This is a genomic window from Acinetobacter calcoaceticus ANC 3811 (assembly GCF_000399665.1).
Taxonomy (GTDB): Bacteria; Pseudomonadota; Gammaproteobacteria; order Pseudomonadales; family Moraxellaceae; genus Acinetobacter; species Acinetobacter calcoaceticus_B.
Genome location: NZ_KB976986.1, coordinates 2,718,958 through 2,776,628 on the forward strand (window position 1 = coordinate 2,718,958; position 57,671 = coordinate 2,776,628).

The following is a 57,671-nucleotide window of genomic DNA, read 5'->3' on the forward strand; positions in this document are numbered from 1 at the left end:
AATTTTTGCTAAAGGCGTATCTAAGATTTTATCGCCCTGCGTGACAAATTTAACCAACTCCACCGTTAAATCTGGGTGAAGCTCCTGTAATCGGGCACGAATATATTCTGCCTGCCAGAGAGCAAGTGGGCTTTGTCGTGTAGCAATTTTCAAGGTTTTCATAAATTCAAGCATGGGCTGGTCAAACAATACACCCTAAACTTAACTTGATCCCTTAAAATTGCAAGTAAAATCTCGCACGTCCAAGATAACTCTTTTTAAGTTTAGAGCTGGTGAATCCGCTCTCTAAGCATAGATAAATGTCGACGGCTCACTGAAAGTCGTTCATCTAGTCCACGTAAACGAACCTGATATTGCCCAGAGCTAACGAGCTCCAGTCCATCTAAATATGCAACTGCAACCAATGCATTTCGATGAATACGAATGAATTGATCTGCAAATTCGGTTTCAAGCTCTTTTAAAGTTTCATCAATTAATACACTGCCATTTTGATGACGCACCGTGACATATTTTTGATCGGCTAAAAAATAATAAATATTTTCAACAGGAATCAGCTCAACCCCACGATAGGTTTTTGCAGCAATTTGATGTCGCTGTGTTTTTAGATCATGCAAAAAATCATGTTGTGGTAAGGCATTAAGCTGTGCTTGAGTAAGCTGAGTCAATTGACTAAAAACTTGTTCAAGTTCTTGAGGATCAATTGGTTTAAGAAGATAAGCTTGAGCCTGAGATTTAAATGCTTCCAATGCATGTTGGTCATAGGCCGTACAAAATACAATCGCAGGTCGTGGATTTAGCTGACTTAACTGTTCTGCACAGACAAGACCATTCATACCTGGCATTTGAATATCAAGTAAAATTACATCGGGTTGATGAAGCCGCGCCTGTTCCAAGGCTTCTTGTCCATGCTGAGCCGTTGATACAACTTCATGTCCCATCTTTGAAACTAAACGTGATAATCGCTCCACTGCAAGTGGTTCGTCATCACAAATCAGCACCTTCATTCATCCTCCTTGTCACCGTTAACTTGATCCATGTTTTTATGGTTAACTCTGACTAACTTATTATTTTGTTTGATATTGATAGCTCATAATGGTGGTATATAAGGTTTCACCTTTATAAACCTGAAATCTTACGGAATTCCCATAATATGCTTTCAGGCGCTGTTTTACATTTTCAAGCGCGATTCCATGCCCTTTCCTTGATTTTATTGTATCGTCTGTATATGGGTTGGTAATGACTATACTGACCTGATTTTGCAATATTTCAACCAATACCCCTATGGTTGCCTTACCCATCATTGGCTCTACCCCATGAAAAATACTATTCTCTAACAAAGGTTGTAATGTCAATAAAGGAATGGTGACCTGTTTCAGTTGCACAGGTGAAAGCTCGATTTTCCAATCTACTTTTAAACGCTCCCCCAAACGCACCTGCTCAATCATTAAATATTGTTTACTCAACTCGATTTCTTCATGCAAACTCACCAATTTCAATTCTTGGAAGCTGGCGCGAAATAAACGTGACAGACTAATGAGCATGCTTTCTGCTTTATCTGGATCTATCGCAATTAAACTCACCACGTTATTTAAACTATTAAATAAAAAATGAGGATGAATTCGCGCTTGCATGGCCTGAATACGGGCATTTAACTCCGCAGACTGTTGATGCAGCCACTGTTCTCTGACATATAGATAACGTAAGCAGAAAGCCCCTAGCAATATTCCATAGCTGAGATATAAAAGTACATTGGTAAAATAAATGCTCCAGCCCTGCGTTAAAGAAACATGTTTATTTAAAAGACCAAACTGAAAAAAATTACTCATGAATGTGGTTAAAACAACAATACCTTGCAGCATGACAAAGCCAATAGCCAAGGCAAATTCTTGACGTAAACTGCTAAAGAAACCTTGAAAGCGTTCAACCAAGGCAAAAAATGACAAGATGACCCAGTTAATAAAAACGATATATTGTAAAAGGCGTCCACCGCTTAACGCTTGCCAAGACTGTGCTTCAGCCAACGCCAAGACCAGTGCCAAAACATTACTTGCGATAATTAATTCGAATAAGTGTTGCCAACGCCCGTTTTTCGTAAAAAAATAGGAAGAATTTTGATTTCGGTATGCTGTAGGAAACAACTTTGTTTGTTGAGCTTCGGCAAGTGATATACTCTTTTTTATTTTACTGAGCCACCATGACCACATCTTCAAATCCCCCTAATTCAGTAACCCCAGACCAAACCTCAGGTATGTGGGGTGGTCGTTTTTCTGAAGCGACGGATGCTTTTGTAGCCGAATTTACCGCCTCTGTTCAGTTTGACCAGCGTTTTTATAAACAAGACATCGCTGGTTCGATTGCGCATGCTACCATGCTTGCGAAAGTTGGCGTACTCACAGAAGCAGAACGCGATGACATTATTGAAGGTTTAAACACCATTCGCTCAGAAATTGAGGCTGGTACCTTTGAGTGGCGCATCGATCTTGAAGATGTTCACATGAACATTGAATCACGTTTGACTCAACGTATTGGCATTACAGGTAAAAAACTACATACAGGTCGTAGCCGTAACGATCAGGTTGCAACCGATATTCGTCTTTACCTACGCGACGAAATTGATGACATTTTAAAATTATTAGAACGCTTACAAAAAGGCTTGTTAGGCTTGGCTGCCAAAAATACAAATACAATTATGCCGGGCTTCACACACTTACAAACTGCTCAGCCTGTGACTTTCGGTCACCACTTACTGGCTTGGTTTGAAATGTTAATTCGTGACACTGAACGTCTTCAAGATTGTCGTAAGCGCGTTAACCGTATGCCGCTTGGTTCAGCTGCTCTTGCTGGTACAACCTACCCAATTGACCGCCCTTACACAGCGGAACTGTTAGGTTTTGAAGCTGTATCTGAAAACTCACTTGATGCGGTATCTGACCGTGACTTCGCCATTGAGTTTAATGCAGCTGCTGCACTGATCATGATGCATTTATCACGTATGTCTGAAGAGCTAATCCTTTGGACTTCTGCACAGTTCAAATTTGTGAATATTCCTGACCGCTTCTGTACTGGTTCTTCAATCATGCCGCAGAAGAAAAATCCGGATGTTCCTGAACTTATTCGTGGTAAATCAGGCCGTGTATTTGGTGACTTAATTAGCTTACTTACGCTCATGAAAGGTCAACCATTGGCGTACAACAAAGATAACCAAGAAGACAAAGAACCTTTATTTGATGCGATCGATACGGTTCGTGGTTCACTCATGGCTTTCGCAGATATGATTCCTGCATTGGTTCCAAATATTGAAATTATGCGTGAAGCTGCACTTCGTGGATTCTCGACTGCAACCGATCTTGCTGACTATTTAGTGAAAAAAGGCGTTGCTTTCCGTGATGCTCATGAAATTGTAGGTAAAGCTGTTGCGTTAGGTGTTGCTGAAGAAAAAGATTTATCTGAGTTAACACTTGAGCAGTTACAACAATTCTCTGACCTAATTACAGCAGATGTGTTTGATAAAGCCTTAACACTAGAAGCTTCTGTAAATGCACGTGATCATATTGGCGGAACTTCACCAAAACAGGTTGAAGCTGCGATTGCTCGTGCCCATACACGTTTAGAACAGTTATACGCTTAAGGATAAACCATGAGTCGACAAGTATTTTGCCGCAAATATCAAAAGGAAATGGAAGGTCTAGACTTCGCTCCTTTTCCAGGTGCTAAAGGCCAAGACTTTTTTGAAAATGTTTCTAAGCAAGCATGGCAAGAATGGTTACAGCATCAAACTACGCTGATTAATGAAAAGCGTTTAAATGTGTTTGAACCAGATTCAAAAAAGTTTCTTGAAGAACAACGTGAGAAGTTCTTTAACAATGATGAAAGCGTAGAAAAAGCTGAAGGCTGGAAACCAGAATAATCGGTTTGTTTTAGCTTCTTCATCATTAAAAAGGCAGGTCTATATACATAGACCTGCCTTTTTTTACGTGAAACTTACACAAGCATAAAAAGCCTTACATAGAGCGAACAGGACTCTACATGACATAGAAAAGCTCAGAACTTAATATCAATTCATAGCAAGAAGAACACGATCCCTGTCGTGTTTATGTATTTGATTTTCTGTCCTGAACTTCCCCCCAAAGTTCGGGACATTTTTTTATCTATTATTTTTAAAAATAAAAAAGCCTTGTTTGAAACAAGGCTTTTAAATATTTCAGCTCAAGATTACTTTTCGTGGACTTTGGCTTCAATTTCTTCAATTTTGGTATGACGAGCATCAAAGCCTTTTGCCATATAAATGACTTGCTCAGCAATATTACGTGCATGATCACCAATACGCTCTAAAGAACGTAGAACCCACATGACATTAATAACACGAGCAATATGACGTGGATCTTCAATCATATATGTCATTAATGTACGCGTTGCTGACTGATATTCACGGTCAATGTCAGCATCGGCTAAAAGTACACGTAAAGCCTGATCTGCATCTAAACGCGCAAAAGCATCAAGAGCATCATGAATCATGACACGAACTTGGTTACCAATATGACGTGTTTCCATGTAGCCACGAGGCGAACCACCCTCTTCACAAAGGTTTTGTGCAATACGGGCAATTTTTGCTGCTTCATCACCAATACGCTCAAGGTCAGTATTGGCTTTGCTCATAGCAATAACCATACGCAAATCGATCGCTGCTGGATGACGACGCGCCAAAATTAGCGTCAAGCCTTCATCAATATCACGTTCATATTGATTGACTGCATTATCTTTAAATTGAACATCAATCGCTAAATTTGCATCTGTATCAAGCAAAGCATGAATTGCATTTGCGACCTGTTGTTCGACCAAGCCACCCATGGTCATAAACTTTGTGTTTACATCTTGCAATTCTTCATTAAATTGAGAAGAAATATGATGGGTTAACACCGGATTACTTGGACTCAAGGGAAGCCTCCAACATGATGGCGCAGGAATAAAATGATTGAGCATTAGAACACAGCAATCATTAAGTTTTTATGACAAAATTAAATTTCAGATAAAAGCATTTTATTACTGATAGGTTAACCAGTTATTTAGCTCGACCAGATCTTTTTCACCCAACTGACCTACCGCAGCTTTTAAACGAAGTACATTCAATAAATAGTCATATTGAGCATTAAGATAATCCTGTTTTGCAGAAAAAGCATTACGCTGGGCCAATAAAACATCAACCATACTTTTTAAGCCTTCGTTATAGCTCGCTTTTGAGGCTTGAGAAACTAAAGAAGACGAATCCATTGCAGCTTTTCTTGCTTCGAGTTTTGCTTGGTCTGTATCGACCTGCATAAATGCACTTTTTACGTCGACATTGGCACGGCGGATGGCCGCATCAAGTTGAGCCTGAGCTTTACTGGCTTCTACAGTCGCTTTTTTAATTGATGTTCGAGTGCGGCCGCCATTAAATAAATTCCAGTTCATTTCCACCCCAACCTGATCAAATTTTCCGTCAGTCGAAATAAGAGTCTCTGGGGTCTGTTTGGTATAACCATAGCTTGCAACGGCATCAACTTGAGGATAAAGCGCGGCCTTTTCCACACGGCGCTGATCTTCACTATATTGTTGCTGTAAACGGGCTTGCTGGATCTTTAGATTTTTTTGCTGGGCCAAAGAAATCCAGTCATTAAGCTCTGCTGGATAAGGCTTTTGAAAACTAAAATCACTGCGTAATACAGCAAGCTTATCTTGATAGGAACCAATATATTCAGAAAGCTGTTCTTGGGCTAAAAGTAATTGAACATTGGTTGAAATACGATTGGCTCTAGCATTTTGATATTGAGCATTTGCTTCACTCACATCACTACGGGCCACCAAACCCTCTTTGAGTTTGGCATTCATCATATTAAGCTGTTCAAGCAAAGCTTTTTCTTCTTGTAGGTATGCAACACTCAATGCCTGCTGACGTAGTACATTAAAATAGGCTTCTGCTACATTTAAAACATGATCTTGTTTTTGCAGTCTTAAGGTAATTTCACTTAAGGCAACCGAAGTTTTAACTTGCTTATAACCTTCCCAAGCATCCATTCGAAACAATGGCTGACGTGCTGTTAAGGTCGCTTGGCGAGTCGTTGAGGTATTACTTACCAAAGCATCAGAAAGCCCTTCTTGGTCAACACCTGGAAAGTTTGAACGCTTTACAGTTTGTCGATTACGAGTAATGTTTCCAGACAGTGTAACGGTGGGTAATAACGCTCCCGTTGCCAAGCCTAAATTAAGTTGATCTGCTTCAAATTGTTGTTGATTGGCTTGCCATGTCGGATCATTTTGTTTTGCGCGCTCATAAGTCTCAACCAAATCTAGAGCAAAACTCGAAGATGCAAAACTCCAAAGGCCAACAGCGACCATTAATTTTATTTTCATTGTTCAAATCAACGATAAAACTTGCCTTTAAGACTAAGAAAAATTCGAATCAAACTCAAGCCATTAAAAGTTTTAGTTTTTTTAAGCGTTCTCAGTTTTTGACAAAATTAAAATACAAATAAAAATCAAAAGCATGCCTATCCAACCCAACCATGAAACATGCTCTCCCACCAACACAATGGCAAAAATCGCAGCAACTAAAGGTTCAAATAAAGTTAAGGTCGTCGCTTTGCTGGCATTTACTGTTTTTAGTCCAAAACCGAAAAGCAAATAACCCAAAAACATAGGAATCAGCATCATATAACCAGCCACAAGTAAATTGGTTGAGCTTTGTAATAACCCACCACCTGTAACCAACAAAGTAGGAAGCAAAATAACTGCCCCACCACCCATAATCATGCCCATTGCAGCTTTAGCATCAACACCCCGATCTATTAATCTTTTTGCAGCCCATGAATAAAGTGAATAAGTTGTAGCTGCAACAAGTCCAAGCAAAATACCGAAGTATTTATTCCATTGATTTGTACTGTCTAGAACCGCATGACTTTCACCCATCGACAGCATCGTTACACCAAGCACACCGCAAATAAAACTTAGAAACCAGATAGCTGACAAAGCTTTGCGATCAAAGAATCGCTCTAAAATGGCTGCGATCAGTGGAGCAGAACCAATTGAAACCACGGTACCAATCGTAATGCCTGCATAATGCATTGAAGAATAAAAAGCCAAAGGATAAATACCAACAGCCGCCACACCCAACAGCAATATGGAAAGATTTTCCCTTATAAATTGTCGGTTTTCCCTTATCGCTCTTGATGCAACCAACGCTTGTAAAAGACCGCCGCCACCCATCGCTACGGCGCCAATAGCGAGTGGGCCAAGTGTCGGAGCAAATGCTGCGGCAGTACCAGTTGTTCCCCACAAAACAGAAGCAACTAAAATCGCAATTGTGCCCCCATAACTACTATTTTTAATGAGGCTAATCATGTGGGCATTCTCTATTTAAAATATCTTCTGCCATTTGTTTTGCTAATAGAAGTTGACGACTATTTCCTTCTAAGCCTGCTCGTGCCATAGAACCTTCTAAAAGAAAAGAAAGCTGCGTGGCCACATAGCTAATCCGCTGTGAGTCTGGTATCAATTTTTTTAAATGCTCAGCAACAATAGCTTCGACTTCTTCCTTATGTTGTCTTACCGAACTTCGCCCTGCACTATTCGCAGGAAACTCAGCCGCAGCATTCAATAACCCGCAACCTCGAAAGCCTTTTTCATAGGCAAATTCCGCATGGTCTTGATAGGCATCAAATACAGCCAAAATGGCTTCTTTAGCTGTTTTTATTTTTTCTAAACGCTTTTGGTAGAGATCAAGCCACTCTTGATGGCGCGCAGCAATATAGGCATCGACAAGCTCACCTTTTGAAGAAAAATTATTATAAAGCGACATTTTAGCAACATCTGCTTTAGCGGTAACCGAGTTAATTCCAGTTGCAGTAATGCCATCGTTATAAAACAAAGTTGAAGCGGCATCGAGAATTTTCTGTCTTGCTGTTTTATCATTCATAGCTTTAATTTAAGTAGACCGACCTACCTAATAATAAAGATTTCTAACAATGATGCAATCTTTTTCCGAGTTATAATTTGAGCAATATTCACTTTGATAAAAATACAATGATGAAAAAAGTTCTAATGATAAGTATGTGCAGCGCACTACTTTTAGCTGGATGTAATAAAACATCAGAGCAAGATCAGGCTGTATCTAAAGAGCAAAAATCAACTGAGCAAAAGGCCATTCAAAAACAAGACAGTGGCTGCTTACAAATTATGGTAGCTATGCACACGATTAATCAAAACAGCAAAATAGAAGACTTAAATCAAATTAATGAAAAGCTTAAAACGTGTGTTCCGTCTTTAAAAAATGATGAACAGCTTAAGTTGATTGATGCATCAACAGCCATGTATCAACGTTTTTTAAAGCAAGACTACACTGAAAAAACAGGCAGAGCGTTTGAAGCTTTTGGCTATGCTGTTTTAGAACATAAACAACAAGACCTTAAAAAGGTCATCCAAACTCAGAAAAAGCTCTTCGACCAACTGAGCCCACGTGATCAATACTTACTTCAACATGAAGGCCAAGCCTATATTGAACTTCTCTATCAAGGCGAAGGCATGTTCACCTATCGACGTCAGCCAAACTATTTAGTTGATGTTTTTTCTAAAGCCTTACCCGCAGACCAAAAAGAGTTCTTAACTCGTATGGCAAAAGACAATCAAAATATTTTTTATAACGATGGTGCTTTGGCTATTTCTTGGAAAGAACTCACTGAACGTGCATTATTTTGGGAAAAATTTATTCAAAAGTATCCAAAAAGCTATTTTATTAGTGATGCAAAACTACTCTTTAACGAATATCGCTATTTTATTTTCTTTGGTCTAGATAACACGCCAGTGTCAGATGAATATGCACCAAACACATGGTTTGATAAAGATGCACTTCAACAAATTCGGTTTCTCTCTACACAAAATCAGTCGAGTTTAGCGAAACCAGCCCAACTGTTTCTTAAGTTTATTGCTACGCCTGTAGAGGAGCGTAATAAGCAATTTAAAATAGATTTAACTGATAAGAATGGCGATAAAAAATCAAATTATCAGATTACTCATGAACAACTTGAGCAGCTATTAAAATTAGACTCCCCATGGAACACTGAAGTCTATCGCGACTGCCATATAGATGCGGTTTGTATAGATACAAATTGACAATGCCACCCAACCTAAAACATGTTAGTCTGTAAATCGCTTGACGGAGCGCGAGTAATAACTCGCTGAGATTGTGTAAATTTTGTGTTATAGCAACACAAGTTTGAACATGAGTACCGTTGAACCTGATCAGGTTAAGACCTGCGTAGGAATCAAGCCATCTAAAAACATAAGCCTTAAATTTATCTCGTAAAGATAAATCCGCCATCGTTTTTGGTCGTGCTTGATTCGTTGATGTTATTCATAAGGATCATGTAATGAACCAGTTAACGAATCTCTCTTCTGCTGAAATTTCAGCACAACATGAACAAGATGCAAAAGATTTAACCCGTATCTTACCCGCTTCTAAAAAAGTTTATATTGAAGGCTCTCGCCCTGATATTCAGGTTCCAATGCGAGAAATTTCTTTAACAGATACTCCAACTGGTCTTGGCGGTGAACATAATCCCCCTGTTATGGTCTATGACACTTCAGGTGTTTATACCGACCCAAATGTTCAAATTGATTTAGACAAAGGTTTACCTTCAGTTCGCCAAAACTGGATTGAAGAACGTAACGATACTGACGTACTTTCTGGCTTAACTTCAACTTTTGGTCAGGAACGTTTAAAAGATATCCGCACCGCTGACATTCGTTTTGCTCATATTCAAAACCCGCGCCGTGCCAAAGCTGGCAAAAATGTCTCTCAAATGCATTATGCCAAGCAAGGTATTATTACACCTGAAATGGAATATATTGCAATTCGTGAGAATCAGCGCCAGCGTGAAGGTGTTGATATCCGTCAGCATCCTGGACAAAATTTTGGTGCAAAAAACTTAAAAGAAATTACACCTGAATTTGTTCGCCAAGAAGTTGCTGAAGGTCGTGCGATCATTCCCGCCAACATTAACCATCCAGAACTTGAACCAATGATTATTGGCCGTAACTTCTTGGTTAAAATTAATGCCAACATTGGTAACTCAGCGCTTGGCTCTTCAATTGATGAAGAAGTTGCAAAAATGACGTGGGCAACCCGTTGGGGTGCTGACACCATTATGGATTTGTCGACAGGTAAAAACATTCATGAAACACGTGAATGGATTATTCGTAACTCACCTGTTCCAATCGGCACAGTACCAATTTATCAAGCACTTGAAAAAGTTGATGGTGTTGCAGAAGACCTAACATGGGAAATCTTCAAAGACACACTGATTGAACAAGCTGAACAAGGCGTTGACTACTTCACGATTCACGCAGGTGTATTGCTTCGTTATGTTCCACTTACAGCAAACCGTTTAACAGGTATTGTGTCTCGTGGTGGTTCAATCATGGCGCAGTGGTGTCTAGCACATCATGAAGAAAACTTCTTATACACTCATTTTGATGAAATCTGTGAAATCATGAAAGCTTACGACGTTTCGTTTAGCTTAGGTGATGGCTTACGTCCGGGTTGTATTCAAGATGCAAATGACGAAGCACAGTTCAGCGAACTTAAAACTCTAGGTGAACTTACTCACCGTGCATGGGAACATGATGTTCAAGTCATGATTGAAGGCCCTGGTCACGTACCAATGCACATGATTAAAGAAAACATGGACCTTCAGCTAGAAGTGTGTAAAGAAGCACCATTCTATACGCTTGGGCCTTTAACGACTGATATCGCTCCGGGTTATGACCACATTACTTCTGCAATTGGTGCAGCCATGATTGGTTGGTATGGCACAGCAATGCTTTGTTATGTGACACCGAAAGAGCATTTGGGTTTACCAAACAAAAAAGATGTTAAAGACGGGATTATTACCTACAAGCTTGCGGCACATGCTGCTGACCTTGCGAAAGGCCATCCGGGTGCTCAAGTTCGCGATAATGCCTTGTCAAAAGCTCGTTTTGAATTCCGTTGGGATGATCAGTTCAACTTAAGTCTAGACCCAGATACAGCGCGTAGCATGCATGATGAAACCTTACCAAAAGAGGCTCATAAATCTGCTCACTTCTGTTCAATGTGTGGACCAAAGTTCTGCTCGATGAAAATCACCCAGAATGTTCGTGACTATGCCAACAACCTCACTAATAGTAATTCAGAGGTTGAAGAAGGCCTCAAAGCCATGAAAGAGGTTTATCAAGAACAAGGTCAAAAACTGTATCATAAAGTGTAAATATTCAAAAAAAACACTTGCCTAGCCATGATTCTCGGTTAGGATGAAATAAATAGATTTCGTCCTGATCGAATCATGAGTATTGTTGAACGTCCAAGTTATACATCTAAAGATGTCGAAGTAACATCACGCGAATCTCTATTCCGTGGTTTTATTCAAGTTGAAAAAGTCAGCCTTCGACATCGTCTATTTAATCAAACTGAATATACCCATGTATTGCAGCGTGAACTTGTTCATCGTCCTGAAGCGGCTGGCGTTCTACTCTACAACGATCAAAGACAACAATTTGCACTTATTGAACAATTTCGGGTTGGCGCGATTAATGACCCCGATTCACCATGGCAATTGGAAATAATTGCAGGTGTATTAGATGGAGATGAGACTCCTGAAAGCTGTATTCGTCGTGAAACGCTTGAAGAGTCAGGATGTACTATTAATCATTTACATCATCTATTTAGCTTTTATCCATCTGCTGGGGCGTGTTCAGAACTATTTCACTTATATGCTGCTGAAACAGACTTACCAACAAAAGGCGGAGTTTTTGGCATGCCTGATGAAGGTGAAAATATTCTTTTACACTTGTTTGACTACAGCGAAATATCAACATTATTGAGTCGAGGACGTTTGAGAAATGCTCCTGTCATTATGGCGCTACAATGGCTATCTCAACACATCACAACGATAATAAAATCCGACGAGGTAGGACGGTGACTTTTCAAGTCTCAACACTTTCACAAAAAGACCATGTCATTATACAAATTACAGATACTCACTTATTAGAGTATCCGCACTTAGAATTTGTGGGAATGAATCCTGAAGAAAGTTTTCATGCCATTATTCAACAGATCCTGAAAAGACATCCTGAAACTGATGCCATTATCCATACTGGAGATCTGGCTCAAGCACCAACGCCTATTACCTACAAACGTTATATTCAATATATGCAAACGTTAGGTCTGCCATTTTTTCAGACACTGGGTAATCATGATAACGTTGACCATTTTCCATTACATAAAGAAAACCATCAGGAACCTGTGGTCATTTGTTTAGGAAGCTGGCGCGTTATTTTATTAAATAGTGCGGTAAAAGGTCAGATTGATGGGCACCTGTCGCCAGAACAACTACAAAATTTAGCGACATTACTTGAAGAGTTTTCGGATAACCCTGTTTTGCTGGCTTGTCATCATCATCCTTTCGCAATGAAATCTAAATGGATTGATCATCACAAGTTACAAAATTCTAATGCGTTGCTTACAACATTAGCTCCATTTAAAAATGTAAAAGCTTTAATCTGCGGGCACGTTCACCAAGACTCACTAAACACTTGGCAAGGGATCGAATTTTTCTCGACACCCTCGACAAGCGTTCAGTTCAAACCGTTTAGTAATGAATTTGCCCTAGACCAAAATGCTCCTGGCTACCGTTACATTCGTCTAAAAAACGATGGTAGTTTTGAAACAAAAGTCTTCCGTCTTGAAAATTTTCAGGGCCTTATAAATACTGATATTTCAGGCTATTAGCTCTATTTCTTATATGCTTATATGCAATTATGACTAGGCTAAACACGTTTTGAAAATATTTACGGGGTGGAATGACTATCATCTTGCAGGAAAAATCTATATGATGACGACCCGATGGGGAAATCCATCGATGGTTTTCTATAAAAACACTTGCATATCACCATATTTTTTGCGTATAGATAATACGTGTATGATGAGGAATGCCCTATTATGGCGAATGACAACCACAACCAAGTTTTGGATGAACATACAGAAGTTGTAGTGGAAGGCGAAAAAGCTTCTACAAAACGTGCACGTAAAGTGAAACCTAAAACTTCTGACATAGGCACAACTGCAAGTTTATTTGGTATTGCACCTTATCAACCTAAGAAAAATGAAGAGTACATGTCTGAAGGACAGCTCGAGCATTTCCGACAAATTCTGCAGGCATGGAAAGCTGAATTAATGTCTGAAGTTGATCGTACGTTGAATACGATGCAAGACGAATCAACTGCATTACCCGATGTAAATGACCGTGCGACCCAAGAAGAAGAGTTTGCAATTGAATTGCGTACACGTGACCGTGAACGTAAGTTGATTCGTAAAATCGAACAATCTATGGAAGCAATTAAAAACGAAGACTACGGTTTCTGTGAAACCTGTGGTATCGAAATCGGTGTACGTCGTTTAGAAGCACGCCCAACTGCAACTCTATGTATTGATTGCAAAACTTTGGCAGAAATCAAAGAGAAGCAAAATAACGGTTAATATGACCGAGGTAACTCCTAAAGAGAAACCTAGCTTTGCATATTCAGGCCGGTTTGCGCCATCGCCAACCGGCCCTTTGCATTTTGGATCACTTATCACTGCCGTTGCCAGTTATTGTGATGCAAAAGCCCATCAAGGCAAATGGCTTGTTCGTGTCGAAGACACAGATATCCCTCGTATTTATCCGGGTAGTGAAGATCATATTCTCACATCATTGGACGCCTTCCAGTTCGAACCCGATTCAGAAATCATCTTTCAAAAAAACCGTTTAGACATTTACGAAAGTGTATTAGATCAACTTAAAAAAGAAGGTCTTATCTATGCTTGTCAATGTACACGCAAAATGCTGGGTTCAAACGCAATCTATGCGGGAACTTGCCGCGATCTCAATCTTGATTTTCAAGACCAAGCAATTCGGGTAAAAGTTCAAGATCAACAAATCTGTTTTGATGACCGACTGCAAGGACGTCATTGCTCTAATCTGTACCATGACCTTGGAGACTTTGTTCTTAAACGCCGTGATGGGATTATTAATTATCAACTTGCTGTCGTCGTGGATGATTATCTGCAAGGCATCACCCATGTCGTTCGAGGCTCAGACTTATTAGATAACACCGAACGTCAAATCTGGCTTGGTGAGCTCTTAGGATACCCTAAACTGAGCTACATGCACCTTCCTCTGGCCATGAATGATCAAGGGCAAAAACTCTCTAAACAAAACCTTGCTCAGGCACTTGATTTATCAAAAGCCCCTCAATTGCTGCAACAAGCAATACAAGCATTGGGACAACCGAAGGTTGATTTAGACCAACCTAAAGTTATGCTTAAACAAGCAGTAGAACAATGGAATGTAGATTTAATTCCACATGTAGAGCAGCTGAGCGGAACATACCTATAAATAAAAAAACCCGATATCAAATCGGGTTTTCTCATGTCTAAATATTCAACTAGAAGTTTGATTCTTCCCTTTCTGGGTTTACTTCTTGGGTTGAAGAATCAATCTTTAAGATCAAGCTAATCATCGCAGCACACATCATTAAAGATGTACCACCATAACTAATAAATGGCAGAGTCAAACCTTTAGTCGGCATTAAACCCATATTCATGCCCGCATTTACCAATATCTGGAGCAAGAAAATAATACTAATACCGTAAGCTAAATAGCCTGCGCGAAGATAATGATGTTTCAATGCACGATGACCAATTTTGATACAGCATGCCAACATCAAGAAAGACAAACCAATGACAATAGAAATACCAAAGAAACCAAACTCTTCGCCTAACACTGCCAACATAAAGTCAGTATGTGCTTCTGGCAAATAAGACAACTTTTGGACACTGTGCCCTAAGCCTGTACCAAACCACTCACCACGACCGAAGGCCATTAACGCATTTGATAACTGGTAACCTACCCCTAATGGATCTGCCCATGGGTCAGTAAACGAAATCAAACGCTGGAAACGATACGGCTCAAATAAGATCAAAAACACGATACCGGTTACAATTGCGCCCAACATAATTAAGAACTGTGTTGGTGGTGCACCAGCTAAAAAGAATACCCCGACCATCATCAATACAATTACGATCGTAGCACCCAAGTCAGGCTCAGCAATAATCAAACCAACCGTAATTGCCATGACTCCACTTAAACGTAATAAGCCTTTCCAGTGAGTACGAACCTCTTTGGCACGGCGCACAACGTAGTCTGCGGTAAAGATTGCCATCATGACTTTGGCAACCTCGGTTGGCTGTAAGGTAAAGCCACCGATCTTAATCCAACGTGTAGAACCGTTCACTTCTGAACCCACCACCAGAGCAGCAAGCAACAGAACCATGGTCAATAGCCACAGCGGGAAAGTATTTTTAAACCACGTATTGAGTGATATCCGATAGGTCAAATATGCCACCACAGCCGCAGCGACAATCGAAATACCATGACGAATCACATAGTGAAACGGGTTTTCATGCATATATTCAGCATAGGGCATCGAAGCAGACGCCACCATCACTGAACCGATACACAACAATGCAACGACACAGAAAATCAGGACATTACGTGGCGTCACTTCCGCTGGCCATTTAGGCAATATCCGTTCATACCAATGATTGATTTTCTGGATTGTGGTCTGAGCTAAGCCTGCCATACAACATTCCTAATCATGTTTTCTTTAAACCAACGAATTGACACAGGCAACAAACTGCTGACCACGGTCATTATAACTTTTAAACATATCAAAACTTGCACAGGCTGGTGATAACAACACCACATCTTCAGCTTGTGTTTCACGTTGACACAGCTCTACAGCTTCTTTGAGTGTTGCTGCATGCAAAATTTTGGTTACGCCCTGAATTGCTTGTTCAATAACTGGAGCATCTTCACCAATCAATACCACAACTTTGGCATATTTTTCGATAGAAGAACGTAATGGACCAAAATCTTGACCTTTACCCTGCCCACCTAAAATCAAAGCAACCTTCCCTTTCTTAACCTCAATTGCAGCGCCTAAACCATCAATTGCTGCAAGTGTAGCACCAACGTTGGTTCCTTTAGAGTCATTGTAATAACGCACATCATGTACAGTTCTCACGTACTCACAGCGGTGCTCTAATCCTTTAAATTGTTTTAACGTTTCAAGCATAGATTCCATAGGCAAACCAATTGCTTCACCTAATGCTAAACAAGCCAAAGCGTTGGCTACGTTGTGCATACCTTGAATATATAAATCTGAGCTTTTAATTAAACGCTGCAAACCACGTGCAAGCCAAAGCGTGCCATCACCATCTCTTAAAACACCATATTGATTTAAGTCTGGTGCATTTAGACCAAAGCTTTGCATTGGTGTTGTATCTGGAACAAGAGGGCGACTTAAAGCATCATCACGATTAAATATGACTTTTTTAACGCCTTGGAAAATACGATGTTTTGCTTGGTGATAACCCCACATATCGCCATGACGATCTAGATGATCTTCACTCATGTTAAGAACCACAGCAACCTCAGCATTTAAATGAGATGTGGTTTCTAACTGGAAACTTGAGAGCTCAAGTACAAGCAACTCTGGTTGATCTTTTAGTAAGTCTAGAGCTGGGCGTCCTAGGTTTCCACCCACAGCAACTTTTTTACCTGCATCTTGAGCCATTAGGCCAATTAAGGTCGTTACTGTACTTTTAGCATTAGAGCCCGTAATAGCCACAATAGGCACTTCTGTGGCACGGCGTAATAATTGAATGTCGCCTACCACTGAAATACCTTGAGCAATAGCTGCCTGAATTTCTGGTAATTGCGGTGCAAGGCCTGGGCTTAAAATAATTTCTTCTGCTTGTAATAATAATTCTTGGTCAAGTTGACCGAAACTGGTTTTAACGCCAGCTGGAATCTGGTCATGACCAGGAGGGGTTGGACGAGAGTCCGTTACTGCAACTTGGTAGCCTTGTTCATGCAGGAAATTAACAGCAGAAACGCCTGATATTCCCAAGCCTGCGACAACTTTTAATCCACCGCGTTGTATTAACATTTTTGCCCCACAATTTATCAATCGACAGAATGGCAAAAATGTTAGCACTTTGCTGTTTTGAATGCTTTTTCAGTTTGAACTTTATTCATCTTTTTTTGTGTCAGTGCGTAAAAAAGCCATCAATATGATGGCTTTTTAGACGAAACAAGAAATACTAAATTTATTGCCATTTAATCGGCTTAATTTCTTGAACTGTATTCGTAGGTTTATCTTCGCTTGAACAACCACAACCACCAGCACAACCAAAGGTCATTTTTGGTTTAAGCCATTTTGCCAAGGTTATCCAACCCTGCTTTTCACAAAATGTAGAGAGTGAAGAAAAGACCGAATTTGCTGTTTTTGGAAATACTTTCTTAAAAACAACAACTGCACTCCAAATCACTAGAACCGCAATAATCAGATATTGAATCATATACAACCTCCTTTCTTGCCTTAACCCCAATAGTGGGAAGCAATTTGATAGGTAACAAACGATGCCAAATAAGCTAAACCGAACAGATAGGCAGTCATGACAGCAACATGTTTCCATGAACCTGTTTCACGGCGTACTGTTGCCAATGTAGCTAAACAATGTGGGGCATAAATGAACCACACTAAAAGCGATAATCCTGTGGCCAAAGACCAGCCCGAGCCATCTGCACTAATCAGATGTGACAAACCTTGAGCTACCGCATCGTCACTCGTTGCAGACAAGGCATAAACCGTACCTAATGCTGCAACCACAACTTCACGCGCTGCCATAGCTGGAATCAAAGCAATACAGATTTGCCAGTTAAAACCAATTGGAGCAAATAAAGGTTGAATAAGGTGTCCAAGCATACCGGCAAAACTATAATCAATAGCAGGTAATGTCGCCCCTTCTGGTGGCTGTGGGAACGTACACAAAAACCAGAGCAAAATAGAGAGCGCAAAAATGATTCCGCCGACGCGTTTCAAGAAGATCTTTGCACGGTCCAGCAAACCGATTCCCACACTTTTTAAATCAGGGAAACGATAACTCGGCAGCTCTAGCAATAAGGCATGTTGAGACTTATCTTTTTGGAAGAATTTCATTAAAAATGAAACACAAAGCGCACTCACAATACCAGCCATATATAGGCCAAATAGCACCAGACCTTGTAGGTTGAAAATACCCCAGACCATTTTCTCTGGAATAAATGCAGCAATCAGCAAGGCATATACAGGTAAACGTGCTGAACAGGTCATTAATGGCGCAACCATAATGGTCGTAAAGCGATCACGAGGGTCACTAATACTACGCGTTGCCATGATTCCCGGTACTGCACAGGCAAAGCTTGAAAGTAAAGGAATAAAAGCTCGCCCACTTAAACCAGCTTGGAACATTAACTTATCAAGCAAGAATGCTGCACGCGGTAAATAGCCCGATTCTTCTAATACCAAAATGAAGAAGAACAAGATTAAAATTTGTGGCAAGAACACAACTACGCCACCTGCACCCGCAATAATTCCGTCAACAACCAAACTATGCAGTAGTGGCTGTGTAATCACAGTTCCCACCACTTCGCCCAACCAGCCGAAGAAGCCTTCAATGCCATCCATGAACGGAGCTGCCCAAGCAAAAACGGCCTGAAACACAATAAACATCATGAGGGCAAGGCTAAGCAGACCTAAAACTGGGTGTAGGAAAATTCGATCTAGAAAATCAGTACGCTTATCGCCCTGCTCAACATAATGAACAACATCTTTAAAAACCATATCGATTTTTTGATGATGAGTTCCAGTCAAACCACTCAGTTCAGTCTGTGGCACACTGTATTTTTCTTGATCAAGAGCATGTAATAAATTTTCAATGCCCGCATTACGAACAGCAACTGTTTCAACGACTGGTACACCCAAACGTTGAGACAACTTTTGAGTATTAATTTGAATGCCGCGACGACGCGCTTCATCCATCATATTCAGTACAAGTAAAATCGGACGGCCAAGCTCGATCATTTCGAGCACCAATCCTAAATGCAATTTTAAGTTAGTCGCATCAACCACACACAAAAAGGCATCTTGCTGACCCTCTTCGGCAATCTTACCCAAGCAAACATCACGGGTAATAACTTCATCAGGACTGGTTGCATTTAGACTATATGTACCCGGTAAATCGAGTACACGTACTGCTCGGCCTGAAGGTAACTGAAAATGACCTACTTTACGCTCGACTGTTACGCCCGCATAGTTTGCGACTTTTTGTCGAGTTCCAGTTAGGTGATTAAAAAGAGAGGTTTTACCACAGTTCGGGTTTCCCACAAGGGCAATACGTAACGCATCACTCATGCGGGTACTCCTTCTGCTACTTGAATTTCGATTTTTTCCGCTTCTGCTTTACGTAAAGCGAAACGAGTAAAGCCAATTTGGATCAAGATCGGATCACCACCAAAAATACCCTTGGTAATCACTTCCACTCGTGTGCCCGGCACAAAGCCCAGACTCTCCAAACGAATTGCGACCAAATCTTGCTGCTCGGACTCTACCGATATCCGATTCACTTTGGTGATGGTCGCCGCTTGCTTCACTTTTAAAGCTGATAAACGCACCGCATCCGATCCTAAACCTTTTTTTCTAGTATACATATAAATGAGAATAATTACCAAATAAGGTTAAATTTCACTTCTTATTTAGTTTCATCGACAAACCTTAAAGTTTCTTTTACAGTACAGAGGTTTAGAGGATCTAGTGTATGTTAAATAAGAAACCGCGTATTCCAAGCCCTGTTCAAATTCCTGAACATTTAAGCTTTTTACAAGGTTTCCGCGACTATCTTGTTGCCCAGACGGTAAGTCCACATACACGAAATGCTTATTTATCAGACCTCATTCAATGCAGCGAACTTCATAAAAAAACAGCTCTTCCACAGTGGACAAGTAATGACATCGCAGATGTTCTAATTGAACTGACAAAAGCAGGAAAAAGCCCTCGCTCGATTGCCCGCTGCCTATCTGCCCTACGTCAATTTTACAAATTTTTACGTGAACAGAAGTTACGTAGTGACAATCCTGTAGCAACCCATCATTCTCCAAAAATTGGACGAGCATTACCTAAAGATCTATCTGAAGAAGATGTAAATTCACTGATTCATGCGCCAGATATCAATACAGCACTTGGCTTACGTGACCGAGCAATGTTTGAAGTACTTTATGCATGTGGCTTACGTGTTTCAGAGCTACTTAACTTGCGACTGGAACTCATTAATTTAAAGCAAGGCTATTTACGAGTTACTGGTAAAGGCAATAAAGAGCGATTGGTCCCGTTAGGACAAATTGCCTGTGAATGGGTAGAACGCTATTTAAGTAATGCTCGGCCTCAACTCTACAAAAGCTCGACTGACTATCTTTTTTTGACCCAACATGGTGGGATTATGAGTCGTCAGAACTTTTGGTATGCCATTAAACGCTATGCGCTTCAAGCCAATATTCAAGCTGAACTCTCACCTCACACTTTACGTCACGCCTTTGCAACACATCTGCTCAATCATGGTGCTGACTTACGCGTAGTGCAAATGTTACTGGGTCATAGCGATTTATCTACAACTCAAATCTATACGCATGTTGCACAAGTACGCATGCAACAATTGCATGAAAAACATCACCCTAGAGGATGATAAAACTTTAAAGTTCCAGACAAGCATTCCATATCAATCATTTGATTTCGTTCACAAAGGTTAAGAAAGTTTTAACAATAAACGTTAGATTTTTTGTTATGCTTAGCAACTTCTGACTATAAATACTGATGAAATAAGGGTTATCTATGTCTTTTACCCGCTCTCAAATTTTTCTTGCCTGCACGCTGGCATCTAGCCTTTTATTCAGTGCTTGTTCTAAAGAAAACAAACCACAAAAAGAAGATGCGCTCACAGCGACTGCACCTGCTACTGGGGAAGCTTCAACCATTATCGAACGTAATGATAAGCAGCGTTTGATCGAAACTTTGCAGAAACAATTTAAGAATGCAAATATCAATGCCAAAATTTTAGATATCAAGCCGACTGAAGTTCCTAATTTGTATTGGGTAAATCTCGAAGGGATGACCTCGGTTTATACGACCAGTGATGGAAAATATTTAATTCAGGGTGATGTCATCCGATTAGGAGGCAAAGAGCTTCATAATATTGGAGATAATCTTCAAGCTTCAGAAAATAAAAAGCATCTTGCGGCTTTAAAAAATGAAGATCTGATTGTCTATCCTGCAAAAGGTAAAGCTAAACACGTGATTTATGTGTTTACCGATGCAAGTTGTCCTTATTGCCATAAACTACATGAGCACATACCTGAAATTAATGAAAAGGGTATTGAAGTACGCTATATCGCTTGGCCACGTGGTGAGCAATTTATGCCGACTATGGAAGCTGTATGGTGTAGCGCAGATCGCAAAGCTGCCTTTAGCCAAGCAGTACAAGGTGTCAACATTCCACCTGCTCAATGTAAAAACCCTGTTCGAGAGCAATATCAACTTGGCTTAAACATGGGTGTAAATGGTACACCTGCTATTTATAATGTTGATGGCGAGTACTTGGGTGGATATTTAACACCAGATGAATTAATTAAACGTCTGGATAAATAATCTACTCAAAATTGATGAATGATTAATCATCTATCTCTTATAAAAAGCGCTGCTCTCATTGCAGCGCTTTGTTTTTTCAACAAATAATGCTTTACGTATCAGTGTTTAAAGACTGATCTACTCTTCTTTTCCAAACATCGCACTCTAATTCATTGAACAGGCACTAAAAGCGCTAGAGTCTGGCGTTTTTTTTAGCTATGATCTAGCTTCAACTAAATGATTAAATGATGAATGGAGTGTGACGTGAAACCAGTTCGCCTGGCAATACTCGGTCTAGGAACCGTAGGTGGAGGAGCCCTTAAACTACTACAAGAAAATGCCGCTGAAATTAAACGTCGCACCGGTCGAGAAATTCAAATTACCCACGTTGGAACACGTCGTCCTCGTCCAGATCTCGAACTGGAAGGGATTAAACAAAGCGCAGATTTACTTGATATCGTTCGTCAACCAGACGTTGATATGGTTGTGGAAGTGATGGGTGGTATTCATCCTGCCTATGAAATCATCATGGAAGCGATCAAACACGGCAAACAAGTCGTGACTGCAAATAAAGCTTTACTCGCTGAACATGGCAATGAATTATTTAAAGCAGCTGAAGACAATGCTGTACAAATTGCCTATGAAGCAGCAGTTGCTGGCGGTATTCCAATTATTAAAGTCATCCGCGAAGGCCTTGCTGCAAACCATATTCAATGGTTGGCAGGCATCATTAATGGTACAGGCAACTTTATTCTGACCGAAATGCGTGAGAAAGGCCGTGCATTTGATGATGTATTAAAAGAAGCTCAAGAATTGGGTTATGCAGAAGCAGATCCAACTTTTGACGTTGAAGGTATTGATGCTGCGCACAAACTTACAATTTTAGCGTCTTGTGCTTTTGGTATTCCTCTTCAATTCGATAAGGTCTATACCGAAGGTATTAGCAAAATTACCGCACAAGATGTGAAATATGCCGAAGAGCTCGGTTTCCGCATTAAACACCTCGGAATTGCACGTCGTGCTGAAAAGGGTATTGAATTACGTGTTCACCCAACACTCATTCCAGATGAGCAGCTTATTGCAAATGTAAACGGCGTTAAAAATGCTGTTTTAGTTCAAGCTCATGCTGTAGGCCCTACACTTTATTATGGCGCTGGTGCTGGTGCTGGTCCAACAGCGTCTGCTGTTGTTGCCGATGTAATTGATATTGTCCGCGACATCTCTTATACCGAAGACGGTGCTGGGACAATTCCTCAGTTGGCTTTTGAAGCATTAACAAATGTGCCAATTTTAAGTCGTGAAGAAATGACCACAGGTTATTACATCCGCTTAAATGCAGAAGACCAAACAGGCGTACTTGCAGATGTTACTACCATCTTAAGCCGCGCTGGAATTAGTATTGATGCCATCATGCAACAATCCCGTTTAAAAGACCTTATTCCAATCGTGATTCTGACCGATCCAATCGTTGAATCTAAAATGGATGAGGCTCTTGCACAAATCCAAGCATTACCTGCTATTCGTGGCGAAATCGTAAGAATTCGTTTAGAATCGCTCGATAGTTAATCAGGTTGAGGGAAAGATTCCCTCTCCCGCTTCACCTCTAATTGGAACACCATCATGTCTAATGCCAATCGTTATACTGGTCTTGTAGATCGTTATCGTGACCGTTTGCCAGTTTCGGCAACTACTCGTGCTATCTCTTTGGGTGAAGGCAACACCCCACTCATTAAACTAGAGAATATTCCACGTATTATTGGCAAAGATGTTGAAATTTATGTGAAATATGAGGGTTTAAACCCAACTGGTTCATTTAAAGACCGTGGTATGACCATGGCTGTAACCAAAGCGGTTGAAGACGGCTCTAAAGCGATTATCTGTGCATCTACTGGTAACACTTCTGCTGCTGCTGCTGCCTATGCTGCACGTGCAGGTATCAAAGCATTTGTTTTGATTCCAGAAGGCAAAATTGCGATGGGTAAAATGGCGCAAGCAATGATGTATGGTGCGATCACTATGCAAATCCGTGGTAACTTCGATGATGGTATGCGTCTTGTAAAAGAAGTTGCTGATCAAGCGCCAGTAACGATTGTAAACTCAATCAACCCTTACCGTTTGCAAGGTCAAAAAACCATTGCTTATGAAATCGTTGAGGCTTTAGGCCGTGCACCTGATTATCACTGCTTACCTGTAGGTAACGCAGGTAACATCACAGCTCACTGGATGGGTTATACCGAAGCGGTAGCAAATCAACCTGCTGATCAGTTTGAACAAGTGATTTATGATGCAGCTACTGATCAATTCACTGGTCCAAAACCTGAAGGTTTACCAACAATGGTTGGTTACCAAGCTTCTGGCGCAGCTCCATTCTTACGTGGCGCTCCAGTTGAAAATCCAGAAACAGTTGCAACTGCAATTCGTATTGGTAATCCACAAAGCTGGAACCATGCAAAAGCTGTAGTACGCGACTCTAAAGGCTGGTTCGATGAACTTCAAGACAGCGAAATTTTAGAAGCTCAACGCTTACTTTCTATGTATGAAGGTGTATTTGTTGAGCCTGCATCTGCTGCTTCTATTGGCGGTGCGATTCGTGACATTAAAGCAGGTAAAATTGCTGAAGGTTCTGTAATTGTATGTACAGTAACTGGTAATGGCTTGAAAGATCCTGACACTGCAATCAAACAATGTGCTGATGCAGTTATGTTGTCAATTGATGCAACAATGAGCCAAGTAAAAGATTCGATTTTATCTAATATGTAAAATCTGAGTTTTCATAAAACGGCTGTTCAATACAGCCGTTTTTTTATGTCTTTTTTATAGTCATAAAAAAACGCTTCTTGAGAGAAGCGTTTTTAGAATAATTAAATTAAATACGTTTTGGTAAATTACTTAACCAACCCAATAGATTAGTTGCATCATTATTACGTGCTTGCGAACTTGGTTCACCAAGCAATACAATCACGGCTGGACGCGAGTTTACAGTCGTATGCATCACAACACAGCGACCTGCTTCATTGATATAACCTGTTTTAGACAAGTTAATGTTCCAACCACCATTACGCACTAGAGCATTAGTATTGTTAGATTTCAACACTCGATAACCCAAGTTAAAGTCATAAGTTGGTGTAGTTGAGAATTGACGAATCAAACCATACTGAGAAGCTGTACTCGCCAAGATTCCTAGGTCACGCGCAGAAGATACATTACGCGGATCTAAACCTGTTGACTCATAATAATGGGTTGCGTTCATACCTAAAGAACGTGCTTTAGAATTCATTGCAGCTACGAATGCAGGACGACCACCTGGATAAGTACGCGCTAAAGCCGCCGCTGCAGGGTTTTCAGACTTCATTAAAGCAAACAATAACACTTCTGCACGGTTCATTTTATCGCCAACACGCAGTGTTGAACTTGAATTTTTACCGTTTGCCCCAGCAAAATCAATTTGCTCAAGCATAATTTCTTCTGACATGTTTAAACGAGCATCTGCTGTTACCACTGCTGTCATCAACTTGGTAATAGATGCAATTGGCACTGAAGCGTTCGTATTTTTACTAAATAATACTTCACCAGTTTGCGCGTCCATCACCAATGCGGCACGAGCACTTACACTCGGCTGGGCATTGTAGCCAGAGGTATCACGGATTTGAGCAAATTTTGGTGCAGATGCCACAACCTTGGGTGCATTACCACCACGTAAAGTTGTAGTTACAGATGTTGACCCTTGTATAGTTGGCTCATCATCTTCATCATTCAAAAGTTGACTAGCGTCAGCTGAAGACCAATTTAAACTTGCACTCCCACCACTCCCTGAGGACGGGTTATTGACGAGTTCTGCAAAGCTTGTTGAACTCAAACTAAGCAAAATAGACATGCTTAGCACATGCATTAAAGACTTTTTAGAATTTTTCACGGCACAATACTCGACTCAGGGTGATACACATTTGCGCTTACTATAATTATGCCTTACATTTGAGGTATAAGGTATAACGCTTTTACCGACACAATTGTGCACAACTATTCGCTCACTATATAAGAATAGGATTGCTAATTTTGTCATTCCATTGCAAGCTAATTTTGCTTTATGTAACAAAAAACTTGTTTTTTGAAAGAAAGGAGGTCTTCTTGATTACAGTTTTAGTTGTGGATGACCATGAACTTGTACGTACAGGCATCTGCCGTATGTTAGAAGATCATGCCGATGTAGAGGTCATTGGACAAGCCGAATCGGGTGAAGAAGCAATTGCTATTGTTCGTCAGAAACATCCTCAAGTTGTGCTGCTTGATGTCAACATGCCAGGCATCGGGGGCGTAGAAACGACACGCCGTTTACTACAAACCGCACCAGACACAAAAGTTATTGCTGTAAGTGGTTTATCAGAAGAACCATACCCTTCTCTTCTGCTTAAAGCAGGAGCTAAAGGCTATATCACTAAAGGTGCTCCAATTACAGAAATGGTTCGGGCAATCAACAAAGTCATGCAAGGCGGCAAATACTTCAGTGCCGATATTGCTGAGCAGTTGGCGAGTTCATATCTATCGGACACACAGCAGTCGCCTTTTGACGCTCTATCCGAACGAGAAATGCAAGTTGCAATGATGGTTGTAAATTGTATTAGCGCTCAGGAAATTGCGGACAAACTTTTTGTAAGTGTTAAAACGGTCAATACTTACCGCTACCGTATTTTTGAAAAACTCGCCATCGATAGCGACGTTAAATTAACTCATCTTGCGATCCGTTATGGTCTGATCAAGCCGTAATCAAACTTATATGCCATTTCCCTTAAACTCTTCGTTGTCCAATACGATTTTTCGTTTGGGCACGTGGTATGGTTTATATCGTCTTATTATTGCGGTTAGCCTCAATATTATTTTGGTTTTAACCGATGCTCAAATCGACAATAGTATACAACAACCCGCTTTATATTCTTACACACTGCTAGGCTATTCCATATTAAGCCTTCTTCAGCTTTTGTGTTTTAAGTTTGTTGCAACTCAAGCAACAAAGCAGCTTATTTTATTTTTTGTAGTCGATGTTATCTGCCTGAGTTTACTTACATTTTCTGTAGGTGAACCAAATCTACAACTCAGCTTGCTGTATGTTATTGCTATATTTACTTCGGCAATTTTACTCAGCGCAAGAATGTCTTTACTCATTACATTACTTGCGGTCATTGCGATTATTTACCAACGTTTTGTCGGTAGTTTATTTGACTACAATAATCTAAATACGATTGGTAATAGCGCCTTATTAGCCTTCTTATTTTTTGTGGTGCATGGCATTGGGCAAATTGCAGTACAGCGCTTTAAACTACTTGAAGCGCTGACTTTCCACCAATCCATAGAACTCTATCAACTACAAAATATTAACCGCTATATTTTGGAACAAATTGAAGAAGGCTATTTGGTTCTAGATGAAAACTACGACATTGTTCTAAGTAATCCAGCAGCCTGCTCCCTGTTAGGGATTCCACCACAATTTGCCAGTGAAAAATATCCTTTAGCGAAATGGCATCCCGATTTATTTGAAATTCTTAAGTTTGATAACCTACAAGAAGGCGATCGATTTATTTTTGAGTCTCGACTATCGGCCTATTCTATTAACATTAAAGTGCAACATCTTGTAGTGCCGCAACAAGCATTGACGCTACTCATCTTACAAGATGCACAGCAGATTAATCAGCAAGCTCAACAACTCAAACTTGCTGCCTTAGGGCAACTTTCAGCCAGCATTGCGCATGAAATCCGTAACCCGCTAGCAGCAATTGTTCAGGCAAATGAATTATTTAAAGATAGTGATTTAGAACAGCAAAATATTTTACGTCGTATGATTGGTAAGCAAACAAAACGCATCGATAGTATTGTTCAAGACACCTTAGGACTGGCCAGCAGCGAAAGAACTTACCCAATCCAGATTGAATTAAACAATTTCATAAAGATGTTATTAGACGAAGATTTATTAGATGTTAAACACTCTATACAGCTTAAAATTTCTGATTCATCCTTAAAATTATTATTTGATGAGAAACAACTCAGACAGGTGCTCATTAACCTTGTCAGAAATGCTTTACGCCATAATGCGCCCGATTCACCCCATGTTCTGATCAACATTCATTCACAAACAAATAAAATCTATATTGATGTGATCGATTACGGCGAAGGGGTTTCAAAACGTGATATATCTCAACTATTTAAACCATTTTTTAGTACCGAAATTAATGGAACTGGTTTAGGATTATATTTGTCTCATAGTTTTTGTGAGGCAAACCATGCAAAGCTCACTTATGTAGAGCAAAAACAAGGGGCATGCTTCCGAATGGAATGCCCAATAATATATTGATTTTTTTATTAGGTTTTTGGGGAAATGGCAGAACAGCAACCACTGGTTTTGCTTGTAGACGATGAAGAAGATTTGTGCCTTTTAATGCAAATGACTCTTGCACGAATGGGGATTAAAACACATCTTGCTTATCGGGTTGAACAGGCCAAACAACTCTTTACTCAGTTTCATTATGATGCTTGCTTAACCGATTTAAACCTACCCGATGGTAGCGGTTTAGAATTGGTTAAACACGTATCTCAAACTTACCCACACACACCAATTGCAGTTTTAACTGCATACGGCAATATGGATATTGCAATTGCAGCGTTAAAGGCAGGAGCTTTTGACTTTGTAAGTAAACCTATTAACCAAATTCATTTAGATCAGTTATTAAAAAAAGCGCTTAACCAGCCAAAACCAGAGCATGAGTTTGGTGAAACCACTTTGGAAAATGACCTATTAATTGGTCGTTCTCCTCCAATACAAAACTTACGAACAGCTATTAAAAAAATAGCCCGCTCTCAAGCTCCTGTATTTGTTACAGGTGAGTCTGGTACAGGTAAAGAGGTTGTTGCTAATCTTATTCACCGCTTGAGTAATCGCAGCGAAGGTCCGTTTATTGCGATTAACTGTGGCGCAATTCCAACCGAGCTCATGGAAAGTGAACTTTTTGGACATAAAAAAGGCAGTTTTACTGGAGCGACCCAAGACAAACAAGGCCTTATTTTGTCTGCTCATGGTGGCAGTTTATTTTTAGATGAAATTGCCGAATTACCATTAACTATGCAGGTTAAATTGCTTCGGGCAGTGCAAGAGAAGAAAATTCGTCCAGTAGGTTCAGATCAGGAAATTGATGTTGATTTTCGAGTAATCAGCGCCAGCCACCAAGATTTAGATTTGTTAGTCCGCCAAGGCAAATTCCGTCAGGACTTATTTTTCCGTATTCATGTGATGGATATCATGTTGCCCCCACTACGTGAACGCAGTGGCGATATTTTGTTATTAGCCAATCATTTTATTCAAAAAGTTTGTATGGAATGGGAAATTCCAAGCAAACAATTAACCACGACTGCTGAAACTTATTTATTGCAGCAAGATTTCCCGGGTAATGTTCGTGAATTAAGAAATATGATTGAACGAGCTATTACTTTAAGTGATGATGAATGTATTGATTTAACGCATCTAGCACCCCTTCTCAGAGGCAGTAGTGTTAACTCTCAAATCACCACTAAACCAGAGAATGAGGCATCAACTGCGATTACTCATGCCCGACCAAAATTACCACTGGAAGGCCTAGAACGCTACTTAGAAAATATTGAAAAAGATCTTCTATTGAACGCACTGGACATGACACATTGGAACAGGACTTTAGCAGCTAAAAAGCTAGGAATGACCTTTCGCTCTTTACGCTATCGACTGAAAAAGTTTGGCTTAGATACCGAATTGGGAGAAGAAGTATAAAAACTACTTTTTCTTTAGAAATAAATCTGCAACACGATCTAAATAGACGTCTTCTTTCATTTCTGGGGGCAAAGGATAGCTCTGATTAGGCTGAATACCTTGCCCTTCAATCATATTGCCATTTGGTGTGTAATAGTGTGAGACGGTCATTTGTAGTGCCGCACCACTTGGCAAAGGAAATAGTTTTTGCACGACTCCTTTTCCATAACTTTTCTCGCCCATGACCCACGCACGCTGGTGTTCTTTCATGGCCGCAGTAAAAACTTCGGCTGCCGATGCAGAGCGATGATTAATTAATATACCTAATTTTATATTCTGAAATTCATTGCCGGGCAGAGCCTGAAATTGCTGATTACCTTCCGAACGGCTTTTAGTTGAAACAATAATTCCATTATTTAAAAATAAATCTGCCGACTCGACTGCTGCCGATAACAATCCACCCGGATTGTTTCGCAAATCGATTAAAACAGCTTTTAAACGTGGTGAACTATTTTCTTCAATTAACCGTTTAATTTCATTTGCCGTGTCTTGCTGGAATACTCTAATTTTGAGTACTAAAACCTGATTATGTAGCATTACAGGTTCTATATCGGTTTCTATTTTTTTATTACGAACTAAGTTAATGTTTCCACTTAACTCTTCTGCTTGTACTTGCAGCGTACTTCCGATAGAGCCATAAAGTAGCCCGAGCACCTGATCTTGGTTTAAATTTTTTAAATCTTGGTTATCAATCTTGAGAATTGTCTGCCCATTTCTCAAACCTAACTTGTATGAATCTGAACCCGTTTTAAGATCACGAATCATCCATTTATGGAGATGCAATTCAGGGCTTAAAGCAAAATCAACCGAGGCAAGGTCACCTTCGGTATATTGAATGAGTTGACGATATTCTTCTGCTGACAAATAACGCGAATAACGATCTAGCCCACTCACTAGCCCTTTAATAGCTTGTTGAAATAAGGCATCGTCAGACTTCACGTCGACATAGTTATCTCGAACAATTCCATAGATTTGTACAAACTGTTGAATCGATTCGATCGGCACCTCTGCATAACTATGTTCCGGCTCTTCCGAATCCGAATGCAAAGGTGACAATTTCTCTTTTACAACTGGCGCTGCAAAAGCAAATTGGCTGCAACACAGCAACATACTTACAATAAGTTTTTTATATTTAATGTGTTGCAGCATCCAATCACCTTTGGTTTATGCAGATAATGTAATCAGGTTACGTCCTTGCATTTCAGCAGGAACAGGAATCTGCATTAAATTGAGAATTGTCGGTGCTACATCGGCAAGCACACCACCTTCTGCAATTGTTGCTTGTGTTGGGCCAACATAAATAAACGGTACAAGTTCCGTTGTATGTTGAGTATGAACTTGACCACTCTCGTAGTCTTGCATCTGTTCAACGTTACCATGGTCAGCAGTAATCAACATATGGCCTTTCTTTGCCATAACCGCTTCATAGACACGTCCTAGGCAAAGGTCGACTGCTTCAACGGCTTTAACAGCCGCATCAAAAATACCTGTATGCCCTACCATATCACCATTGGCATAGTTCACAACCAATAAATCGTACTCACCAGAATTAATGGCTTTAACCAATTCATCAGTTACTTCATAAGCACTCATTTCAGGCTTAAGATCATATGTCGCAACGTTTGGAGATGGAATCAAAATACGTTTCTCACCCGGATATTCATCTTCACGTCCACCACTAAAGAAGAACGTTACATGCGCATATTTTTCAGTTTCGGCAATACGTAACTGAGTCTTTCCAAGAGAAGATAGATATTCACCCAATGAATTTTTGAGAGCTTCTGGCATGTATGCAACTGGCGCATCAATGCTAGCCTGATAACGCGTAAGCATCACAAATTTAGAAAGATTTGGTACAACTTTACGCTCAAAACCTGCAAAATCTTTCTCTACAAATGCGCGAGTAATTTCACGAGCTCGGTCAGCACGAAAATTCATAAATACAACGCTATCACCGTCTTGGACTTTAGCAATATCACCAATGCGAGTCGCTTTTACAAACTCATCATTTTCATTGGCTGCATAAGCTAACTCTAACCCTTCCACTGCTGTTTGCGCAGTACGAAGTGCCTCACCTTCAGTTAACAAGCGATAAGCTTGCTCAACGCGATCCCAACGGTTGTCACGATCCATTGCAAAGTAGCGACCAATCATAGTTGCGATACGACCTTGACCTTGGTATTTAGCAAATAATGCATCTAGTTTTTCTAAGGACGATTGAGCACTACGTGGAGGTGTATCACGACCATCAAGGAAAGCATGTAAATAAACTTTTGCACCACGTTTTAATGCAAGCTCACACATCGCCACAATATGGTCTTCATGGGAGTGAACACCACCGTCTGAGAGCAGTCCCATAATATGAACGGCACCACCAGCAGCTTTAGCTTTTTCAACAGCGTCGATCAACACTTCATGTTTAAAAAAGTCGCCAGTACGAATATCTTTAGTAATACGGGTAAAGTCTTGATACAAGACACGACCAGCACCAAGGTTCATATGGCCAACTTCAGAGTTACCCATTTGCCCATCAGGTAAGCCAACATCTTCACCAGAACCAGAAATTAGACTATTTGGATGCTTTGCGGTCATTGCCGCTAAATTCGGTGTTTTTGCTGCAAGAAAAGCATTATCTTCAGTCGCTTCACGGTGTCCAACACCATCCATAATGACCAGAACGTGAGGGATCTTGCCAGCAGTTGCATCCGTCATAATCTATTTCTCTTTTGTCTACAATTTCGTCACAATATCTTACCGAATTTTCGGTCAAGACTCTATTTTTTCCTATGGCTTTCACCAATATCTACGATTGATGAAAACCATAAATATCAATTATTACTAGCGAGCGCGGTAAAGCAAATAACTTCCGGCACCAAACATTAAAAAGATAGGTACGAGTACAAACCATGCAGGAGATGGGGCATAAACCAAGCTGGCATAACCTAAGAAATCCTGTAAATAGTAGAAACTCAAACCAATAAACAATGCGATTACCAAGCGGAAACCCATCGATTGTTGGCGTAATGGCCCAAAAATAAATGAACATGCCACGAGAACCAAAGCGATCAACGAAAATGGTGAGGCAACTTTTTGCCAGAAAGCCAATTGATAGGTCTTTGGAACCTGACTATATTCATCCATATACCGCATGAAACTAATCAGCTGGCTTGGTGATAAATCTTCAGGATCTAAAGTCACCATGTGCACATATTTAGGCTGTAATGCTAAAGAAAGCGATTGCTCATCATGGTTAGTTTCGATGGCATTTCCTGCCGCCAAAATATCCATTTGTTCTGCTTTCTTCAAAGCCCATTGACCATCTTTTACGAACTGTCCTTGCTGAGCATTAATTAATGATTGCAAGTAATAGTTCTGGTCAAAATCGACCACTTGAATATCTTTTAAATTGCCCTGAGAGTTAGCATAGTCGATATAGATAAATCGCTGCCCTTCACGTGACCAATACCCTTTCACTTCGCCTAATGCAGCTATAGAGCGGTGACTTTTAACACTTTCTGCTTTTTCATTCGTATATGGAATAACCCATTCACTTAAGGCAAAAGACAAAATAATAAGCAGTAAAGCTGAGCGCATCACCCAACCGACAATACGCCATAAGCTAATACCAGCGGAGCGCATGACAATAAGTTCACTGCTAGTTGCTAGCGACCCTAAACCAATTACAGCACCAATCAAGGCAGAAATAGGCAAAATTTCATATAGATAACGAGGTGCTCCCCAGAACACATAGATGAGAGCTTGCCAAGCGTTATAGTCTGGTTTGAGCTCCCCCAACTCACCAAGGTACGTAAATAAGATCTGTAAAATCGACAAAACAACTGTGGTGCCAAACATTGCAAGCGCAGTGGTTTTCGTCACATATTTGGCGACTATTCGACGTGCTAACATTATAATTTCACTCGCTTGATCTGTTTCTTGATTTTTGGTGCCAACTTCTGTTTACGAGAAAATAAGGCAGCTGCAACGCCATAAACAACCAACACGGCAGGATAAGCCCAAATATCGAGTTCTTCTTTACTAATACGAGTCTTGATTGCAATCATTAATACGATCAGACTGGAAAAAATAAAAACTGCAGGAATAAGACGATAATAACGACCTTGTCTTGGACTCACTTCAGACAATGCTACTGAAAGCATCAAAGCGATAAGAATGGTGAATGGTCCAAACAAACGCCATCCCAATTCACTTCTTATGACTGGATCATTCGTTTTGGCAAAAAGTTTAGTCGTTGATAATGCTTCTACATCACCACTTTCAAACTTAACATCTTTGTCATTTTCTAAACGTAGACGATAAGACTGAAACTCGGCTTGTGTATATTTTGGTTGTCCCGGAAATATTTCATAACGGCGGCCTTGCACCAGGTCAACGACATTGGCTGTGTCATTTGCAACTTCTACACGAGTTGCTTCTTTTGCCAAGATCATGACATCTGGTTTGTCTTCTTTGGTCGCGCGTTGATAAAAGAAAATGTCTTTTAGATTTTTTCGATCTTCAGATAGTGAACCTGCATAAATCGTATAGGGTCCAGAAGAAATAAATTCTCTTGGGCGAACCAAATCGAAGCCTGTCCGAACCGCTTGGGTAGTGGTTAATTTTTCAAACTCACGCAATCCCCACGGCGTCATCCAGAGCATAAGCACAGACTGACACACCATATAAACAAGTGTCATTGGAATAAGTAGTCGCGCCAATTGATGACGGCTCACACCACTACCATTCAGGACTGCCATTTCATGGTCAACATATAGGCGACCAAACACCAACATTAAACCAATGAAAAAACCCAGTGGTAAAATGAGTGTTAGAAATTCAGGTAAACGATATCCAATGATGCTAAACAAGATACTGGCATCTAAACGCCCCTGCGCCGCCACACCAAAGTATTTGATCAGACGACCACCCATCATGATTAGGGTCAATAAGGAAATGACCACCAATGAGGTAGAGACAACTTGCTTGACGAGATAACGCCGAATAATCAAAGTAATACTTCCAAAAGGCTAATCGGGACGACTGCTAGTTTACCCGAATGTTAAAAATATAAAACCGCACATTGCAACGCTATGCTTGAAAGTGTTTCAATGTTTTAATTCATCATAACTTTCTATAGGCAATCACGACAGCCATGAAATTTACAACTTATACAACTTTCCCCGAACAGACATCTAATGAATCTTTGTGGGTTTTAGTTGATTCAGAACAGCTACAAAGCAACGTCAACGCATATCAAATCAATAACCTAGAAAGCGTTCTGAACGCTACCCAATTTAAAGGCAACTTCAATGAAACTCTGCCTGTATTTGGTCAGATTTCAAATCAGCCTCACAGCCAATTACTTGGCTTAGGAAAAACAGCCGAACTTCAGACGGTTAAATTAGCTAAACTTGCCCAAACAATTATCAAATCGACACAAAATAAATTTAAGCATATCGCAATTGATATTGCTGCGTTACCTGTCGAGCACCATTATTTATTTGCTTTAAGCTTAACTCAAGCAGCTTATGGTTATGATGAGTTTAAATCGAAAAAAAATGAATTTGTGTTACAACAGGTTGATTTAATTAGTTCAACAACTAGCCTAGATGAAAAACAACTGGCTTTAGTACATGCAGTACAGTCTGGACAGTCTTATGCACGAGACCTTGGCAACCGTCCGGGTAATATTTGTTTCCCAGAATATTTGGCTGAACAAGCTCTAGCTTTAGCAGCAGAATTCCCAGACTTACTTAAAGTAACTGTTTTAAATGAGCAACAAATGGCTGATTTAGGCATGTATGCTTTTCTTGCAGTCAGCAAAGGATCTGAACGTCCGGGCCGTATTGTAACGCTCGAATATCAAGCACAGATTGATCAAGCTCCGGTTGTTCTCGTTGGTAAAGGCGTAACTTTTGATACAGGCGGTATTTCTTTAAAACCAGGCCTTGGCATGGATGAAATGAAATTCGATATGTGCGGTGCAGCCTCTGTACTTGGAACCATTCGTGCACTATGCGAAGCGAAACTTCCTATTCATGTAGTTGGTGCAATTGCAGCAGCAGAAAATATGCCTTCTGGTAAAGCAACTCGTCCAGGTGACATTGTGACCACCATGAGCGGTCAAACTGTTGAAATTCTAAATACAGATGCTGAAGGCCGTTTAGTACTGTGTGACACATTGACCTATATCAAACGCTTCAATCCAGCAGTAGTGGTTGATATTGCGACCTTAACAGGTGCGTGTGTCGTCGCTTTAGGCAAAGTACTCAGTGGGTTATTCTCACCAGATGATGCTTTGGCAGCAGAGCTCCAACAAGCTGGTGAACAATCGTTTGACCGTGTATGGCGTATGCCAGTGATTGATGATTACCAAGAGTTGCTAGATTCACCATTTGCAGATATTGCGAACATCGGTGGACCATATGGCGGTGCGATTACGGCAGCATGTTTCCTTGAGCGCTTTACACGTGAATATCGTTGGGCTCATTTAGATGTAGCAGGAACGGCATGGCTTTCGGGTGCAGCTAAAGGTGCAACTGGTCGTCCAGTACCACTTCTCATGCAATTTCTAGCGAATCGTGTAAATACGAATGGCTAAAGTTAGTTTTTATCTGTTTGAAACCAGCGAAGAACGGCAAGTCGATAGTGCTTGCCGTTTATGTCGAAAAATATTACAGAAGCATCCTAAAATCTGGTGGTATTGCCCAGATGTGCAGCTACAACAGATTCTTGATGAAAGATTATGGGAATTCGACCCTGTCAGTTTCATTGCGCATGGTGTTGACCAGACTGATGCTGCTGTATGTATTTCGGCTAAACAACCGCTTGAACAAGGCCTGTTAGTATTTAATTTTAACAATCATGCACTTGAACAAGTTGATCATTTTAGCCACATTATAGAAATTGTTGAAAATAATGAAACAGCCAAGCAAATTGGTCGAGAAAAATTTAAAATGTATCGCCGTTTGGGTATAGAGCCGCGAACCTTTAAATTATAACGCGCTAAAATGTAAATACTGTTGATCAAGGAGAAACATGGTGGCATTAAATGTCGGGCAAGATTTTAAAAAAAGATGGTTAAATGCGCCTGAAGCTGTCCGTCATACCTATCAACAGGATTTGGCACGTATTTGCGACTTACTAGAACCTCAGACGCCTATTCAGCTTTGGGTTTTAAATGACGAAAAAGCGCAGTTAGAATCACAGCAAAAAATTGAACAAGCCTACGCAGATCTCAAAGCAGAACTTATTGAGCAAGCACGTATTCGTCGTCAACTTGCTTTAGAAAAAGCGCTTGCAGACAAACGTGCATCGGAAGCTGCCTATGCTGCGGAGTTGCAAGCAGATGAAATTCGCAAGTTTAATGAACAGACTGAAACATTACACACATTACGTAGTCATTTAGAACAAGAAGTTGCAGAGCAAACTGCACGTTATCAGAAAAACCCTGAAACACCAGCAGTCAATTACGCTGCTGGCGTAAAACTGAGTATTACCGATGATCAAATCTTATCTGAGCTTGAAAGTTTACGCATTCGTTTAGAACTTGAAGCTGAGAGCTTAATTGAACAGTCTGTAACGGCTTTCCGAGCCAAGCTAAATTCGGCAGCTCAAGAAGAAATAGATTATATTTTGAAGAATTCTAAGTTTTCTGATGAAAAAATAGAAAAGTAAACCTTTAAATCTTTTTCTTGTCATAAAAATGACACCTATATGTCACAAAATAGACATATAGATTATTCTTATAGATCAATTGATTATAAGAAAGAAAAGCTGAAATTTTAAGATAATTAATGAGGATAAGAGATGGACATTCTGCATCAGATTTCAAAGCAAGTTGAACAGCTTAATCAGGGTGAGCAATGGACATTTTCAGCACAAGAACTTTATATGAGTCATAATGACTTTAACTCTTTATCTATCTTACTCACACGAGAGTCAGAAAAAGGCGAATTTTCAATTACACACACCCAACATAATAAACCATGGGTCGGCACAAACTCGGTTACGCTAACCAAGCAATAAGTTTTCAAAATAAAAAAACCGGAACAAGTGTCCGGTTTTTTTATTTTAACGATCTAGCTTTTTATTTTAAAAAACCATTTTCAGCTAAAAAAGCCATACTAATATTTGACTCTGTTTTTTGTTCAGCAGCCTTATCACCTAGTAATAAACGCTCGATATAACGCGCTAAAACATCGACTTCAAGGTTTACTTTGCTGCCTACTTGCCATGTTCCAATGTTAGTACGCTCTGCTGTATGCGGAATTAGATTTAAACTTAAAATATTTCCACGTAAGTGATTAATCGTTAAACTAATACCATCTACAGTCACAGAACCTTTTTCTGCTAAATATTTAGCAAGTTCTGCGGGTGCCGTAACTTCATAATAGATTGAGCGAGCATCTTCACGTACTACAGTAATTTCACCCACGCCATCAACGTGACCACTTACAATGTGTCCACCAAAGCGTGTTGTCGGTAACATTGCCTTTTCAACATTGACACGTTGCCCAACTTTCCAGTTACCCAAAGTTGTTCGATTCAAGCTTTCACGAGAAACATCAGCTGCGTACCAGTTATCGCCCCATTCAATCACGGTGAGGCAAATTCCATTGGTCGCAATTGAGTCACCCAAATGTACATCTGACATATCCAGATCAGTCTGAATGCGTAAACGCACATCGCCACCTACGCTTTGCAGGCTTTCAACTTTTCCTAAACTTTCAATAATGCCTGTAAACATGGCTCAATCTCCAAATCTTTTTACACTGCTTAAATTGCAGCGCTTACCAAAGTGCGAGCTGTGTACTATTACCTGAAGTATCTACACCACCTAGCTCGGCGAAGTGGTAAAGCTGGCCTAATAACTGACGTAATGGTGGGCCCGACTTGGCATGAGTATCCGTAATCACAATAAACTCAAGCACGCGTGCGCGTTCAGACTGTCGCTGTTTACTTACTCGATAGCGTGGAACATCTTGTGTTAACAAGGTCACTTTGCCACGTTCCAGATTAGCCATAAGCAAATCTTTCGGCTCGATATTACCATCAGTTGAATAACTGGTCAGAATATAACGGGCATTGATGGTTGAAAGTAATTTTTCATACGCATCTTTCGCATATTTAGAAGAGTTATATGGACTCGGGCGCTCTTTACGCCACGCTCTATCAATTCCACTCTTATAACCTTTGGTATCTGGTGTCGGTAAATCGACCTGATCCCATAAAGTTAATGCATTTAAAACATGGTAATTACTACTATATGCGTGCTGGTTATATGGTGGATCGAGATAGGCAACATCGACTTCAAAACCACTCATTTGATTTGCTAGATGCTGTGAATCTACACACCACATTTCAGCAGCAGGACGCTTACGGTCACCAATCTCGCAAAAACGGCTTGGTGTTAACCAAAGCAATGACTCAATTCGTTCTAATGCAGTTTGAGTACGTCCGCCCCACCCTTGGTGAAAGCTTTTAAATACACCGCTGGTATTACTGACAAAACTTGCTGAATAGAGTAATGGCGCAAGCAAAGCACTCATCTCTACATCATTAATTGCGCCTTGAGATTGCCATGTGGCAATCTGCTGGCGAATCGCATCGATACGCATACCATTACGGCGTTTAAAGAACAAACGGTCACGAGCTGGATCATAAATATCATCGTTACGTGGGCAAAGGTTATGTGTTACCCAGCCTTTAACTTCAGGTAAGCGATTTAAATAATCGATTGCCTTCTGATAACCACCCAACTCTTTAAAAGCAGGTGCATCGGTACAAGCTAAAATCGCATGATTTAATGCATGACTATAAGGTTCCCAGTCATTTGCAATCACACGGTAACCATTTTGACGCGCCAAACGAGATACGACACCACTGCCGGCAAAGAAATCGGCAAAAATCGGAGGATTCTTTTTCTTGCTATTCAGCGTCCCTGTAATTTCAAGGGCTTCTAAAATTAGATGGAGCAATCGGCGCTTGTTACCTAGGTAAGGAACAAGCTGATGGAAAAGATATTCGTCTGTCGTACGGGCCGCATGACGACGTTTGTGATAAACCGAAGACTCTGGATTCATACTTTCTCTTGCGTAGGGATTAACCTTAAGCGTATATCTTGATCAAGTTGTGTCACATCAAGAAGTGTAAAACGAAGTTGTTGTGCCATATATTCAAACTCTGCATTGAACATGGCTCTTGCACTTTTCCCCAAGAATGTCGGGGCAATATAACTGATCAACTCATCTACTAGACCTTCTTGTAAAAAGGCAGTAGATAAGGTCGCACCGGCTTCCACCAACACATCATAAATTTGATGTTGCTTAGAGAGGATCTGTAACAGCATTTTTAAAGGCTGAATTTCTAATTGTATCACGCCTAAATCGGCAAGTTCTTGACGATATGGCCCCATCACCATCACAGTTTCAGGGTTTTCTAAAATTTTAGCAGTGAGCGGCAAACGTCCCTGACGATCTAGAACAACTCGCTTTGGCTGAGCAACTGTCTCAATATCAATATGACTCAGTGAGCGCACATTAAGCTGACAATCATCTGCAATCACAGTTTCAATGCCTGTAATCACTGCGCCTGAAATGGCACGCCAATGCTGGACATCTTGACGTGCAACTGCACCGGTAATCCACTTCGATTCACCAGATGCCATTGCCGTACGTCCATCTAGGCTTGAAGCTACTTTTAAGCGTACATAAGGCATGCCCGTAGACATTGCCTTTAAGAAACCTTGATTTAATTTTTCTGCTAAATCTTCACAAATACCAACTTCTACTTCAATGCCGGCATTTTTCAAAATCTGAACGCCTTTACCTGCAACGAGCGGGTTTGGATCAGGACATGCTACCACTACTTTTTTAACTTGGGCTTTAACCAATGCTTCAGCACAAGGAGGAGTTCTCCCATAGTGTGCACATGGCTCTAGCGTCACATACGCTGTTGCACCTTGAGCTTGCTCGGCTGCCTGACGTAAGGCAAAAACCTCTGCGTGCGGTTGACCTGCTTTAGGATGAAAGCCCTCACCTATTAACTGATCATCTTTGACAATGACGCAACCAACATTTGGATTAGGCTTAGTCGAATATAGACCTCGTTTGGCAAGTTCAATAGCTTGCTGCATCCAATATTGATCTTTTTTCAACTCAGACATAAAAATCTCAAATAGTTATTGTTCACGTTGCTGCATTTGCTCAATTTGACGGCGAAAAGCTTCAACATCCTGAAAATCTTGATAAACAGAAGCAAATCGGACATAAGCGACATGGTCAAGTGCAAATAGGGATTGCATAACGACCTCACCAATTGTTCGAGACTTCACGTCACGCTCACCTAAACGGCGAATCTGCAATTGAATATCACTTAAAACAGTTTCGATCTGTTCTTGAGTGACCGGACGTTTTTGCAAAGCATGCATTAACGAACGGCGTAGCTTGGCCTCATCGAAAGGTTCATTTTTTCCATTCGATTTGATCACACGAGGCATTACCACTTCATAGCTTTCAAAAGTGGTAAAACGTTCACCGCAACTTACACACTCACGACGTCGACGAATCTGACAGCCTTCGGCGGCTAAACGTGAATCGATGACTTTACTATCTGCGGCGTTGCAAAATGGACAATGCATAGCGGATTTATAGGGTCGATTACTTTGACCTAGTGTAGCAAAATTTCTACACTTACAGAACCAGCATTCTATAAGACAAAAAAACAGTCCGAAGACTGTTTTTTTGATTGGAATATATTACGAATTATTCAATACGTTCGCCATGTTGGCTTAAATCCAGACCCATGCGTTCATCATCGGCGTTAACACGGATACCAATCACAAGATCAATCACTTTAAGAATTACAAAAGTAGCGACACCACTGTAAATCATAGTTGCCAATACGCCTTCAACTTGTACCCATAATTGACCAGCGAATGTTGGTGCTAAGGTAACGTTGGCTGCTTTGATAATTTCATCACTGTAAAATACGCCAGTTAAAATCGCACCGACAATACCACCTACAGCATGTAAACCAAATGCATCCAAAGCATCATCGGCTTTAAGTAAGCGTTTAAGTGCAGTAATACCCCAGAAGCACACTACGCCACCGATAAGGCCCATGACTAAAGCACCGCCGACACCGACGAAACCTGCTGCTGGCGTAATCACAACCAAACCAGCGACAGCACCAGAAGCACCACCTAATACAGATGCTTTACCACGAATCATACGTTCAACAACTAACCATGATAATGCAGCAGCGGCAGCAGCAACTTGAGTCACTAAAATCGCCATGCTTGCACGAGCACCAGCGCCTAAAGCACTACCACCATTAAAGCCAAACCAACCCACCCAAAGTAAGCTTGCACCGACAACAGTTAGAGTCAAGTTATGCGGAGCCATAGACTCACGGCCAAGGCCAATACGTTTGCCAAGCATGTAAGCAGCAACTAAACCTGCAACACCTGAGTTGATATGTACAACTGTACCACCAGCAAAATCTAATGCGCCTGCTTTAAATAACCAGCCATCTGTTGCCCAAACCCAGTGAGTAATTGGTGCATAAACAACAAGTACCCAAATTGCAATGAACGCCATGAAAGCTGAATACTTCATACGGTCTGCAATAGAACCGCTAAGAATTGCAACTGTAATGATGGCAAAAGTCATTTGGAAAATAACAAAGAGGCTTTCAGGAATTGTCCCGCTCAATGCATCAAACGCGACTCCGTTGAGCATTGCTTTAGACAAATCACCAAAAAATGCACCTGTGCCAGAGAACGCGATTGAATACCCAGCAACCACCCACAGCAAACTAACTAAAATCGCAGCTGAAAGGCTGAACATCATGGTACTTAAGACATTTTTTTTACGTACCATACCGCCGTAGAATAGTGCCAACCCAGGAATGGTCATTAATAAAACCAAAGCTGTTGAAACCAAAATCCAAGATGTATCGCCTGTATCGAGTTTTGGTGTTGGTGCTGGAGCTGCCGGAGTTTCAGCAACTGGTGCTGCTGCAGTGGTTGCAGTAGCTGGAGATGTTGATGTAGCCGCAACTTCCGATGTAGGCGTTGTTACAGCATCTTCTGCCCAAACGGCAGTACCACCCAAAAGAGCGCCTGATAGACTCAGCGCCATAAGCATTTTTTTCATTCGTGTCCCCCAACCTCATTTGCGAGTTATTTTCTACTCAGCAAGCTTTGTGCCAATTAGACAGCATCTGGTCCAGTTTCACCCGTACGGATACGGATCACTTGTTCCAGGTTAGTCACAAAAATCTTACCATCGCCGATTTTCCCAGTGCTTGCTACACGAGTAATTGATTCAATTACCGCGTCAACCATTTCATCACTAATCGCAATTTCGATTTTTACTTTAGGTAAGAAATCAACCACATACTCCGCGCCACGGTAGAGTTCAGTATGTCCTTTTTGACGACCAAAACCTTTAACTTCAGTTACGGTAATCCCTTGTACACCAATGTCAGAGAGCGCTTCACGCACGTCATCCAATTTAAACGGTTTTACAATTGCAGTTACAAGCTTCATGTTTGTTTCCTTCGGCTTCTTTTCACCAGTAAGGTTTTATGTTCAATTTTCATGCCAATATTTCAAAGGTTGAGGGAAATGAATCTATTGCATGAACTTTCTTTATAACCTATTTAGTGATCAAGATGTAGATGAGCTATTAAAAATAAAATGAATTTTCAGTATAGTTGAGTGCTTATTTAATGTTCTATTTGTACTAAAAGAATTGAAACCTATATCCCACGTTCAAGCAGTGGTAAACTGTAAACCATAAGGTAATACAACACTTTGGATATTTCATGCTAGAAACTTTATTACAGGCCATTCTGGAACAAATTGATGAGCCTAAAAAAGATTTGGAAAAAAATTTACGTGCATTATTAAATGAAGCAGTCGAAAAGTTAGACCTTGTTTCTAAACAAGAGATTGACCGTCAAAAGACCGCACTTCAATCAGCCAACCAACGTTTAGCAGAGCTACAAAAACAAGTGGAACTATTAGAAGAAACTTTAAAGAATAAAAAATAAGCACCAATGTAGCGCACTTATACTTTACAACGATTAAAAATGAAGCACCATAATGGAACAATAAGATGTCTTTTTCTAAAATTTATACACGGGGACTTTTGGGTTTACATGCACCTCTAATTGAAGTAGAGGTCCATGTGAGTCAAGGCTTACCTTCTCTTACCATTGTAGGACTAGCTGAAGCGGCCGTAAGAGAAAGTAAAGACCGAGTTCGCTCAGCAATTATTAACAGTGGATTTCAATTCCCGACTAAACGGCTGACCATTAATCTTGCACCAGCAGATTTGCCCAAAGATGGGTCACGTCTAGATTTACCAATTGCTGTAGGCATTTTAATTGCCTCTGGTCAGCTTCCAGAAAACTGTGCCGAAGATTTTGAATTAATTGGTGAATTAGCACTGGATGGTCATGTAAGGCCTGTGTCAGGTACTTTAACTTTGGCCATGGCTTGTCAACAAGCTAAGCATAAAATGCTTTTACCGCTTGATAATAGTGAGGATATTAGCCACTTACCTGATTTTAAATGTTACCCAGTAGGTCACTTAAAAGAAGTCTGTGAACATTTTCTGGGCACGAAATCTCTAACTTCGGTTGAGCCTACGACCACATCAAACCAAATGCCTTATAAATTTGACCTTGCAGATGTAAAAGGTCAGCTACGCCCACGCCGTGCACTCGAAATTGCTGCTGCTGGGGGGCATTCTTTACTTTTTAAAGGCCCACCCGGAACAGGTAAGACTTTACTCGCCTCACGTCTGCCTTCAATTTTACCGCCGCTCTCTAATCAAGAAACGCTTGAAGTTGCGAGTATTTACTCGATTTCGAATACATCACATACTTTTGGTCAGCGACCATTTAGAGCGCCCCATCATACAGCATCTGCAATTGCACTCGTTGGGGGCGGTTCTCACCCTAAACCGGGCGAAATTACATTATCGCATTTAGGCGTGCTCTTTTTAGATGAACTTCCCGAGTTTGATAGAAAAGTTCTAGAAGTCTTACGCCAGCCACTTGAGTCAAAAGAAATCATTATTTCACGAGCAGCTCGGCAAATTACTTATCCGGCTAACTTCCAACTGATTGCTGCAATGAACCCCTGCCCATGTGGTTATGCATTTAATCAAGATAGTCGTTGTCAGTGCTCACCCGAAAGTATTAAACGCTATCAAAACCGGATATCGGGACCGTTACTTGACCGTATCGATTTACATATTGATGTACCGCCTTTAAAAGCTCAGGAACTGCAAGACCCAACGCCTACTGAAGACTCTACGGCGGTGCGACAACGCGTAATTTCTGCTTATGAACAACAAATGCGAAGACAAAATTGTTTAAATCAGGCACTTTCACCGAAACAGCTAGAGCAACATGCCGTACTTGATAGCACTTCACAACGGATGATTGAAATGGCTCAGCAACGTTTAAATCTATCGGCTCGTGCTTATCATCGTGTTTTACGAGTAGCGCGGACCATTGCCGATTTAGCTCAAAGTGAGATGATTCAAAGCATTCATCTTACAGAAGCGCTCTCTTATCGAGGCAATCATTCTTAAAATGAAACAGCGGATGATAAGTCCGCTGTTTATACAACGTCTTAATTAAAGAAGTTATTACTGCCTATATAAGAAGGCAAAGAGGACGCTATGAAAATTTTGGCTATTTCAGGTAGTACAAGAAAAGCATCTACAAATACCGCGCTATTACGAGCGATGAAAGATATCGCACCGGCCAGCATTGAGTTTTTAGTTTTCGATCAAATTAATAATCTTCCTATCTTTTCTCCAGATGATGAAGGAGAAAAAACGCCTGCCGTAGTAGAAGAATTCATCAAATCTGTTTCTGCCTCAGATGGCATTATCATCTCAAGTCCTGAATATATTCGTTGTATTCCAGGCGGTCTTAAAAATGCAATTGATTGGATGGTTTCCCGCACCGAAATCATAGACAAGCCTATTGTTCTAGTTCATGCATCTGGCCGCGGCGACGATATGCTGGTTTCTTTAAGAAGAGTATTGTCGACAGTGAGTAGCAATTTTTTTGAAGATTTATTTTTACGCTTCTCTCTTCTTAGCAAATCCCCTGAACAAATTGTTGAGATGCTACAAACTGAACAATATAAGTCACAAATTACACCCTTTCTGCTTAGCTTTGTCTCAGAAATTCAAAAGTATAAAGATCAATTAGAGTGAGCTTTCTTAAAATGAAACAGCGGATGATGAGTCCTCTGTTCCTTTGTTAAGAACTTGATTTAAGGTCTCGATTAAAGAAGTGATTTCTTTCTCTGATAAAGCTGCAAAACCAAAGCGAATACAGCGATTAGAAGACTCGAGTTTTTTAAATTTATGCTCTGTATCAATGTTGAGTTCTTTTATTTTTATAAGCTGATCTTGAGTAAATGGTTTCTGGAATTTTACCCATAAAGCCATTCCACCCGCGGGTGGTTGTACCTGAACACTCTCTGCAAAAATTCGGTGGAACTCAGTTAACGCATGGTCACGGCGTAGCTGATATATTTTTTTCATTTTACGGATGTGTCTTTTAATTTCACCCCGTTGCATTAAATCTGCTAAGGCAAGTTCAGTAATATTATTACCTTGCCGATCAATCAATAAAATATCTTCAGTAATCGATTGAATGATGGGTGACGATGCCACGATGTAGCCTAAACGAATCCCAGGTGCAAAGACCTTTGACAATGAACCAACATGAATGACTAATTCAGAATGAGGCAAACTCGCTAAGGGTGGCATAGGCCGACTGTCATAGTGGAATTCATGATCATAATCATCTTCAATAATATAAAAGCCCCATTTTTTTGAAAGCTCTAAGAGTTGAAGACGGCGACTCATTGGCATGGTGACAGTTGTAGGATATTGATGATGCGGAGTTGTATAAATGGCAGCAACCGAGTGTTCTTTTAAAATCCGTTCTAAATCTTCAATGACAATGCCTTGTTCATCTAATTTGACAGAAACGACCTGAAAACCATTCGACTGGAATGCTTTAAAAGCAGATGGATAATAAAGCTCTTCAACAACAATAACTCCCTGCCGATTGGGTAATGCACGGGATGCAACAAAAATTCCCATCTGGCTACCACGTACAATACAAATCTCATCTTCGGCAACATTCATAAAACGTTCCATCGACAACATTTGTTGTAAGGCTTGTCTTAACTCAATCATACCTTGGGGGTTTCCATAACCCATGTACTGGTTTTGGGTAATTTTAATCAATGCATGCCGATAGGCTCTTGAAAATAACTCATACGGAATAAGCCGTGGATCTGGTACACCATCGTTATGTGGATATAAAGCAACTTCTTGGATTATTGGCTTCTCATTAACTTTACGCTCAGATATTGACTCTATTTGGAGTTTTTTTTCTGGCAAAACATCTGCCACAAATGTGCCTTTTCGAGGGCGAGTCACAAGCCAGCCTTGCGCTTCTAATTCTTCATAGACCGCTTGTACCGTTTTCCGATTAATTCCTAATTCTTTTGATAGGCTACGAGACCCCGGCAGCATAGTCCCTTGCGCCAACCGGCCACTTAAAATTTCCTGACTAATCAAGTTGGTCAGTTTTAGAAAAACCGTCTTTTCTTCTCTTTCATCGATACGAAAATGTACTTGCCAAGGTCTTAGCATATTTGCCCCATCTGGACCATATAACTTATAAAAACTGGATGTATTGATTCATCCAGTTGTTTTCTATTCTGCCTTCACCTACTTAATTTGGTCAACTGGACTGGAGAAGAGATGAAGACTACTTCTGTAAACAAACAAGACCTCATGCAACACGCACAGCAAAATATGCAAAAGTGGATTAGTGACTCAGATTTAACTGACCGCCAAAAGCTTGCACTCACTTGTCGTATTTTATTTGATCATGGCCATGATTCTGGTTTAGCAGGCCAAATTACTTGCCGTAGTGAAAATAAAGATTCCTTTATTACCCAACGTTTTGGTTTAGGTTTTGATGAAATTACTGACTCAAACTTGCTTGAGGTGAATCAAGACTTAGAACCCATCAATCAAGAAGGTATGGCAAACCCAGCCAACCGCTTTCATACGTGGATTTATAAAGAGCACCCAGAGGTGAACTGTATTATCCATACGCATCCGACTCATGTAGCTGCTTTGTCGATGCTTCAAATTCCGCTCATGATTTCTCAAATGGATGTTTGTGCACTCTATGAAGATTGCTCTTTTGTAGGCCATTGGCCAGGTGTTCCTGTAGGTAACGAAGAAGGTATTTTGATTTCTTCTGCTCTGGGTAAAAACCGTGCTGTTTTATTGTCTCACCATGGTCAACTGGTCACAGGAAAAACCATTGAAGAAGCATGCAACTTGGCTCTTTTAATTGAACGCGCAGCTCAACTGCAACTACTAGCCATGTCTGCTGGGCAAATTCAGCCGATCCCACACGATTTAGCAACGGAAGCTCATGACTGGGTATCTACCGATAAACGTAACAAAGTGAACTTTGCTTACTACACACGTAAAGCTTTGAAAAAACATCCTGACTGTATTTAAAAAGAGATTTCGACCATGAAACTAAACGGCATTATTGGCTACCCTGTTACTCCTTTTTCTGATGACAACACCATTAATCTTCCTGTTTTAAAACAGATGCTCGATTTGCTTATTGAAAACGGCTGCGATGCGATTGCACCTTTGGGCAGTACAGGCGAAAGCGCTTATCTTGAATGGGATGAGTGGTGCTTAGTCGCTAAAACTTCAATTGAAAGCATTAACAAACGTGTGCCTGTCATTATTGGAATTTCAGAACTCACGACAGATCAAGCCATTAAAAAAGCGCAGATCGCTCAAAGCTATGGTGCAGATGCACTTATGGTGATTCCTGTATCTTATTGGAAGCTAACAGATCAAGAAATTTTTGAATATTATCAGGCAATTGCCCAAACAACGACTTTGCCGATTATGATTTATAACAACCCTGCAACTAGTGGTGTTGATATGTCTCCAGAATTAATCGTGCGCATGTTTAACAACATTGCAAATATTACGATGGTGAAAGAAAGCAGCGGTGACATTCAACGTATGCATAAAATTCAAGAGCTCTCAAAAGGAGAACTCCCATTTTATAACGGATGTAATCCTCTAGCTTTAGAAGCTTTATGTGCTGGAGCAAGCGGTTGGTGTACAGCAGCACCAAATCTGTTAGGTCAACAACCTCAACAACTTATCGAACATATAAAAAATGGTGAATTAGAACAGGCCCAGAAGTCATTTTATCAGCAACTTCCTCTACTACGCTTTATTGTAACTGGTGGTTTACCCAAAACGATTAAAGCAGGTTTACAGCTAAAAGGTGTTGCTGCGGGTTCACCACGTAAGCCACTGTCTAAAGCTGCGGATATTGAGCTTAACCAGTTAAAACGACTACTTTGTGAAATAGAAAACTAATAAAAAAGCGGGTCAATAAACCCGCTTTTTTACAGCATAAACTTAGAATGTTTTAGTTAAACTAAACACTAGACCTGTGTCATAAGGTTTTTTCTGAGCATCAGTCATACCAGAAGTACTAATGTCTGTACCAACAACATCTAGCTCAGCCAAAATGCCTAGAATGTTACGGTTTACACCCACTTTATAATCGATATAGCTATCGTCTTTACCTGGACCACCCGCAACTACGGCTAAAGCATCTTTATTTTTGAACTTGTTATAGCCAACTGATGCAAGTCCAGTAAATCCTGTATCTGCAATTGGCGCTGAATAACCGACATTAAAATACCAGAACTGCTTAGAATGAGCCCAGTAATCATCTGAATAGTTCACACCTACGCTAAGTGCATCCCCTTTAAATAAAGAATCAGCAAAAGTTAATTTCCCGTAAACTTCATTAAAATCTAACCCATTTTTACCATCATAACCAATGCCATTACGGTCAAAACTATGACCAGAACCAATATAGCCATAATGAATTACACCGACATCATAAGTAGGTGCAAGCGTATCCGTTAATTTCAAAGTATTGGTATAACCCAAAGCCACATCAGTTTCTGTTGAGTTGCCAGTTACTCCAAAATCGACACTTGAACCCCAAAGTGATAAATAAGCACCAGACTTATGAGAAAAAGTAAAACCACCTTGAATTGCAGGGTTATTTGAGGATTGAGTAACTCCGCGGAAACGGTAGTCTGTAGTTGCCGCTACATTTCCTGTTGCGGTGATGCCATAAAAAGATGGTGCAGGTTCAGCCATAACCATAGTTGAGCCTGCTGCAAAGATACCAAGACCTAAGGTCTTAAGTGCAAATTTCATCATTCTGATCTCCCCCATAATGAATGCACGATTTATGTATATAAAACACATTGTGTTACTTAAGCTTTAGCAATTGCTGTGCCAATTCCATACTTACTATCAACGCACTTCATTAATTTTGAGATCAAACTTGTTTTACAATGAAACCCCTGCTTATTTTTTATAAATATATACCTATAAAAAACAATAGAATAAAATAAAATTCTTGTGCAATTAGAAATAATAAACATATGGAAACCCCTTATCGGAAACTAGTAACCGAGATAGGAAGTATTCATTTACTCAATGTAAAATTTCTATTTAACCTTAAATAAGAAATATAAAAATTACGTAAATTTCTTAAAGCTGGGCGTTTAATGGTCTGTAAATGGGCATTTCATTTAATTAAATTTCTTTATTTTTTCTATTTTTAAACTTATGAACTATTTTGGGTCTTTTTTAATCAGTCATATGAGAAAAAAGAGTAATGCACAAAATTCACGCAAAATATCGCACCAAATTTGATCAACTCAACTAAATTCGATTGGCTTATTATTGTGATCCATTTTTGTACATTACTCTTCAGAATAATGTTATAAAGTAACACTTTAAAAACTATTTAAAATAAATCGTCGAAAAAAGCAACTTAGCATGAGATTAAAAAGTAAACATATCCACCAAAAAAGATCAAAAAACAAACAGAAGAATCAACTATATTTTGAGCTTGGAATATAAAATAAATGGTAAAAATACACTAAAAAATAAATTACTTTTTTTATTTTAAACAATACATTAAGTATAAAAGGTTAATAGTAAATTTAGTAAACAACCAGTAACACATTAATCAATTTCTGCATAGCATATATAAAATAAAATCAACAAAAATATATCTTTTTTATAGATTACTTATACAATTGATTCAAATCCTAGGCCCTGAATAATAACAAGGCACAGGATTTATCGTTTTTATGAGGTTCTTTAAATATGCTAAATGCACAAAAACTTACATTAGCAGTTCTCATTTCTGCGGCAATAATTTCCTCAGCTCAGGCAAGCGAGCAAAGTGAGGCAAAAGGATTTGTTGAAGATGCGAACGGTTCTATTCTCTTCCGTACAGGTTATATCAGCCGTGACAAAAAACAGGGCGCGAAAGATACTAGCTCATTTGCTCAGTCAGCAATTGTAAGTATCGATTCTGGCTTTACTCCTGGTATTGTTGGCTTCGGCGTTGGCGTTGTTGGTGACGGTTCATTTAAAATCGGCGAAAATAAAAATGCCGGAAATCAAATGATTCCAAAAAACAACGACGGCTCGGCTTACGATCACTGGGCTCGTGGTGGTGGTAGCGTTAAAGCACGTTTCTCGAATACAACAGTACGTTACGGTACTCAAGTACTCGATTTACCTGTTCTTGCAAGTAATACTGGACGTATGGTTCCTGAATATTTTACAGGTACTTTATTAACCAGCCATGAAATCAAGAACCTTGAATTGGTTGCTGGTAAATTTACTAAAGACCAAATGTCTGATCAAATCAATACTGATGCTGATGCTTCTGGCAGAGGCCTTGATCGTGCCATTGTTTGGGGCGCAAAATACAAGTTTGATGATAATTTAAATGCATCTTATTATGGTTTAGACAGCAAAAATGCGCTTGAACGCCATTATGTAAATGTAAACTTTAAACAGCCTTTGGCGAATGACAGTTCATTAACTTATGATTTTAGTGGTTACCATACTAAATTCGATGCAAGTGCACATACTTACTCGGCAACTGGGGCTGTAGCACCAAATTATGGTAATGATGGTATAGCAGGCGAAGAAAAGACCAATAATATCTGGGCAGTTTCAGGAACTTATGCAACTGGCCCACATAGTGTGATGTTAGCGTACCAACAAAACAGTGGTAATGTTGGTTATGACTATGGTCAAAATGCTGATGGTTTCCAAAGCATCTATTTACCGAACTCTTACATGTCTGACTTCATCGGTAACGATGAAAAATCTGCACAAATTCAGTACAACGTTGATTTTGGTAAGTTAGGCGTATTACCTGGTTTAAACTGGACAACTGCATTTGTATATGGTTGGGACATCAAAGTTAGAAATGTAACTGACAGTGCTCAAGAACGTGAGTTCTTTAACCAAGTGAAATATACAGTTCAAAGCGGTTTTGCTAAAGATGCAAGCCTTCGTATTCGTAACTCGTACTATCGTGCAAGTGATTCATACCAAGGTGCTTACATTGGTGACACCAATGAATGGCGTTTATTCCTTGATATTCCTGTGAAATTATTCTAATTCACAAATCTATCAAGCATAAAAAAACCTACGTCTAGCAACAGATGTAGGTTTTTTATTAAGCTCAGAATATCAATTGAGGCATTCTGAGCTTTATCAATTAAAGCTTATTTAGCAGCTTCAATTGCTTTTAATACTTCAGCTTTAGCAACATCAGCACCTTCCCAACCACTGATTTTTACCCACTTACCTGGTTCTAAATCTTTATAGTGACTGAAGAAATGCTCAACTTGGCTAATCAATAGCGGAGGAAGATCTGTATATTCTTTAACATCTTTATACAATGGAGACAATTTTTCGTGTGGAACAGCGATTAATTTCGCATCGATACCACCGTCATCTTCCATTTTTAATTTGCCTACTGGACGGCAACGAATTACAGAACCAGCAGCAACAGGATGTGGAGTTACAACAAGTACGTCTAACGGGTCGCCATCTTCAGACAAAGTATTTGGAACATAACCATAGTTCGCTGGATAGAACATTGCTGTACCCATGAAACGGTCTACAAACAATGCATCAGAATCTTTGTCGATTTCATATTTAATTGGTGCTGCATTTGCAGGAATTTCAATGATGACATAAATGTCATTTGGGGCATCTTTACCTGCTGGGATATCGCTGTAACTCATATCAATACTCTTTCGTTATGAAGTCAGATGTAAAATCCACCCGATTATAGCGTGGATATCATCAAAATGATGCCGATTATACAATGCGCACACGCGAAAGTTGATATGAATGATGACAGAATGACACTCAAGTCAGTTTAATCGTAACCACTAATAAGAAGATTGGGCACAATATAGATAAGAACCAGACAATCGACCGCAAAGTTGCCCAGTTACTTAAATAACAGATCCCATAAATAACTCTTAAAATAATATATGCCCAACCTAATCTCAGAATAAAATATTCTGGAACAACCATGTATTCGGCCATTAAAATAGCCGTTAAAAATAAAGGTAAGCTTTCAAAGCTATTTTGTTGTACGGCATTAGCGCGAGCAGCTAGACCCGTTGTTTTGGCAAAAAAAGCTCTCGGGTTTTGATTATCAGCAGGCTGAAACCCGCCTGTAAACTTTGCAATTACGGTAAATGCGTATGGCAGCAAACATGCCACTAAAATAATATAGATAATGCCGCTGATGCCCTGCATAGTGCCATCCAACACTGAAAATACTGTTGATCATGCTATCATAACATTGCGTTTTTACCTGAAATTTTATGCAATCACTTGTCATCACTGATTAATAGGGCCATGTATGCAACAACCTGATCAAAAAGAATTGTTTGAAGTCTTGGATAAGCAAAAACAGAACCAACTTCAGATAGATCGCATATTAAAGATCGTACTCCCTATTATGGCTTTTTTACTTAGTGTGATTTGTGCAAATTTAAATTGGCAATCGACACTTGGCACCTTTGTTATTTTAACAATTACCTTTATTGCAGTCGGTATTAAACGACTTACTTTGTGGCACTGGCTCATTGTGATTACGATATATTGCTTAGCAGATAATTATTTAAGTTATGGTCAGCTTGATTTAACTCACTTACGCCTGCAACTCGGCACAATGCTTGTTTTTGTTGGGATGGTCGGAATTGGACGTCCTTATATAGACCGCTGGTTTATAAAAAGCCATAAAATCTAAAATAAAAAAAAGCGCCCTAAGGCGCTTTTTTTATTAACTGTTTAGGCTGGTTTACGTAAGTCTTTACGTAAAATTTTGCCTACATTAGATTTTGGTAATTCATCCATAAACTCAACATAACGAGGGCGCTTATAGCCTGTTAAGTTTTCTTTAGCGAAGCTCAAAACTTCCTCAGTCGTCAAGCTTTGATCTTTTTTCACAATAAAGAGTTTTGGCACTTCACCTGATTTTTCATCTGGAACGCCAATTGCTGCAACTTCCAATACTTTTGGATGCTTAGCAATAACTTCTTCGATTTCACTTGGGTAAACGTTAAAGCCAGAAACCAAAATCATATCCTTTTTACGGTCTACAATTTTTGTATATCCACGGCTATCCATCACACCGATGTCGCCAGTACGGAAGAAACCATCTGCTGTCATGACTTTAGCTGTCTCATCAGCACGGTTCCAGTAGCCTTTCATTACTTGAGGACCGCGAATCGAGATTTCACCTTGCTCACCTAAAGCAACTTCTTTACCGTCATCATCTAAAATAGCAACTTCAGTTAAAGGTAATGGAATACCAATGGTGCCACTAAATTCAGTAGAAGCAGGTGGATTTGCTGTTGCTACTGGTGAGGTTTCTGACAAGCCATAACCTTCAATAATGGTTGTGCCAGTAATTTTCTTCCAAGCTTCTGCTGTAGAAGGTAAAACGGCCATACCACCGCCCATTGCCATTTTTAACCTGCTATGGTCAAGTTGACGGAATTCTTCATTGTTCACTAAAGCATTAAACAATGTGTTTACCGCTGGGAAGAATGATGGTTGATATTTACGTAATTCGTTAATAACAGCTGGTAAATCACGAGGGTTCGGAATCAAGATATTTGCTTGACCTTTATACATACCGTACATCGCGCAAACCATGAACGCAAAAATATGATAAAGCGGCAATGCACAAACGATACGGTCGCCTTTAGCGCCATCATTTGCTCCAAACTTACTTTGGAAAATGCCATCACACTGGAGTAAGTTTGCTACAAGATTACGATGAGTAAGCTCTGCACCTTTTGAAACGCCTGTTGTACCACCAGTGTATTGAAGTACAGCAGTGTCACTTAAAGTTAAAGTCGGACGCTTATAATTACTCGCATTTTCTTTATTTAATGCTGAATTAAATTTAACGTGTCCTGGAATATTCCAAGCTGGAATTTGCTTACGTACTTTACGTAATACAAAGTTCACCAAAGTACCTTTGAGTGTACCGAGCATATCTCCGACTGATGCAACTACAACGTGCTTCACTGGAGTTTTGCCTAAAATGCTTTGGTAAACACTGGCAAAGTTTTCGATAATTACAAGTACTTCTGCACCTGAGTCATTTAATTGATGCTCAAGTTCACGCGCAGTATAAAGTGGGTTAACATTCACTAACACCAAGCCTGCACGTAAAACAGCTAATGCAACTACAGGATACTGCAATACATTCGGCATCATCACTGCCACACGAGTTCCTTTTGCTAACCCCAAATTTTGCAAATAGGTCGCGAACTTACGGCTTGCAAGCTCTAACTCATTAAATGACATCGCTTTATCCATAAAGATAAAGGCATCGCGAGAACCAAATTTTTGGAAATTACTCTCAAAAATATCAACAAGTGAGGTATTTTCCGCAGGCAATGCTACTGTTTCTGGAATCCCTGTTTTTTGGTATTCTGCAAACCAAATTTTTTCCATAATGCCATTATCTCCGATTCGTAATCCTTAGTAATAACTGTTATTCAATGCCCCAGCTATTCTTTAGCTTCTTGGTGCCAGAACATATTTAAAACTTATTGGCACATTCATGACACTTCGAACAAGATTATGAGACAGAAGTTTTGACAATTTAACCCTGCCAAATTTTTTTGCATGGAGTACAAATTACGTACTCCAAATTGCTGTCCTTTTAATCGTTATTCAATACCAACAAGTTCAGTTCATTGCTTAAACATGTTGCCATATATAGCGTATTTATGTTGCCAGACGCTAGCTTTATCTCTGAATCAACAGTTTATTTGCTTTTTGATATCCACGTGGTAAGAGCTGACCTTTTGAAGCTCGTTTACCCATATATTTTTGTAGATCATCACCTTTTAATTTTAGATGTTGCTGACCTGCAACCACCTGAATTATTTCATCTAAGTTCAGGGTTGTCATGGATAAAATTTGCTCTTTCGCATCAAGTTGTATCAACTTATTACCTTTACCCTTATTTAGATTTGGTAGTTCTGCCAAATCAATGATTAAGAGTCGACCTGTTGAACTGAGCACCGCTAAGTGCGTCATATTTTGGGCAGATATCAATGGTAGAGCTTTTGATTTTTCAGGAACAGACAAGAATGTCTTACCAGCCTTGGCATTGGTATCTAACTGTTTGGTTTGAGTTTTAAACCCATAACCAGAGGTACTTGCAGCGATAAGTTCAGACTCTTCGTCTTCTAGATAAACCTGAATAAACGACACACCACTTGCAGGAGCAAGTTTAGAACTTAAAGGTTCGCCCAAACCTCTTGCTGATGGCAAACTGCTAATAGGTAAGGCATAACTACGCCCTGTCTCATCAAGGAAATAAATTCGTTGATTGGTTTTACCCACAGCGTGACTTAAATATTGATCGCCCGCACGATAGTTTAAGTTCTCAGCATCAACATCCGCACCTTTTGCAGCACGAATCCATCCCGCTTCAGATAAAACCACCGTTACTGGTTCAGCTGGCATTAAATCCTGCTCTTTAATCTGAACAGCTTCGGCACGCGCCACGATTGGAGAGCGGCGTTCATCACCAAACTTTTTCGCGTCTTCTTTTAATTCGCCAATAATCAGATTTTTTAAAGATTCTGGATTTTCTAATTGCTCACGAATAATGGCAGCTTTTGCAGCAAGCTCATCCTGTTCTTGACGGATTTCCATCTCTTCAAGTTTTGCTAAATGACGCAACTTGAGTTCTAAAATTGCTTCTGCCTGTATCTCATCAATATTGAAATGTTCCATTAATACAGGTTTAGGCTGATCTTCTTCACGAATAATACGAATCACTGTATCAATATCAAGATAAGCAATTAAAAGACCTGCCAAAATATGCAGGCGTTTTTCAATTCGGTTTAAATGATATTCCAAACGGCGAGTTACCGTTTTTTTACGGATTTCAATCCATTCAAGCAAGATACGACGAATCGATTTAACTTGAGGACGACCATCCTCACCAATCATGTTTAAATTAACACGGTAGCTCGACTCTAAATCAGTGGTTGCAAATAAGTGGCTCATTACCGCTTCTGCATCGATGCGGTTAGAGCGAAGTACAATCACTAAGCGTGTTGGGTTTACATGATCCGACTCGTCACGGATATCAACGACTAATGGTAGTTTTTTAGCCTGCATTTGGTCGGCAATTTGAGTAATCACCTTAGAGCCCGATACTTGATAAGGCAATTCAGTAATCACGATTTCATTTTTTTCGATGGTATAAACCGCTCGCATGCGGTAACTACCACGACCAGTGGTCTGGATTTTGAGTAATTCTTCTGGCGGCGTAATAATTTCAGCTTTTGTTGGCAAATCTGGCGCTGGAATATATTCAGCCAATTTTTCATCTGAAGTTTGCGGGTTACGAATTAAGGCAATCGTTCCTTTAATCACTTCACGTAAATTATGCGGCGGAATATCGGTCGCCATACCAACCGCAATACCAGTTGTGCCGTTGAGTAGAATATTAGGAATACGCGCTGGCAACGTAATAGGTTCTTTTAATGAACCATCAAAGTTATCTTGCCAGTCAGTTGTGCCCTGACCTAACTCATTTAACAACAACTCACTGTAGGCAGAAAGTTTTGCTTCGGTATAACGCATCGCAGCAAATGACTTAGGATCATCTGGTGCTCCCCAGTTACCTTGTCCTTCAATTAAAGGATAACGATAACTAAATGGCTGAG

At 40.1% G+C, this 57,671-nt stretch carries 55 protein-coding genes and 1 riboswitch (2 of these 56 only partly in view); of the genes, 26 read left to right on the forward strand and 29 right to left on the reverse strand.

What is annotated here, in order from left to right; all coding sequences use genetic code 11:
- The 3 genes from hemC to F935_RS14025 all read right to left on the reverse strand — a co-directional run.
- Positions 1-162: the 5' portion of a hydroxymethylbilane synthase gene (gene hemC, locus F935_RS14015; RefSeq protein WP_035366533.1), read on the reverse strand. It extends 756 nt beyond the left edge of the window; 162 of the gene's 918 nt are visible here — the first part of the coding sequence; its start codon is at positions 160-162; the stop codon falls past the left edge of the window.
- Positions 163-263: 101 nt separating this feature from the next.
- Positions 264-1,004: a LytR/AlgR family response regulator transcription factor gene (locus F935_RS14020; protein ID WP_016139493.1), complete on the reverse strand. Its 741-nt coding sequence runs from the start codon at positions 1,002-1,004 to the stop codon at positions 264-266.
- A gap of 60 nt (positions 1,005-1,064) precedes the next feature.
- Positions 1,065-2,204, reverse strand: a complete 1,140-nt coding sequence (locus F935_RS14025; RefSeq protein ID WP_016139494.1) for a sensor histidine kinase — start codon at positions 2,202-2,204, stop codon at positions 1,065-1,067.
- Here F935_RS14025 and argH point away from each other — a divergent pair.
- Together argH and F935_RS14035 are read left to right on the forward strand one after the other, a co-directional pair.
- The gene (argH, locus tag F935_RS14030; RefSeq protein ID WP_035366301.1) at positions 2,195-3,628 is read left to right on the forward strand and encodes an argininosuccinate lyase; all 1,434 of its coding nucleotides are present in this window, start codon (positions 2,195-2,197) and stop codon (positions 3,626-3,628) included. The two genes, F935_RS14025 and argH, sit on opposite strands and share 10 nt — an antisense overlap.
- 9 nt (positions 3,629-3,637) lie before the next feature.
- Complete coding sequence (locus tag F935_RS14035) at positions 3,638-3,907, forward strand: oxidative damage protection protein (protein ID WP_016139496.1); 270 nt, start codon at positions 3,638-3,640, stop codon at positions 3,905-3,907.
- Between the two features lie 305 nt (positions 3,908-4,212).
- Here F935_RS14035 and phoU read toward each other — a convergent pair whose 3' ends face one another.
- The 4 genes from phoU to F935_RS14055 form a co-directional block, all read right to left on the reverse strand.
- Positions 4,213-4,935, reverse strand: a complete 723-nt coding sequence (phoU, locus tag F935_RS14040; RefSeq protein WP_035366304.1) for a phosphate signaling complex protein PhoU — start codon at positions 4,933-4,935, stop codon at positions 4,213-4,215.
- A 105-nt stretch (positions 4,936-5,040) separates the two neighbouring features.
- Entirely contained in the window at positions 5,041-6,372 is a 1,332-nt protein-coding gene (locus F935_RS14045; RefSeq protein WP_080645617.1) for a multidrug efflux outer membrane protein AbuO, read from the reverse strand.
- Between the two features lie 96 nt (positions 6,373-6,468).
- Entirely contained in the window at positions 6,469-7,374 is a 906-nt protein-coding gene (locus F935_RS14050) for a DMT family transporter (protein ID WP_016139499.1), read from the reverse strand.
- Positions 7,367-7,948, reverse strand: a complete 582-nt coding sequence (locus tag F935_RS14055; protein WP_016139500.1) for a TetR/AcrR family transcriptional regulator — start codon at positions 7,946-7,948, stop codon at positions 7,367-7,369. Before F935_RS14055 ends, F935_RS14050 begins: the two co-directional genes overlap by 8 nt.
- A 107-nt stretch (positions 7,949-8,055) precedes the next feature.
- Between F935_RS14055 and F935_RS14060 the strand changes: the two genes are divergently transcribed.
- From F935_RS14060 to gluQRS, 6 genes are all read left to right on the forward strand, one after another.
- Positions 8,056-9,141: a hypothetical protein gene (locus F935_RS14060; RefSeq protein WP_016139501.1), complete on the forward strand. Its 1,086-nt coding sequence runs from the start codon at positions 8,056-8,058 to the stop codon at positions 9,139-9,141.
- Positions 9,142-9,175: 34 nt separating this feature from the next.
- Positions 9,176-9,310, forward strand: a riboswitch (TPP riboswitch).
- Positions 9,311-9,398: 88 nt separating this feature from the next.
- Positions 9,399-11,276, forward strand: coding sequence for a phosphomethylpyrimidine synthase ThiC (thiC, locus tag F935_RS14065; RefSeq protein WP_016139502.1), 1,878 nt, complete (start codon positions 9,399-9,401; stop codon positions 11,274-11,276).
- Between the two features lie 75 nt (positions 11,277-11,351).
- Entirely contained in the window at positions 11,352-11,987 is a 636-nt protein-coding gene (locus F935_RS14070; RefSeq protein ID WP_016139503.1) for an NUDIX domain-containing protein, read from the forward strand.
- The gene (gene cpdA / locus F935_RS14075) at positions 11,984-12,796 is read left to right on the forward strand and encodes a 3',5'-cyclic-AMP phosphodiesterase (RefSeq protein WP_016139504.1); all 813 of its coding nucleotides are present in this window, start codon (positions 11,984-11,986) and stop codon (positions 12,794-12,796) included. The genes F935_RS14070 and cpdA overlap by 4 nt, the downstream gene beginning before the upstream one ends.
- Before the next feature lie 210 nt (positions 12,797-13,006).
- A complete protein-coding gene (gene dksA / locus F935_RS14080; RefSeq protein WP_016139505.1) occupies positions 13,007-13,543 on the forward strand; it encodes an RNA polymerase-binding protein DksA in 537 nt (178 codons plus the stop codon).
- Between the two features lies 1 nt (position 13,544).
- A complete protein-coding gene (gluQRS, locus tag F935_RS14085) occupies positions 13,545-14,441 on the forward strand; it encodes a tRNA glutamyl-Q(34) synthetase GluQRS (protein WP_016139506.1) in 897 nt (298 codons plus the stop codon).
- A gap of 49 nt (positions 14,442-14,490) precedes the next feature.
- Here the strand turns inward: gluQRS and ftsW are convergent, their stop codons facing one another.
- The 5 genes from ftsW to F935_RS14110 all read right to left on the reverse strand — a co-directional run bounded on the left by ftsW (position 14,491) and on the right by F935_RS14110 (position 19,604).
- Positions 14,491-15,687: a putative lipid II flippase FtsW gene (ftsW, locus tag F935_RS14090; protein ID WP_016139507.1), complete on the reverse strand. Its 1,197-nt coding sequence runs from the start codon at positions 15,685-15,687 to the stop codon at positions 14,491-14,493.
- A gap of 24 nt (positions 15,688-15,711) precedes the next feature.
- Positions 15,712-17,058, reverse strand: coding sequence for a UDP-N-acetylmuramoyl-L-alanine--D-glutamate ligase (murD, locus tag F935_RS14095; RefSeq protein ID WP_016139508.1), 1,347 nt, complete (start codon positions 17,056-17,058; stop codon positions 15,712-15,714).
- A 160-nt stretch (positions 17,059-17,218) separates the two neighbouring features.
- On the reverse strand, positions 17,219-17,470 hold the full coding sequence (locus F935_RS14100; protein ID WP_016139509.1) for a DUF6587 family protein: 252 nt from the start codon (positions 17,468-17,470) through the stop codon (positions 17,219-17,221).
- A gap of 20 nt (positions 17,471-17,490) precedes the next feature.
- Positions 17,491-19,344, reverse strand: a complete 1,854-nt coding sequence (gene feoB / locus F935_RS14105; RefSeq protein WP_016139510.1) for a ferrous iron transporter B — start codon at positions 19,342-19,344, stop codon at positions 17,491-17,493.
- On the reverse strand, positions 19,341-19,604 hold the full coding sequence (locus F935_RS14110; RefSeq protein WP_035366538.1) for a FeoA family protein: 264 nt from the start codon (positions 19,602-19,604) through the stop codon (positions 19,341-19,343). Before F935_RS14110 ends, feoB begins: the two co-directional genes overlap by 4 nt.
- Positions 19,605-19,747: 143 nt before the next feature.
- On the opposite strand from F935_RS14110, the gene xerD reads away from it, so the two are divergent.
- From xerD to thrC, 4 genes are all read left to right on the forward strand, one after another.
- Complete coding sequence (gene xerD / locus F935_RS14115; RefSeq protein ID WP_016139512.1) at positions 19,748-20,668, forward strand: site-specific tyrosine recombinase XerD; 921 nt, start codon at positions 19,748-19,750, stop codon at positions 20,666-20,668.
- A 146-nt stretch (positions 20,669-20,814) separates the two neighbouring features.
- Entirely contained in the window at positions 20,815-21,627 is an 813-nt protein-coding gene (locus tag F935_RS14120; protein WP_016139513.1) for a DsbC family protein, read from the forward strand.
- Between the two features lie 243 nt (positions 21,628-21,870).
- Entirely contained in the window at positions 21,871-23,172 is a 1,302-nt protein-coding gene (locus tag F935_RS14125) for a homoserine dehydrogenase (RefSeq protein WP_016139514.1), read from the forward strand.
- A 54-nt stretch (positions 23,173-23,226) separates the two neighbouring features.
- Entirely contained in the window at positions 23,227-24,366 is a 1,140-nt protein-coding gene (gene thrC, locus F935_RS14130; protein WP_016139515.1) for a threonine synthase, read from the forward strand.
- Between the two features lie 106 nt (positions 24,367-24,472).
- On the opposite strand, the gene pbpG is transcribed toward thrC, so the two are convergent.
- Positions 24,473-25,519, reverse strand: a complete 1,047-nt coding sequence (pbpG, locus tag F935_RS14135; protein WP_016139516.1) for a D-alanyl-D-alanine endopeptidase PBP7/8 — start codon at positions 25,517-25,519, stop codon at positions 24,473-24,475.
- Between the two features lie 212 nt (positions 25,520-25,731).
- Here pbpG and F935_RS14140 point away from each other — a divergent pair, with 212 nt between their 5' ends.
- From F935_RS14140 to F935_RS14150, 3 genes are read left to right on the forward strand one after another with little or no spacing between them, the layout of a single operon-like run.
- The gene (locus tag F935_RS14140) at positions 25,732-26,367 is read left to right on the forward strand and encodes a response regulator transcription factor GacA (RefSeq protein WP_003654436.1); all 636 of its coding nucleotides are present in this window, start codon (positions 25,732-25,734) and stop codon (positions 26,365-26,367) included.
- A 10-nt stretch (positions 26,368-26,377) separates the two neighbouring features.
- Complete coding sequence (locus F935_RS14145) at positions 26,378-27,946, forward strand: sensor histidine kinase (RefSeq protein WP_016139517.1); 1,569 nt, start codon at positions 26,378-26,380, stop codon at positions 27,944-27,946.
- 24 nt (positions 27,947-27,970) lie between these two features.
- The gene (locus F935_RS14150) at positions 27,971-29,389 is read left to right on the forward strand and encodes a sigma-54-dependent transcriptional regulator (protein WP_016139518.1); all 1,419 of its coding nucleotides are present in this window, start codon (positions 27,971-27,973) and stop codon (positions 29,387-29,389) included.
- Between the two features lie 3 nt (positions 29,390-29,392).
- On the opposite strand, the gene F935_RS14155 is transcribed toward F935_RS14150, so the two are convergent.
- The 4 genes from F935_RS14155 to lptF all read right to left on the reverse strand — a co-directional run bounded on the left by F935_RS14155 (position 29,393) and on the right by lptF (position 34,437).
- On the reverse strand, positions 29,393-30,577 hold the full coding sequence (locus tag F935_RS14155; RefSeq protein WP_016139519.1) for a S41 family peptidase: 1,185 nt from the start codon (positions 30,575-30,577) through the stop codon (positions 29,393-29,395).
- A 15-nt stretch (positions 30,578-30,592) separates the two neighbouring features.
- On the reverse strand, positions 30,593-32,140 hold the full coding sequence (gene gpmI, locus F935_RS14160; protein WP_016139520.1) for a 2,3-bisphosphoglycerate-independent phosphoglycerate mutase: 1,548 nt from the start codon (positions 32,138-32,140) through the stop codon (positions 30,593-30,595).
- A gap of 126 nt (positions 32,141-32,266) precedes the next feature.
- Positions 32,267-33,337 carry an LPS export ABC transporter permease LptG gene (gene lptG, locus F935_RS14165; protein WP_016139521.1) on the reverse strand — a complete coding sequence of 357 codons (1,071 nt, stop codon included), beginning with the start codon at positions 33,335-33,337 and terminating at the stop codon, positions 32,267-32,269.
- Positions 33,337-34,437 carry an LPS export ABC transporter permease LptF gene (gene lptF / locus F935_RS14170; protein ID WP_035366311.1) on the reverse strand — a complete coding sequence of 367 codons (1,101 nt, stop codon included), beginning with the start codon at positions 34,435-34,437 and terminating at the stop codon, positions 33,337-33,339. Before lptF ends, lptG begins: the two co-directional genes overlap by 1 nt.
- Positions 34,438-34,580: 143 nt before the next feature.
- On the opposite strand from lptF, the gene F935_RS14175 reads away from it, so the two are divergent.
- From F935_RS14175 to F935_RS14190, 4 genes are all read left to right on the forward strand, one after another.
- The gene (locus F935_RS14175) at positions 34,581-36,029 is read left to right on the forward strand and encodes a leucyl aminopeptidase (RefSeq protein WP_016139523.1); all 1,449 of its coding nucleotides are present in this window, start codon (positions 34,581-34,583) and stop codon (positions 36,027-36,029) included.
- Positions 36,022-36,429, forward strand: a complete 408-nt coding sequence (locus tag F935_RS14180; RefSeq protein WP_016139524.1) for a DNA polymerase III subunit chi — start codon at positions 36,022-36,024, stop codon at positions 36,427-36,429. Before F935_RS14175 ends, F935_RS14180 begins: the two co-directional genes overlap by 8 nt.
- Before the next feature lie 37 nt (positions 36,430-36,466).
- Positions 36,467-37,105, forward strand: a complete 639-nt coding sequence (locus tag F935_RS14185; protein ID WP_016139525.1) for a cell division protein BlhA — start codon at positions 36,467-36,469, stop codon at positions 37,103-37,105.
- 132 nt (positions 37,106-37,237) lie between these two features.
- Positions 37,238-37,456 carry a hypothetical protein gene (locus F935_RS14190; protein ID WP_016139526.1) on the forward strand — a complete coding sequence of 73 codons (219 nt, stop codon included), beginning with the start codon at positions 37,238-37,240 and terminating at the stop codon, positions 37,454-37,456.
- A 61-nt stretch (positions 37,457-37,517) separates the two neighbouring features.
- Here the strand turns inward: F935_RS14190 and F935_RS14195 are convergent, their stop codons facing one another.
- The 6 genes from F935_RS14195 to glnK all read right to left on the reverse strand — a co-directional run bounded on the left by F935_RS14195 (position 37,518) and on the right by glnK (position 42,983).
- On the reverse strand, positions 37,518-38,177 hold the full coding sequence (locus tag F935_RS14195; protein ID WP_005301612.1) for a riboflavin synthase: 660 nt from the start codon (positions 38,175-38,177) through the stop codon (positions 37,518-37,520).
- Between the two features lie 43 nt (positions 38,178-38,220).
- Positions 38,221-39,513 (reverse strand): DNA adenine methylase, encoded by a 1,293-nt coding sequence (locus tag F935_RS14200; RefSeq protein WP_016139527.1) that lies wholly within the window; start codon positions 39,511-39,513, stop codon positions 38,221-38,223.
- The gene (ribD, locus tag F935_RS14205; RefSeq protein ID WP_016139528.1) at positions 39,510-40,595 is read right to left on the reverse strand and encodes a bifunctional diaminohydroxyphosphoribosylaminopyrimidine deaminase/5-amino-6-(5-phosphoribosylamino)uracil reductase RibD; all 1,086 of its coding nucleotides are present in this window, start codon (positions 40,593-40,595) and stop codon (positions 39,510-39,512) included. Before ribD ends, F935_RS14200 begins: the two co-directional genes overlap by 4 nt.
- A 15-nt stretch (positions 40,596-40,610) precedes the next feature.
- A complete protein-coding gene (gene nrdR / locus F935_RS14210) occupies positions 40,611-41,069 on the reverse strand; it encodes a transcriptional regulator NrdR (protein WP_003654416.1) in 459 nt (152 codons plus the stop codon).
- Between the two features lie 124 nt (positions 41,070-41,193).
- The gene (locus F935_RS14215; RefSeq protein ID WP_016139529.1) at positions 41,194-42,588 is read right to left on the reverse strand and encodes an ammonium transporter; all 1,395 of its coding nucleotides are present in this window, start codon (positions 42,586-42,588) and stop codon (positions 41,194-41,196) included.
- 56 nt (positions 42,589-42,644) lie between these two features.
- Positions 42,645-42,983 carry a P-II family nitrogen regulator gene (gene glnK / locus F935_RS14220; protein WP_000780326.1) on the reverse strand — a complete coding sequence of 113 codons (339 nt, stop codon included), beginning with the start codon at positions 42,981-42,983 and terminating at the stop codon, positions 42,645-42,647.
- Positions 42,984-43,261: 278 nt separating this feature from the next.
- On the opposite strand from glnK, the gene F935_RS14225 reads away from it, so the two are divergent.
- The 3 genes from F935_RS14225 (at position 43,262) to F935_RS14235 (ending at position 45,678) form a co-directional block, all read left to right on the forward strand.
- Positions 43,262-43,489, forward strand: a complete 228-nt coding sequence (locus F935_RS14225) for an accessory factor UbiK family protein (RefSeq protein ID WP_016139530.1) — start codon at positions 43,262-43,264, stop codon at positions 43,487-43,489.
- Between the two features lie 65 nt (positions 43,490-43,554).
- Positions 43,555-45,042: a YifB family Mg chelatase-like AAA ATPase gene (locus tag F935_RS14230; RefSeq protein WP_016139531.1), complete on the forward strand. Its 1,488-nt coding sequence runs from the start codon at positions 43,555-43,557 to the stop codon at positions 45,040-45,042.
- A gap of 90 nt (positions 45,043-45,132) precedes the next feature.
- Positions 45,133-45,678, forward strand: coding sequence for an NADPH-dependent FMN reductase (locus tag F935_RS14235; RefSeq protein ID WP_016139532.1), 546 nt, complete (start codon positions 45,133-45,135; stop codon positions 45,676-45,678).
- A gap of 6 nt (positions 45,679-45,684) precedes the next feature.
- Here the strand turns inward: F935_RS14235 and F935_RS14240 are convergent, their stop codons facing one another.
- The gene (locus F935_RS14240; protein ID WP_016139533.1) at positions 45,685-47,136 is read right to left on the reverse strand and encodes a MocR-like pyridoxine biosynthesis transcription factor PdxR; all 1,452 of its coding nucleotides are present in this window, start codon (positions 47,134-47,136) and stop codon (positions 45,685-45,687) included.
- Positions 47,137-47,247: 111 nt separating this feature from the next.
- On the opposite strand from F935_RS14240, the gene F935_RS14245 reads away from it, so the two are divergent.
- Positions 47,248-48,024, forward strand: a complete 777-nt coding sequence (locus F935_RS14245) for an aldolase (RefSeq protein ID WP_016139534.1) — start codon at positions 47,248-47,250, stop codon at positions 48,022-48,024.
- Between the two features lie 15 nt (positions 48,025-48,039).
- On the forward strand, positions 48,040-48,918 hold the full coding sequence (locus tag F935_RS14250; protein ID WP_016139535.1) for a dihydrodipicolinate synthase family protein: 879 nt from the start codon (positions 48,040-48,042) through the stop codon (positions 48,916-48,918).
- A gap of 42 nt (positions 48,919-48,960) precedes the next feature.
- Here F935_RS14250 and F935_RS14255 read toward each other — a convergent pair whose 3' ends face one another.
- Entirely contained in the window at positions 48,961-49,782 is an 822-nt protein-coding gene (locus tag F935_RS14255; RefSeq protein WP_016139536.1) for a TorF family putative porin, read from the reverse strand.
- 960 nt (positions 49,783-50,742) lie between these two features.
- Between F935_RS14255 and F935_RS14260 the strand changes: the two genes are divergently transcribed.
- The gene (locus F935_RS14260; RefSeq protein WP_016139537.1) at positions 50,743-52,059 is read left to right on the forward strand and encodes an OprD family outer membrane porin; all 1,317 of its coding nucleotides are present in this window, start codon (positions 50,743-50,745) and stop codon (positions 52,057-52,059) included.
- 107 nt (positions 52,060-52,166) lie between these two features.
- Here F935_RS14260 and ppa read toward each other — a convergent pair whose 3' ends face one another.
- Entirely contained in the window at positions 52,167-52,691 is a 525-nt protein-coding gene (ppa, locus tag F935_RS14265) for an inorganic diphosphatase (RefSeq protein ID WP_003654399.1), read from the reverse strand.
- Positions 52,692-52,818: 127 nt separating this feature from the next.
- Positions 52,819-53,217, reverse strand: coding sequence for an MAPEG family protein (locus F935_RS14270; protein ID WP_004795212.1), 399 nt, complete (start codon positions 53,215-53,217; stop codon positions 52,819-52,821).
- 106 nt (positions 53,218-53,323) lie between these two features.
- On the opposite strand from F935_RS14270, the gene F935_RS14275 reads away from it, so the two are divergent.
- Positions 53,324-53,713, forward strand: coding sequence for a hypothetical protein (locus F935_RS14275; RefSeq protein WP_004795213.1), 390 nt, complete (start codon positions 53,324-53,326; stop codon positions 53,711-53,713).
- Between the two features lie 41 nt (positions 53,714-53,754).
- On the opposite strand, the gene F935_RS14280 is transcribed toward F935_RS14275, so the two are convergent.
- Positions 53,755-55,434, reverse strand: a complete 1,680-nt coding sequence (locus F935_RS14280) for a long-chain-fatty-acid--CoA ligase (protein WP_016139538.1) — start codon at positions 55,432-55,434, stop codon at positions 53,755-53,757.
- A 297-nt stretch (positions 55,435-55,731) separates the two neighbouring features.
- Positions 55,732-57,671 carry the 3' portion of a DNA topoisomerase IV subunit A gene (parC, locus tag F935_RS14285; protein ID WP_016139539.1) on the reverse strand. The gene runs 280 nt beyond the window's last position, so 1,940 of the gene's 2,220 nt are visible here — the last part of the coding sequence; its start codon lies off the right edge, out of view; it ends in the stop codon at positions 55,732-55,734.

Excerpts from the sequence above, each read along its gene's own strand:
- F935_RS14020 (WP_016139493.1), bottom strand. The coding sequence starts at position 1,004 with ATGAAGGTGCTGATTTGTGATGACGAACCACTTGCAGTGGAGCGATTA.
- xerD (WP_016139512.1), top strand. The coding sequence starts at position 19,748 with ATGTTAAATAAGAAACCGCGTATTCCAAGCCCTGTTCAAATTCCTGAA.
- F935_RS14255 (WP_016139536.1), bottom strand. The coding sequence starts at position 49,782 with ATGATGAAATTTGCACTTAAGACCTTAGGTCTTGGTATCTTTGCAGCA.
- F935_RS14245 (WP_016139534.1), top strand. The coding sequence starts at position 47,248 with ATGAAGACTACTTCTGTAAACAAACAAGACCTCATGCAACACGCACAG.
- F935_RS14280 (WP_016139538.1), bottom strand. The coding sequence starts at position 55,434 with ATGGAAAAAATTTGGTTTGCAGAATACCAAAAAACAGGGATTCCAGAA.
- F935_RS14060 (WP_016139501.1), top strand. The coding sequence starts at position 8,056 with ATGATGAAAAAAGTTCTAATGATAAGTATGTGCAGCGCACTACTTTTA.
- F935_RS14100 (WP_016139509.1), bottom strand. The coding sequence starts at position 17,470 with ATGATTCAATATCTGATTATTGCGGTTCTAGTGATTTGGAGTGCAGTT.
- ftsW (WP_016139507.1), bottom strand. The coding sequence starts at position 15,687 with ATGGCAGGCTTAGCTCAGACCACAATCCAGAAAATCAATCATTGGTAT.
- F935_RS14270 (WP_004795212.1), bottom strand. The coding sequence starts at position 53,217 with ATGCAGGGCATCAGCGGCATTATCTATATTATTTTAGTGGCATGTTTG.
- murD (WP_016139508.1), bottom strand. The coding sequence starts at position 17,058 with ATGTTAATACAACGCGGTGGATTAAAAGTTGTCGCAGGCTTGGGAATA.
- glnK (WP_000780326.1), bottom strand. The coding sequence starts at position 42,983 with ATGAAGCTTGTAACTGCAATTGTAAAACCGTTTAAATTGGATGACGTG.
- thiC (WP_016139502.1), top strand. The coding sequence starts at position 9,399 with ATGAACCAGTTAACGAATCTCTCTTCTGCTGAAATTTCAGCACAACAT.
- F935_RS14230 (WP_016139531.1), top strand. The coding sequence starts at position 43,555 with ATGTCTTTTTCTAAAATTTATACACGGGGACTTTTGGGTTTACATGCA.
- nrdR (WP_003654416.1), bottom strand. The coding sequence starts at position 41,069 with ATGCATTGTCCATTTTGCAACGCCGCAGATAGTAAAGTCATCGATTCA.
- ppa (WP_003654399.1), bottom strand. The coding sequence starts at position 52,691 with ATGAGTTACAGCGATATCCCAGCAGGTAAAGATGCCCCAAATGACATT.
- F935_RS14070 (WP_016139503.1), top strand. The coding sequence starts at position 11,352 with ATGAGTATTGTTGAACGTCCAAGTTATACATCTAAAGATGTCGAAGTA.
- F935_RS14240 (WP_016139533.1), bottom strand. The coding sequence starts at position 47,136 with ATGCTAAGACCTTGGCAAGTACATTTTCGTATCGATGAAAGAGAAGAA.
- F935_RS14200 (WP_016139527.1), bottom strand. The coding sequence starts at position 39,513 with ATGAATCCAGAGTCTTCGGTTTATCACAAACGTCGTCATGCGGCCCGT.
- ribD (WP_016139528.1), bottom strand. The coding sequence starts at position 40,595 with ATGTCTGAGTTGAAAAAAGATCAATATTGGATGCAGCAAGCTATTGAA.
- dksA (WP_016139505.1), top strand. The coding sequence starts at position 13,007 with ATGGCGAATGACAACCACAACCAAGTTTTGGATGAACATACAGAAGTT.
- F935_RS14155 (WP_016139519.1), bottom strand. The coding sequence starts at position 30,577 with ATGCTGCAACACATTAAATATAAAAAACTTATTGTAAGTATGTTGCTG.
- F935_RS14180 (WP_016139524.1), top strand. The coding sequence starts at position 36,022 with ATGGCTAAAGTTAGTTTTTATCTGTTTGAAACCAGCGAAGAACGGCAA.
- F935_RS14050 (WP_016139499.1), bottom strand. The coding sequence starts at position 7,374 with ATGATTAGCCTCATTAAAAATAGTAGTTATGGGGGCACAATTGCGATT.
- F935_RS14145 (WP_016139517.1), top strand. The coding sequence starts at position 26,378 with ATGCCATTTCCCTTAAACTCTTCGTTGTCCAATACGATTTTTCGTTTG.
- F935_RS14260 (WP_016139537.1), top strand. The coding sequence starts at position 50,743 with ATGCTAAATGCACAAAAACTTACATTAGCAGTTCTCATTTCTGCGGCA.
- F935_RS14055 (WP_016139500.1), bottom strand. The coding sequence starts at position 7,948 with ATGAATGATAAAACAGCAAGACAGAAAATTCTCGATGCCGCTTCAACT.
- F935_RS14190 (WP_016139526.1), top strand. The coding sequence starts at position 37,238 with ATGGACATTCTGCATCAGATTTCAAAGCAAGTTGAACAGCTTAATCAG.
- F935_RS14275 (WP_004795213.1), top strand. The coding sequence starts at position 53,324 with ATGCAACAACCTGATCAAAAAGAATTGTTTGAAGTCTTGGATAAGCAA.
- F935_RS14045 (WP_080645617.1), bottom strand. The coding sequence starts at position 6,372 with ATGGTCGCTGTTGGCCTTTGGAGTTTTGCATCTTCGAGTTTTGCTCTA.
- F935_RS14250 (WP_016139535.1), top strand. The coding sequence starts at position 48,040 with ATGAAACTAAACGGCATTATTGGCTACCCTGTTACTCCTTTTTCTGAT.
- F935_RS14215 (WP_016139529.1), bottom strand. The coding sequence starts at position 42,588 with ATGAAAAAAATGCTTATGGCGCTGAGTCTATCAGGCGCTCTTTTGGGT.
- F935_RS14225 (WP_016139530.1), top strand. The coding sequence starts at position 43,262 with ATGCTAGAAACTTTATTACAGGCCATTCTGGAACAAATTGATGAGCCT.
- F935_RS14185 (WP_016139525.1), top strand. The coding sequence starts at position 36,467 with ATGGTGGCATTAAATGTCGGGCAAGATTTTAAAAAAAGATGGTTAAAT.
- thrC (WP_016139515.1), top strand. The coding sequence starts at position 23,227 with ATGTCTAATGCCAATCGTTATACTGGTCTTGTAGATCGTTATCGTGAC.
- lptG (WP_016139521.1), bottom strand. The coding sequence starts at position 33,337 with ATGTTAGCACGTCGAATAGTCGCCAAATATGTGACGAAAACCACTGCG.
- F935_RS14235 (WP_016139532.1), top strand. The coding sequence starts at position 45,133 with ATGAAAATTTTGGCTATTTCAGGTAGTACAAGAAAAGCATCTACAAAT.
- F935_RS14025 (WP_016139494.1), bottom strand. The coding sequence starts at position 2,204 with ATGTGGTCATGGTGGCTCAGTAAAATAAAAAAGAGTATATCACTTGCC.
- F935_RS14150 (WP_016139518.1), top strand. The coding sequence starts at position 27,971 with ATGGCAGAACAGCAACCACTGGTTTTGCTTGTAGACGATGAAGAAGAT.
- F935_RS14195 (WP_005301612.1), bottom strand. The coding sequence starts at position 38,177 with ATGTTTACAGGCATTATTGAAAGTTTAGGAAAAGTTGAAAGCCTGCAA.
- gluQRS (WP_016139506.1), top strand. The coding sequence starts at position 13,545 with ATGACCGAGGTAACTCCTAAAGAGAAACCTAGCTTTGCATATTCAGGC.
- feoB (WP_016139510.1), bottom strand. The coding sequence starts at position 19,344 with ATGAGTGATGCGTTACGTATTGCCCTTGTGGGAAACCCGAACTGTGGT.
- F935_RS14120 (WP_016139513.1), top strand. The coding sequence starts at position 20,815 with ATGTCTTTTACCCGCTCTCAAATTTTTCTTGCCTGCACGCTGGCATCT.
- gpmI (WP_016139520.1), bottom strand. The coding sequence starts at position 32,140 with ATGACGGATGCAACTGCTGGCAAGATCCCTCACGTTCTGGTCATTATG.
- argH (WP_035366301.1), top strand. The coding sequence starts at position 2,195 with ATGACCACATCTTCAAATCCCCCTAATTCAGTAACCCCAGACCAAACC.
- F935_RS14035 (WP_016139496.1), top strand. The coding sequence starts at position 3,638 with ATGAGTCGACAAGTATTTTGCCGCAAATATCAAAAGGAAATGGAAGGT.
- F935_RS14175 (WP_016139523.1), top strand. The coding sequence starts at position 34,581 with ATGAAATTTACAACTTATACAACTTTCCCCGAACAGACATCTAATGAA.